Origin of the sequence: Burkholderia sp. MSMB1498 (genome assembly GCF_001526245.1) — a bacterium.
In the GTDB taxonomy this organism is placed as follows: domain Bacteria; phylum Pseudomonadota; class Gammaproteobacteria; order Burkholderiales; family Burkholderiaceae; genus Burkholderia; species Burkholderia savannae.
Genome location: NZ_LOYJ01000109.1, coordinates 1 through 57,179, shown reverse-complemented (window position 1 = coordinate 57,179; position 57,179 = coordinate 1). Strand labels below are relative to the sequence as shown.

Here is a 57,179-nt window from a genome sequence, read left to right as displayed (position 1 = left end):
GTCGCGGCGAGAGACTGCAGTTGCCGGCCATCGCCCGTCGAGCAGAGGCGCGGCGGCGGTGCCGGCCGGGAGCCGGCCGGCGCGCGCAGATCGCGCTCGTCCAGTATCCGCGAAAGCTGGCGGGCGATCGCGTCGCTCGTGTCGATCAGATGCAGGCGGTTGGACGTTACGTCGCGGATCGCGGCGTCGAAGAACGGGTAGTGCGTGCAGCCGAGCACGAGCGTGTCGGCGCCCGCCGCAAGCATCGGCTCGAGGTAGCCCGCGAGCAGCGCGCGCAGCTCGGGCGAGCCGGTGTCGCCGCGCTCGACCGCCTCGACGAGGCCATGCCCCGCCTGACAGATGAAGCGGCAGTCGGCGGCATGGCGCGCGATCAGCGCGCCGAAGCGCGCGCTGCGCAGCGTCGCCTGCGTCGCGAGCACGCCCGCGATGCGCGTCTTCGAATGCTGCGCCGCCGGCTTGATGCCGGGCTCGACGCCGACGAGCGGAATCGGCAGGCGCTCGCGCACGAGCGCGATCGATTGCGCGGTGGCGGTGTTGCACGCGACGACGAGCGCCTTCGCGCCTCGTGCGGCGAGCCATTCGCCGATCGCGAGCGTGCGCTCGACGATGAACGCGTCCTCGCGCGGGCCGTACGGCGCATGACGGGAATCCGCGACGTAGACGAGCGCCTCGTCGGGCAGCCGCTCGCGCACCGCGCGCAGCACCGACAGGCCGCCGAGCCCCGAATCGAAGATGCCGATCGGCGCATGGGCGGGCGATGCGCGGAAATCGGATGCGGGCGGCGGCGTCATGTCGGCGAGCGAGCGTGGATCGAATAGAAATCGAACGGGAGGAATTACTCCGGCGAGCCCATCATCGACTGCTGATAGTTCTGAATGCCGACCTTGCCGATCAGGTCGATTTGCGTTTCGAGCCAGTCGATGTGCTCTTCGGTATCGTCGAGGATCTTCTCGAAGATTTCGCGCGACACGTAATCACGCACCGATTCGCAATATGCGATCGCTTCCTTGCACGTCGACTGCGATATCTGCTCGAGCTTCAGATCGCATTTCAGGATTTCCTCGGTTTCCTCGCCGATCAGCAGCTTGTGCAGATCCTGCAGGTTCGGCAGGCCGTCGAGCATGAACACGCGCTCGATCAGCCAATCCGCGTGCTTCATTTCGCCGATCGATTCGTCGTATTCGTGCTTGCCGAGTTTTTCGAGACCCCAATGCTTGTACATCCGCGCATGCAGGAAATATTGATTGATCGCGGTCAGTTCGTTCTTCAACTGGGCGTTCAGATATTCGATGACTTTCTTATCGCCTTGCATGTTCGTTCCTTGTGACGTGTGGGGGCTTGAATTTCTGAACGATAAACGCTCGTTCCTGAAAAGCCAAGGGCGAATTCGTTCGAAATCCGAAAGGTGAACGAATTCGCCGCATCGAAAAGGCCGGATTGAAATCCGGCCTGAAAATCATTCTTATTTACGCGTTCGCGACAGGAATCTTGCCGATTTTCGCCTGCCATTCCTTCGGCCCCGTTTGGTGGACCGACGTGCCTTGCGAATCGACGGCGACCGTCACCGGCATGTCCTGCACGTCGAACTCGTAGATCGCTTCCATGCCGAGATCCTCGAATGCGAGCACCTTCGCGCCGCGGATCGCCTTCGACACGAGATACGCCGCGCCGCCGACCGCCATCAGGTAAGCCGCCTTGTGCTTCTTGATCGCGTCGATCGCCACCGGGCCGCGCTCGGCCTTGCCGACCATCGAGATGAGGCCCGTCTGCGCGAGCATCGTCTCGGTGAACTTGTCCATGCGCGTGGCCGTCGTCGGGCCGGCCGGGCCGACCACTTCGTCGCGCACCGGATCGACCGGGCCGACGTAGTAGATCACGCGGTTCGTGAAATCGACGGGCAGCTTCTCGCCCGCGGCCAGCATGTCGGCGATGCGCTTGTGCGCGGCGTCGCGGCCCGTGAGCATCTTGCCCGACAGCAGCAGCGTCTGGCCCGGCGCCCAGCTGGCGACTTCTTTCGGCGTCAGCGCGTTCAGATCGACGCGCTTGCTGGTTTCGGTGTTCGGTTCCCACTGGACCTTCGGCCACGCGTCGAGCGACGGCGCTTCAAGCTTGGCCGGGCCCGAGCCGTCGAGCACGAAGTGCGCGTGGCGCGTGGCCGCGCAGTTCGGGATCAGCGCGACCGGCTTCGACGCCGCGTGCGTCGGCGCGGCCATGATCTTCACGTCGAGCACGGTCGCCAGACCGCCGAGACCCTGCGCGCCGATGCCGAGCGCGTTGACCTTCTCGTGCAGCTCGACGCGCAGTTCCTCGACCCAGTCCTTCGGCCCGCGCGCGATGATCTCCTGGATGTCGATCGGCTCCATCAGCGATTCCTTCGCCATCAGCATCGCTTTCTCGGCGGTGCCGCCGATGCCGATCCCGAGCATGCCGGGCGGGCACCAGCCCGCGCCCATCGTCGGCACGGTCTTCAGCACCCAGTCGACGATCGAGTCGGACGGGTTCAGCATCACGAACTTCGACTTGTTTTCCGAGCCGCCGCCCTTCGCCGCGACCTGCACGTCGACCTTGTCGCCCGGCACGATCTCGTAGTGGATCACGGCCGGCGTGTTGTCCTTCGTGTTCTTGCGCGCGCCTTCGGGCGGATTCACGATCGATGCGCGCAGCACGTTGTCCGGATGCGTGTAGCCGCGGCGCACGCCCTCGTTGATCATGTCGGTGACGCTCATCGTCGCGCCGCCGTTTTCACTTGCCCAGCGCACGTCCATGCCGACCTTCACGAAGATCGTGACGATACCCGTGTCCTGGCAGATCGGGCGGCGGCCTTCCGCGCACATGCGGCTGTTCGTCAGGATCTGCGCGATCGCGTCTTTCGCGGCCGGGCTTTCCTCGAGCTCGTATGCGCGGCCGAGCGCCTCGATGTAGTCGAGCGGGTGGTAGTAGCTGATGTACTGCAGCGAATCCGCGATGCTCTGGATCAGGTCTTCCTGTTTGATGACGGTCATGGCTGAGACTCTGTGAGGACTGTGGGTATGGGAATCGACTCAGGCCGACTGTTGCGCCGGCTCGCGCGGCGCCGACGGCTGCGCCGGCACTTCGTGGTAATGCTCGGGGTGCGTGTGCGTCGTCAGGCGGTCGACCCATGCCATCACGAGCGCCGACACGAGGAACGCGACGTGGATCAGCACCTGCCACATGATCGCGTGCACCGTGTGCTGGTCCGGATTGATGAACGTCTTCAGCAGGTGGATCGACGAGATGCTGATGAGCGCCATCGACAGCTTCACTTTCAGCACGCCCGCGTTCACGTGGTCGAGCCATTCCGGTTCGTCGGGGTGGCCCTCGACGCCGAGGCGCGACACGAACGTTTCATATCCGCCGACGATCACCATGATGAGCAGGTTCGAGATCATCACCACGTCGATCAGGCCGAGCACGGCGAGCATGATGTTTGTCTCGTCGAGGCCGGCCGCGTGCGACAGCAGGTGCCAGACTTCCTTCAGGAACAGGAACACGTAGATCGCCTGCGCGACGATCAGGCCCAGATAAAGGGGCACTTGCAGCCAGCGGCTCATGAAGATGACGGCGGGCAGCGGGCGCATCTTGCGGCGGGCCGGGCGGGCGGGGCGCGGATCGGTTGGGGCGGCGGACATGGTCGGGCGAAGCGGGGACGCGGGGATATGGAACGTTTTTGAAAAAAAGCGCGTTATTGTAACGCGTCGGCCGGACCGCTTGCAGCGGCGCAGCATCGCGGCCAGGCGCGCTCGACGCGCCCGCCGGCGGCGCGCCGAGCGCGTGCGCGGTGCGAATGTCGTGCGGTGCGGTGTGTGCGCGGTGCGCTTGCAGCGGTAAGGGTGCTTCGTCGCACGGACGGCGCGCCGCCCGCGCGGCGCTCGCTCAGGGCGAGACGGGCGGCGAGCGCCGCACGCGCAGGCTCGCGAGCACGATCCCCGTCACTACGCACGCGAGCGCGAAGCCGTGCGCGAGCGTCGGCCGTTCGCCGAGGAACAGGATGCCGTAAATCGCGGCCGAGATCGGCAGCACCGCGCTGAACACGCCGGCGAGGCTGCCCGGCACGTGGCGGATGCCCTTCATCCACAGCCAGAACGAGAAGATGCTCGCCGACAGGCCGTACCAGACGACGAGCGCCCAGATGCCCGCCGGCACGCTCGCGTAGTCGAAATGCCAGAGCGCGCCCGCGCCGAGCGGCAGCATCAGCAGCAGGCCGAACAGGTGCGTGTACGCGCAGATGTCGATCGGCGCTAGCGTTTGCGTGAGGCGCCGCGACAGGATCACGTAGATCGACTCGCAGCAGACCGCGCCGAGCATCAGCAGATTGCCCGAGAGCGAGCTCGCGTGGCCGCCGCCTTCGCTCGCGCCGCTGTTCGCGAGATTGATCGTCACGACGCCGACGATCGCGAGCGCGATCGACACGAGCGCACGCCCGTTCGGTTTCTCGCGCAGGAAGAGCCACGCGAACAGCGCGACGACGGCCGGAATCGTGCTCGTGATGACGCCCGCCGCGACGGCGCTCGTGCGCTGCACGCCGTTGAGCATCAGCAGCGTGAACATGAACGTGCCGAAGAACGCCTGCAGGAACAGGTTCAGCCACTCGCCGCGCTTGACGGTGCGCATCTTGACCGGGCTGAAGAGCGGCCAGAGCACCGCGTTCGCGATGACGAAGCGCAGCGTGGCGAGAATGGCGACGGGAACGAAGGCGACGATCGATTTGCCGATGCCGACGTTGCTGCCGACGAGCAACATCGACACGATGAGAAAGAGGGCGTAGCGATTCAAGCTGGAATCCGGGCGACGAGTTAGTTAGCATTGTAGGGTCGCGTGAAAGCTAGCGTAAAGCAGCATCGGCGCGCTCGTCGCGTAAGTGACGGGTAAGTTCCGGCGCTTATCGTGAAACGTCTGCATCGCTTCGCCGCGGCCGGTTGGCGTGGTGCGATGCAGCATCGCGCGCCGCGTGAGCCGCATGCGGTGCGCAGGGTGGGAGACAGGCGCATTGCGCGCCGAATTAGACACGGCGCGCCCGATCGCGCCGGCATGTAGTGTGTAGTGGATTCCATGTTCACCAAGGGGTAGTCGATGTCTGCGATTGAATCGGTTCTGCACGAACGCCGCCAGTTCGCGCCGCCCGCCGCAGTGGAGAAGGCGGCGGCCATTTCCAGCATGGCGGCTTATCGGGCGCTCGTCGAAGAGGCTGAGCGCGATTACGAAGGATTCTGGGCGCGCCTCGCGCGCGAGACGCTCGAATGGCGCAAGCCGTTCGGCAAGGTGCTCGACGAGACGAACGCGCCGTTCTACAAGTGGTTCGAGGACGGCGAGCTGAACGCGTCGTACAACTGCCTCGACCGCCACGTCGCCGCCGACCTCGGCGAGCGCGTCGCGGTGATCTTCGAGGCCGACGACGGCACCGTTACGCGCGTCACCTACGCCGATCTGCTCGCGCGCGTCTCGCGCTTCGCGAACGCGCTGAAGAGGCGCGGCGTCGGCCGCGGCGACCGCGTCGTCATCTACATCCCGATGTCGGTCGAGGGCATCGTCGCGATGCAGGCGTGCGCGCGGATCGGCGCGACGCACTCGGTCGTGTTCGGCGGCTTTTCGTCGAAATCGCTGCACGAGCGCATCGTCGACGTCGGCGCGACCGCGCTCGTCACCGCCGACGAGCAGATGCGCGGCGGCAAGACGCTGCCGCTCAAGAGCATCGCCGACGAGGCGCTCGCGATGGGCGGCTGCGACGCGGTGAAGACCGTCGTCGTCTATCGCCGCACGGGCGGCCGGGTCGACTGGCACGAAGGCCGCGACGTCTGGATGCACGAAATCGTCGCGAACGAGGCCGACCAGTGCGAGCCCGAGTGGGTCGGCGCCGAGCATCCGCTCTTCATCCTGTATACGTCCGGCTCGACCGGCAAGCCGAAGGGCGTGCAGCACAGCACGGGCGGCTACCTGCTGTGGGCCGCGCAGACGATGAAATGGACGTTCGACTGGAAGCCGACCGACGTGTTCTGGTGCACGGCCGACATCGGTTGGGTCACGGGCCACTCGTACATCACGTACGGCCCGCTCGCCGTGGGCGCGACGCAAGTCGTGTTCGAGGGCGTGCCGACGTATCCGAACGCCGGCCGCTTCTGGAAGATGATCGGCGACCACAAGGTGTCCGTGTTCTACACCGCGCCGACCGCGATCCGCTCGCTGATCAAGGCCGCCGAAGCCGATGTCCACGTGCATCCGAAGAGCTACGATCTGTCGAGCCTGCGTATCATCGGCACGGTCGGCGAGCCGATCAATCCGGAAGCGTGGATCTGGTATCACAAGCACGTCGGCCAGGAACGCTGCCCGATCGTCGATACGTGGTGGCAGACCGAAACGGGCGGCCACATGATCACGCCGCTCCCCGGCGCGACGCCGACCGTGCCGGGCTCGTGCACGCTGCCGCTGCCGGGCATCATGGCCGCCGTCGTCGACGAAACGGGGCAGGACGTGCCGAACGGGCAGGGCGGCATTCTCGTCGTCAAGCGCCCGTGGCCGGCGCTGGCGCGCACGATCTGGGGCGACCCGGACCGCTTCAAGAAGAGCTACTACCCTGCCGAGCTCGGCGGCAGCCTGTATCTGGCGGGCGACGGCACCGTGCGTGACAAGGAAACCGGCTACTTCACGATCATGGGCCGCATCGACGACGTGCTGAACGTGTCCGGACACCGGCTCGGCACGATGGAGATCGAGTCGGCGCTCGTGTCGCACGAGCTCGTCGCGGAAGCGGCGGTCGTCGGCCGGCCGGACGACACGACGGGCGAGGCGGTCGTCGCGTTCGTCGTGCTCAAGCGCTCGCGTCCGGAAGGCGAAGAGGCGGCCACGCTCGCGAAGGCGCTGCGCGACTGGGTCGGCAAGGAGATCGGGCCGATCGCGAAGCCGAAGGACATCCGCTTCGGCGACAACCTGCCGAAGACGCGCTCGGGCAAGATCATGCGGCGCCTGCTGCGCTCGCTCGCGAAGGGCGAGGCGATCACGCAGGACACGTCGACGCTCGAGAACCCCGCGATCCTCGAACAGCTCGCCGAAGTGCGCTAAACGCGTGCGACGCGCGGCGCGCGATTGAGTGCGCGCCGCGCGAGCCCCTGCGCGGCAATCCCGATTGCCCGCGCAGGGGCTTTTTGTTACACAAGCGCATGGCCGCTTCTTCTTCAGGTTCTTCTTCGCCGACGCCGACGCCGACGCATACCGCCGAGCCGCCGTTCGTGCCGGCACGGCTCGCGCGCGCACACGCGCGCTACTGGCGTTTCAACGTCGCGCTGATCGCCGTGTTGATGACGATCGGCTGCATCGTATCGTTCATCGTGCCGCTCTTCGCGCCGGCGCTCGAGCCTCTGCGCTTCGCCGGTTTCAGCCTGCCGTTCTACGTCGGCGCGCAAGGCGCGATTCTCGTCTATCTCGCGTTGATCGCCGTCTACATCGTGCTGATGCAGCGCGCCGACCGAATCCTGCGGCGCGACTACGACGCGTGTGCGGGCGAGGCGAAGCGTGACGACGCCCATCCGCATCCGACGGACGCCGACGCATGCTGACGAATCGGCTGGTTCGGGCGTATGCGCTATACACGATCGGCTTCGTCGCGTTCGTGCTGCTGCTCTGGCGGATCGAGCGCGCGACCGGACCGGGCGTGTGGATCGGCTACGTTTTCCTGTTCGTGCCGATCGCGGTGTATGCGGTGATCGGGCTGCTGTCGCGAACGTCGGATCTCGTCGAATACTACGTCGCCGGGCGGCGCGTGCCGTCCGCGTTCAACGGCATGGCGACCGCCGCCGACTGGCTCTCCGCCGCCTCGTTCATCGGCCTCGCGGGCTCGCTGTACGCGACCGGCTACGACGCGCTCGCGTACCTGATGGGCTGGACGGGCGGCTTCTGCCTTGTCGCGTTCCTGCTCGCGCCTTACGTGCGCAAGCTCGCGCGCTACACGATTCCCGATTTCCTCGGCACGCGCTTCTCGAGCACGCTCGTGAGGGCGCTTGCGGCGATCGCCGCGATCCTGTGCTCGTTCGTCTACCTCGTCGCGCAGATACAGGGCATCGGCCTCATCGCGACGCGCTTCATCGGCGTCGATTTCTCGATCGGCATCTTCTGCGGACTGGCGGGGATTCTCGTTTGCTCGTTTCTCGGCGGGATGCGCGCGGTCACATGGACGCAGGTCGCGCAGTACATCATCCTGATCATCGCGTTCCTGCTGCCGGTTTCGCTGATCTCGATGAAGAACGGCCTCGGGCCCGTGCCGCAGTTCAATTACGGCCATCTGATGTCGAGCGCCGAAAAGCTCGAGGCGCAGATGCGCGACGCGCCGCAGGAGCGGCAGGTGCGCGACGCGTATCGCCGGCAGGCGGCCGAGATCCAGGCGCAGCTCGATAGGCTGCCGGCGTCGTACGACGACGCGCGCGCGCGGCTCGTGGCAGAAGTGGCCGCGCTGCGCCGGCACAACGGGCCGCTGCGCGAGATCAACCAGCGCGAGCGCGAGCTCGCCGAATTTCCGCGCGATCCGGCGGCGGCGCGGATTGCGTGGGAGCAGGCGCGCGACGATCTGCTCGCGCGCGCGGCCGATCCGGTGCCGATGCACGAGCCGTTTCCGGCCGCGAGTGACGACGACCGCCGGCCGCGCGAGCGCAACTTCCTCGCGCTGCTGCTGTGCCTGTCGCTCGGCACGGCGAGCCTGCCGCACATCCTGACGCGCTACAACACGACGACGTCGGTCGCATCCGCGCGGCGCTCGGTCGGCTGGACGTTGTTCTTCATCGCGCTGTTCTACCTGACGGTGCCGGTGCTCGCGGTGCTGATCAAATACGAGATCCTGACGAACCTGGTGGGGCGGCCGTTCGCCGATTTGCCCGCATGGATCACGCAATGGCATCGATTCGAGCCGGGGCTCATCAGCGTCGTCGATCAATTGCGCGACGGCATCGTCCACTGGTCCGAGATCCAGATGCAGCCCGACATCGTCGTGCTCGCGGCGCCGGAGATTGCGGGGCTGCCGTACGTCGTGTCGGGGCTGATCGCGGCGGGCGCGCTTGCCGCGGCGCTGTCGACGGCGGACGGGCTGCTGCTGACGATCGCGAACGCGCTGTCGCACGACGTCTACTACCACATGGTCGCGCCCGACGCGTCGAGCCAGCGGCGCGTGACGATTTCGAAGGTGCTGCTGCTCGGCGTCGCGCTGTTCGCGTCGTATGTCGCGTCGCTGAATACCGGGAAGATCCTGTTTCTCGTCGGGGCGGCGTTTTCGCTCGCGGCATCGAGCTTTTTCCCGGTGCTCGTGCTCGGCGTGTTCTGGAAGCGCACGACGACGCGCGGCGCGGTGGCGGGGATGGTGACGGGGCTGGGCGTATGCGTTTATTACATCGTGTCGACGTATCCGCTCTTCACGCAGATCACGGGCTTTGCGGGACCGAGCTGGTTCGGCATCGAGCCGATCAGTTCCGGCGTGTTCGGCGTGCCGGCCGGGTTTGCGACGGCGATCGCCGTGAGCCTGCTGGATCGGCGGCCGGACGCCTATACGAACGCGCTCGTCGACTACATCCGGCATCCGTGACGCGGGTTTTGCCAAGGGGTGGCGGTGCGGTTCCGGAATTTGCTATACTTGCCGTCTTCCGGAGAGATGGATGAGTGGTTTAAGTCGCACGCCTGGAAAGCGTGTATAGGTGAAAGCCTATCGGGGGTTCGAATCCCCCTCTCTCCGCCAGAATTCCTTTATAATTCAAGTGCTTGGCGAAGCGGGTGGCGATTAATTGCCTTGATTTCCTGCTGTTTTCTGTACGGAATCGCAACTTAATCGCAACGTCGATTCCGCAAACTTCTCCACTGCTTTTCCGCCCGCATCGGGGTCCGCCGTAGGCATCCACCTAGCGTAGATTCGAACGGTTGTGTTCTGGTTCGAATGGCCCATTTGGCGAGCTACCCACATTGGATGCTCCCCAGCGGAGAGCATCATAGATGCGTATGTATGGCGTGTCTGGTAAGGCTTTCTGTACTTGACCTGTGCCTTCTTTAGTCCCCGAGTCCACACTATCCGGATGGGGGAGTCCCCGGACCATCGAGCATCGTTTCGCGGGTCCTGGAATACTTCCCGGCCTTGTAGATACGTGTGAGCCTTTTGGGCGACTAGCGCAGACATGGCAGGCGGCAAGAGCTTTACCTCCCGGCGACTTGAACGTGTCTTCGTGTCCTCTGCCTCCTTTGCGGTCTGGGTCAATGCCCGTTTGACGACTATCACGCCGCGCTTCCAATCGATGTCCGTCCAATTGAGCGCGACAAGCTCCGAAGTACGTAGCCCGGTCCAAAACGCGAACCGAAACATATTTGCCGCCTGTGGAGGCATGGCTGCGACAATTTCCCGTTGCTCGTCCGCAGTGAATGGGTCTACGTCGTCCTCCTCCTTCGGTGCCTCCTTCTTCCGGTATGTCCACCCGTGGAGGGGATTGGCGGTCAACAACTCATCCTGTACCGCGTCTTCGAGTGCCTTCCGTACAACACTCTGGATGTTGGCAAGACGTTTGTTTGTACATTCCATCTTGTCCAGCCAGTCCCGGAAATCGTTTCGCTTGAGGCTGCCAAGCTCCCGTGAACCGAAGGTCGGAACAAGGTGACCAGTCCTTATCGAGCACGCCGCGCTTGAGCGCTACGGCAGTCCGTGCGACTCGGGGCAGTGAGCCCCATATGTAGAAGACCGACAACACGATAGACGCAGCCGCCGCGTAGCTGCTGAGGGGGAGGGACGAGAGGCCGTAGAGTGCAGTCCCCGTCGACGCGGCGACGGGCGGGCGTTGAAGATGCTTTGCGTGATCGATGAATACACTCGCGAATGCCTGGCGATCGAAGTCGGTGCCAGCTTGCGGTCGCAGGATGTGATCTTGACGCTGTCGCGACTGATGCGGCTGTACGGCAAGCCCGCATTCGTTCGGTCTAACAACGGCGCTGAATTTACTGCTGCCAAGGTTATGCGCTGGCTGCGAGACGCTGCAATCGGTCCGGCCTTCATCGCGCCTGGCAGTCCGTGGCAAAACGGGTTCGTCGAGAGCTTTAACGGCAAGCTGCGTGACGAATTGCTGAACCGGGAATGGTTCCGCAGCCGTGCCGAGGCCAAGGTACTCATCGAACGCTGGCGGCAGTTCTACAACGAGCGCCGGCCTCATAACGCGCATCGCTATCAACCTCCGGCCACGGTCCGTCGAGCCTGGTTGGATTCCGATAATATCGACGCGAGACTCACTGCCTGATTGGCTACAAAATCCCGCCGCAGGTCAATTCGACGCGGAGAGGAATTCGGGTGCGGGTGGTGAGATGTGGCGTTAATCGAGGATGTTGTTTTGCTTGATGATTTCGTCGCTGGGGCGGCGCTTTTTTTGAATCGTGTGCGAGATAGCGCGTTCGAATTCGGGGGAGCCGGACTGAGCGGAATGAGCGAAATTTTGAATGACGAACATTCCGGCGATGGGCAGCTGTTCGTTCATCACTTGTTCACGGAGCTTCGGAGCCTTGAAGCGCTTGCGGTGACGACGGCGCGCGGCCGCGTGGCTCGGCATGGCGATTCCGCCAAAACGGCGCACGACGACTTTCGCGGTGACGGGCGTAAAACATGTCGGAAACGGGGGCGTCGTATCGTTCGATGTCGAAAATCTGCATCGCATCGCATTGCAGCAGCCCATGCCGGCCGCGACCTTCCGAGAAATTCGCCGTCAGGTGATCCCATGGGCTTTCTTCCACTTGCGCAAACGCGCGCGCGCATTGGCATACGGCGACGACGTATTGAATTGGATCATCCGTCCCAGTGTGTATTTCTCGTACCAGCGCGCGCCATACAGAGATTCGTCGGTTTCCCGCTCGACGAGCGACACGATGCGCGCGTGCACGTCGGCGAACCGGTGCAGCAAGCCGGGATAGTCGTCATGGGCATGATCGGCATAGAACTTCTGTGCCAGGCGCCCCAGTTCGTTCCACTTGTACCCGGTATCGGGAAAATCCACCGGCCGGCCGTGCGCGCTGGCGTCGCACCATTTCAGCACCAACTGGTTCCAGCCGATCAGGTAGGCCACCAGATCGGCCGCGCTCATCCGCGTGCCTCGTGCGTGGCCTTCCAGGGTAGCCTCACGTGCGCGTTCCGGCGGCACGCCGGCAAGGTCCGCCGCCAGCTTTTCGTAAGTGGTGCGGATCGCATCCAGCAATTCCTGCCTGGTTTGTGGGATAGCCATGTCGTGTGAATCCCGCGCGTTGTCGAATGCGTTCGGATGCCGACGGACGACGGCCCGCCAGGCAGGGAACAATCGTTTTGGTTCGGCGGCGGCTACGTCGCCGCTGCAAGATAGCGGAAGTCGTCCCGTGCGGCGGCCGAGCCGAGCATCCGGCGCTCGTATCATGCGCAAGGCAACCGCGCGCCGATCCGTTTCGATTGTGAGCGCGTTGCGCGCGCGTCGGCAATGGTCAATCAACGTGCGAACTCGTTGGGCTTTCGCTTGTCGATTCGCCACAACGTCGAGGCGCTTGGCGCGATCGATCTTGATCTCTTTCGCTCGCGCCGCAGATTCGCCGGCGCAAGCCGCTTTCGATCGGCGAAATCGCGGCGATGCCGTTCTTCTCGATACGGCTCGCGCAGGACTTGCCGGCCGATTTTCGACGTTCGATCCGAATCGCTGCACACAGTTCAAAATCCCTTATCCTGCGTTTCTGGCGTCGATCGTCCGGGCGGCAACGGACACGAACACCTGGAACGGTCGTCCGGCTTCGCGCCGGGCGTTCGAGCAACGGAACGGAATGCATCGGCGCGACGGGCGACGGCATGGCCAGCCGCCCGGCAAGAGAATCGCCGGGCGATGTGGCAAGGCCGCCGTCGTCGCCGATGCACGCCACGCACCGAGGAATTCAGGATGAAGCTGCTTCTCGTCGGATCGACCGGGCTCGTCGGCCGACACGTGCTGGACCTGGCGCTTGCCGATCCGCGTGTCGACGGCGTGGTGGCGCTCGCGCGCCGCGCGCTGCCTGCACATCCGAAGCTGCACGCGCCGCGCGTCGACTTCGATCGCCTGCCCGACGACGCGCCGTGGTGGCGCGCGGACGCGGTGATCTGCACGCTCGGCACGACGATGCGCGCCGCGGGCTCCCGGCCCGCGTTCAGGCGCGTCGATCACGACTATCCGCTCGCGGTCGCGCGCATCGCGCGGCAGCACGGCACGCCGACCTACGTGCTCAATTCGGCCGTCGGCGCCGATCCGTCGTCGCGCTTCTTCTACAACCGCGTGAAGGGCGAACTGGAGCGGGATCTGGCCGGTCTCGGCTTCGCTTCATTCACCGCAGTGCGGCCGGGGCTGATCGGTGGGCAGCGCGGCGAGTTTCGCGCCGGCGAGCGGGCCGCGGTGCTCGCGCTGACGCTGCTCGGGCCGCTGCTGCCGCGCGGCTGGCGGATCAACCCGGCGCCGCGGATCGCCCGCGCACTGATCGAGGCGGCGCTGGTTCCGGAGCCGGGCGGGCATGTCGTGGCGTCCGATCGATTGACCTGACCGCCACGCACGTCGGCCCGAACGTCGGCCGGTGGCGCTTGCGCGCCACGGGCGCCGTCAGCGAAGACGGCTAACGAACGCTATCCTTGCGCTTGTGCGAGCGCTGCCGGTAGTCGTCGGGCGATGGACGATGAGCGATGGGTTACGGGTTACGGGCGTCGGCGTCGGCGTCGAAAGACGCATCGTCGAGCCGATCGGTGGCCGTTGCGTCGCGCCGCGCTTGCAAGTGCATGTCGGTCGGCTCGCCGCCGTCGCTTGGGCGGCGCAGGCGAGGTTGGAAGCGATGGATGCGATGCGCATGGCGACCGCATCGAAGCGAGGCCGTCGGCGCATCGGCGACGCATGGCAAGCAACGCGCTCCGGGCGCGCGGCGTGCGGTGCGCAGCGCGTGGCATGAGGTATGTGGCGTGAGGCGCGCGGCGCCAAGCACGCGGCGTCGGCGAATCGATCACGTCCGAACGGTTGCAACCCGCCCGGCATCATCCCGTGGCAATTCTCTTTGTGGAGTCTGAATGGACAGTCATATCGCTGCGGTCGAGCTGAAAAAAGCTTATCGACTCATCAATCACGGTCCGACGGTGCTCGTGTCCGCGCGCCACGACGGCGTGGACAACGTAATGGCGGCGGCATGGGCGTGCGCGCTGGATTTCTCGCCGCCGAAGCTGACGGTGGTGCTCGACAAGGCGACGAAAACGCGCGAGCTCATCGAGAAGGGCGGTGGCTTCGTCGTCCAGGTGCCGACGGCGGCGCAGTTGCGACTTACGCACGAGGTCGGCAGCCATAGCCTGTCGGACCAGCCGGACAAGCTGCAGCGTGCCGGCGTGCAGCTGTTTTCGATCGACGGCCACGACGTGCCTTTCGTCGCGGGCTGCTCCGCGTGGCTCGCGTGCAGGCTCGTGCCGGAGCCGCATAACCAGCAGGCCTACGACCTGTTCATCGGCGAGGTCGTAGCCGCATGGTCCGATACGCGCGCGTTCAAGGACGGGCATTGGCAATTCGAACAAGCGGAGCCGGCGTGGCGGAGCCTGCATCACGTCGCGGGCGGCCACTTCTATGCGATCGGCGACGCGCTCTCGGTTCGCGAGACCGGCGAGCAGCGCATCGAGGAAGCGTTGTAGGCACACGCGGCGCGCGCGAGGCGGGCGCGCTTCGTCGTGGGCTCGGCCGGCGAGCGCATGCTGAGTTTGCGTGCGGGCAGGCAATGAGTAGAGGGGCGATTGAATGGCGGCCCAGACACAAGCGGCCCGGAAGCGGGACACCGATCCAAGCTGTGAGCCGCCATTCAATCGCTCCTCTTCTCATTGCGGTTTGATCGTCTTCGGCCCAGCGCCGCTCGGGTGTGCCGACGAAGCCGCGCGTTACCGAAGTTTTCCCGCTCGGCTGAACCGGCTGGCGTGTTCCCGAGACGACGGCGAACCGACCGCCGGGCCGCGCGCCTGAACAGGCGTCTCTCGCCGATCGTCACGGCAGCGCGGCAAACGGCAGACGGCAAAGGCAAAGGCAAAGGCAAAGGCAAAGGCAAAGGCAAAGGCAAAGGCAAAGGCAAAGGCAAAGGCAAAGGCAAAGGCCGCCGGGCGGTTCGGGGCCGCTTCCGATCGCGTTCGTCGCCGCGCGGTCAAGTGTTCGCACGGTGCGGCGGTCGCTCGCGTATCCGCGACCGGCGCGTGCTTTGTCGGCCCGACCGCCGTTCCGTCCGGCGTTCTTCCGGGTCCTAAAAAGAATATTCGCCGATGACTCGCCTCACCTTGCGCAGCGCGTCGCGCAGCGTTTCCGGATCGACGGACCCGAGCGCGACGCGGATCGCATGCGGCACGTGCGCGGACGTCGCGAACGGCTCGGCGGTCGACACCGACACCTGCTCGCGCATCAGCGCCATCGCGACCTGATCGGCCCGCGCTTCGTCGGCGAGCGGCAGCCACACGAAATACGATGCCGGATGACGAACGCAGCGCAGCCCCGCGAGCGCGTCGGTCGCGATGGCCTGCCGCGCCGCCGCATCGCGGCGCTTGTCGGCCTCGAGGCGCGCGACGGTTCCGTCGTCGAGCCAGCCGCATGCGATCGCCGTCATCACGCCGGGCGTGTTCCACGTGGTGCCGCGGATCGCGCGCTCGATCGCCGGCACCCACTGCGCGGGCGCCGCGACGAAACCGACGCGCAGCCCGGTCGCGACGTTCTTCGACAGCCCGGACACGTAGACGGTCGCCTCCGGCGCGAGCGCCGCGATCGGCGCGGGCGGATCGCCGGCGAGAAACGCGTACGCGGCGTCCTCGATGATCATCAGCCCGTGGTGGCGCGCGATCGCGACGAGCCGCCGCCTGCGATGCGCGCTCATCACCCAGCCGAGCGGATTGTGCAGCGTCGGCATCGTGTACACCGCGCGCACCCGACGCGTTTCGCACAGCCGCGCGAGCGCGTCGAGGTCGGGGCCCTGGCCGGACGCCGGAATCGGCGCGAGCTCGAGGCGCTGCGCGTTCGCGACGACCTTGAAGCCCGGATAGGTCAGCGCGTCGGCGGCGACGACATCGCCGGGCTGCAACAGCGCCATCGCCGTCACGGCGAGCCCGTGCTGAGCCCCGCTCACGATCGTCACCTGCTCGGCGTCGACCGACAGCCCGCGGCACGCGAGATGGCGCGCGACGGAGGCGCGCTCGTGCCACCGCCCGCCGTGCGGCTGGTAGCGCAGCAGCGCATCGAGGTCGCCCGACGATGCGAGCTGCCGCAGCGCGCTTCGCAGCAGCTCGGTCTGCTCGGGCAGCGACGGATAGTTGAAGCCGAGATCGACGACGCCGGAGGCGGCCGCGTGCTGGTCGACGCCGAGCCCGCGCGGCAGCGCGGTTTCCCGCACGAACGTGCCGCGGCCGGCTTCGCCGCTGACGAGCCCCATCGCTTCGAGTTCCGCGTAGACGCGCGTGGCTGTGACGAGCGCGAGCCCTTCTGCGGCCGCGAGCTTGCGATGGGTCGGCAGGCGCGTGCCGGGCGGCAGGCGGCCCGAGCGAATGTCGGAGGCAAGTGCGTCGACGAGGCGTTTGTAACGGGCGCGGGCCATACCGATGTATCCATGACAATTATTTGATTGTAGTGATTCTCGGGCATACGATGCGTCGTCGCAATCGATCACTGACGGAGACGACTTCATGCATATCGCCATTCTCACTTTCGAAGGCTTCAACGAGCTCGATTCGCTGATCGCGCTCGGCATTCTCAACTGTGTGAAGACGCGGGGCTGGAGCGTGTCGATCGCGAGCCCGACCGCGCGCGTGAGGTCGATGAACGGCGTCGAGATCGACGCGCAGGCGTCGCTGCGCGACGCGAGCGACGCCGATGCGGTGCTCGTCGGCAGCGGCGTGCGCACGCGCGAAGTCGTGGCCGACGACGCGCTGCTCGCGCAACTGCGGCTCGATCCGTCGCGGCAGCTACTCGGCGCGCAATGCTCGGGCACGCTCGTGCTCGCGAAGCTCGGGGTGCTCGACGGCGTGCCGGCGTGCACCGATCTCACGACGAAGCCGTGGGCGCAGGAGGCCGGCGTCGACGTGCTGAATCAGCCGTTCTTCGCGCGCGGCAACGTTGCGACGGCGGGCGGTTGCCTCGCGTCGCAGTACCTGGCCGCGTGGATCATCGCGCGCCTCGACGGGCGGGAAGCCGCGGAGCGTGCGCTGCATTACGTCGCGCCGGTCGGCGAGAAGGAGGCGTATGTGTCGCGGGCGATGGGACATGTCGCGCCGTATTTGACGGAGGCGCCGACGGCTGCATGAGCGAATGGAGGCCGGAGACGGCTGGCGGAAGAGGCGGCCGGCCGCGCGCCCTTTGCGTCTTGACGCGGGCTTGGTTCGGATCGGGCGCAGGCCTAAGATGAAGCTTCGAGCTCGGCGGACAACGGGCGTTGCGCGGGCAGTGGCGTGACGGGGCCGGCGTTGGTCGAGGCGGAGGCGAGGTCGTGGTCGCGGCGGTGGCTGGCCGTGCGGCGCGGCCGGCGAGGCACGCGGCGCGCGACGTAGCGGTGCGGCGTTTCGTGCAGCGAAGCGGTTGATCGACGGCGAAACGATACAATCGCGGCGCTTCGATTCGTCATGCGAGGCGCGATGAACTGTGAGTGCGCGCATCGCGCTTCGAGCATCGAGCAGGGATAATCGGCCTGCCGAAGCCGAAGCCGAAGCCGAAGCCGAAGCCGAAGCCGAAGCCGAAGCCGAAGCCGAAGCCGAAGCCTGACGTCGAACGTCGAACGTCGAACGGGGCCCTCCTCGTCACTTCATGCATAGGCCACGCTTCATCCCGGCGAAGCACTTCGAACACCGATCGATCGCTTTCTGGAGACCCATGTCGAATTTCGGAATCGCACGCGGCGGGCATCAAGGCCCGCAAGCGGCCCTCCACGAAACGGCGGACGGCGCGGCGAGCCGCGACGCCGGCCGTCCGCCGCCCGCGCGGATCTTCGCCTTCAATGGCGACGCGGACGGCCTGTGCGCGCTGCAGCAGCTGCGTCTTGCCGAAGGGCCGGGCGGAACGCTCGTGACGGGCGTCAAGCGGGACGTTCGATTGCTGGACCGCGTGTCGGCCGCCGCCGGCGACGAGATCACGGTTCTCGACGTGTCGCACGACCAGAACCGCGCGGACGTCGAGCGGCTGCTCGCGGCCGGCGCGCGGCTGCGCTACTTCGATCACCACTTCGCGGGCGCGCTGCCCGACCATCCGAATTTCCACGCGTACATCGACACCGCCGCCGACGTCTGCACGAGCGCGATCGTCGACCGATTCCTGAACGGGCGTCACGCGCGCTGGGCAATCGTTGCGGCGTTCGGCGACGCGCTGCCGCAACTCGGCGAAGCGCTTGCGCGCGCGCATCGCGTCGAGCCGGCGGCGCTCGAGCAATACGCGCGGCTCGGCCGGTGCCTGAATTACAACGCATATGGCGAGCGCGTCGACGATCTGCATTTCGATCCCGCGGCATTGGCGGAGACGATGCAGCCGTTCGCGGACCCGCTCGGCTTCATCGACGGAACCGACGTGCTGCGCGTGCTGAGCGACGGTTACGAAGACGATCTGGGCCGAGCGCGCGCGGTGCGCCCGGAGGTGGCGACGTCCCGCGCGATGATGCTCGTGCTGCCGTCCGAGCGCTGGGCGCGCCGCGTGACCGGCGTACTCGCGAACGAGCTCATGCGCGAGCATCCGGCGTGCGCGCTGGCGATTCTGAGTCCGAGGACGGACGGCGGCTACGTCGTCAGCGTGCGCGTGCCCGAGAACGACGCGATCGGGGCGGACGATTTTTGCCGAGGCTTCGCAACGGGCGGCGGGCGAAAGCGCGCGGCGGGCGTCAATCATCTGCCGGCCGATCAGGTCGACCGGTTCGCCGCGCAATTCAGGGCGACGTTCGACGGGCGCGGCAAGAGCGCGTGAGACGCGCGAGCGGCCGGCTGTTGGGGAACGCGAGCGGAAGGGCGATCGGAGCGGGCTGCCGCAGGGCGGCGAACGTGGGTTGCGCGAGCCGGCGCTCGCGCATGCGGCGGCATTGCCGAAGCGCGTTGGGCGGCGGTGCGCGGCGCGCTCGCCGCATCGTTCGGTTCCGCGCGACGCGCGTCACGGTCACGAAACGGTTTCGCCGCCGGGCGCCGACTCGCGAACCGCGCCCGTGACGAACCCGCTGCCCCGCTCGTTCCGGCGCTCCGCGCCCCGGCTCAGCCGCCGTTCGCCGAATTCGCTTCCGTCACGCGCGCGCCGCCCGTCGTCAGCATCGCGCGCAGCCGCGCGGCGTCGAAGAAATCGGAATGACGCCCGGCGGAATCCAGCAGCACCATCACGACATCGCGCCCGTCGATGGTCGTCTGCATCACGAGACAAATGCCGGACTCCTTGATATAGCCCGTCTTCTGCACGCCGATGTTCCAGCCCGCGTCGCGCAGCAGGATGTTCGTGCTGTGGTAGTAGAGCGTGCGCAGGCCCGTGTCGACCTCGTATTTCAGATCGGTCGAATAGTCGCGGATCAGCGGATATCGATAAGCCGCCTCGACCATCTTCGCGAGATCGCGCGCGGTCGACATGTTGTATTTCGACAGCCCGGTCGGATTCTCGAAATGCGTGTCGACCATGCCGAGCGATCGCGCTTTCTGGTTCATCGCTTCGACGAATGCCGGGCGGCCGCCGGGGTAGTAGCGCGACAGCGCCGCCGCCGCGCGATTCTCGGACGCCATCAGCGCGATGTGAAGCATGTCGTCGCGGCTCAGCGCCGAGCCGATCGCGAGGCGCGAGCCGGTGAACTTGTCCTGGTCGCGATCGTCGTCGGTCACTTCGATCCGCTCGTCGAGCGGCGCCTTCGAATCGAGCACGACCATCGCGGTCATCAGCTTCGTCACCGACGCAATCGGCACGACTGATTGCGCATTTCGCTCGAACAGCGTTTCGCCGGTGTGCTGGTCGATCATGTAGGCGATGTTCGAACGGAGTCCGAACGGTTGCGACGTGCCGCGCGGCTCGAACGGGCGAGCGCCGAGCGGCGCGCGCGGCGAGAACGCGATGCGGTGCACGCCGCTCGCCAGCCGGTAGCGGCCGGCCTTTACGTGGTGCGTGGCGAGCGGCGCATGAGCCGATTGCGGATGAAAGCTCGCTTTCCTGATGAACACGGACGTGGCGGGATGCCGCTTCGGCACGGCGGAATTCGCGTGCGCGTCGAACGACGGGACGGCGAGTGCGGACGCGAGGGCGATCGGCAACGCCGCCCACTTCGATCGACGAAGTACGGTTCTGCACATCGCTTTCAACGAGGAAAACGGTGTCGTTTTCATGACGCCCCAATTATTGGATTGCCGCTTTGGAACGATTATAGTAACGGCCTATTACGTTAGCAATTACAGTGGGATAGGGAATTTTCCTCATCCAAATTATTGGAATTGAAACGGTCGTTTTTTCAATCCTGCTGGATGAAGATTCTCGACGCCTCGAACGAGGGCTCGGCGTCGATCGCAACGTATCGCATCCAGGCGACGCGCGTGATCACGCAGGCGATTCGGCGTGCGCGCGCGCCGGTGCGGCGGCGGCGTTCAGGTTCGTGGCAGTCCGAAAAAATCGAAGAAAACCGGCGCACGCGGCAAGCCGGCCGACACCTGCATGGAATCCGGAAGCAATGGAATCGAAAACAAGAAGCGACGGCGTCGACCTGATGCGCGGCATCGCGATCCTGCTCGTGCTGATCCTGCATTTCCATCTGACGTACCGGCTGAACGTCACGCCGATCGATTCGCCGTTTCTGTCGGACGCGATCAAGGCCGCCGCGCGAAACGGCAATTACGGCGTCACGATGTTTTTCGCCGCGTCCGGGTTCCTGATCACGTCGACGTCGATCCGGCGCTTCGGCTCGCTCGGCGCGATCGAGCCGGCGACGTTCTACGCGTATCGCGCGTCGCGGATCTTGCCGAGCCTCGCGCTCGTCCTCGTCGCGATCGTGGCGCTCGGCTCGCTCGGCCTGCGATCGTTCGTCGACAAACCGGACACCGCGAGCACGTTTGTCGCGGTGCTGTCGGTGCTGACGTTCTGGCACAACGTGCTGATGGCGAAGGTCGGCTATTTCAATTACGCGATGAATATTCTGTGGTCGCTGTCGGTCGAGGAGGTGTTCTATCTTGCGTTTCCGATCCTCTGCCTGGTGCTGCGCCGCCGGCGCCGCATCGTCGCGTTCCTGTGCGTGCCGATCGTCGCCGGTCCTCTTTACCGAAGCCTGCATGCGCAGGACGAAATTGTCGCGCTGTACGGCTACGTGTCGTGCTTCGACGCGATCGCGATGGGATGCTGCGCGGCGCTGCTGCCGTTTCGCCCGCTTCCGCGCGGCTGGAGCCGGGCGCTTCGGACGGCCGCCGCCGCCGCGATCGCCGCCGTCTACCTGAGCGGGCCGATCATGCGCAACGTCGTCTGGGGCGTGACTGCCGTCGCATTCTGCTCGGCGGTGCTGCTGTACGGCTGCAGGGACGATGCGCGCGACGACGCGCGCGCGCCGCGCGTCGCGTCCCGCGTCATTCGCTGGTTCGGACAGCGGAGCTACGAGCTGTACCTGTTCCATATCGTCGTGCTCGGGATCTTGCGCGAGGTCGTCACGCGCGAGACGATCGGCGCGGGCGCGAAGCCGATGTGGCTGGTGTTTTACGTGAGCGTGTCGGCGCTCGTCGCGCAATGCGTGTTCCGGTTCTATTCCGAGCCGTTGAACGACGCGCTGCGGCGGGGCGCCGTGCGATTTTCGCCGGGATATCCGCAGAAGTGACCCATGCCGCGGCGTTTTTTTTTCGGGCGCGATCGACGATTGGCCGCGGCGGATCGCGGATCGACGAACCTCGCCGGCCACGATTCGAAGTCGATATCGCGGCCGGTATCGCGGCCGGTATCGCGCGTTGCGGCGGCCGCAGTGGCTTCCTCGTGAAACGGTACAAGAAACCGGGCGGATGCGATTCTCCAGTTCTGGAATCGATTCCGGCGTCGCTTGCCGCAGGTCGGCGCGCATGTTCCGTACAGCTTGGCTTCGTGCAGCAACGCGCACATCACACGTAACGGCTGCCGCGAGCGCGCACGAAATTTGCGGCGTGCATCCGGTTGATCCAACGCAACGACACGCGCCGCGCCCTGCCTATGCTGAGCCTGTCGTGCCGGACGTCGAGCGGACGGATCGCGATGCCGGCAGCCGGCATGCGCCGCCGCCGGCGTCCGCGCACGGCCCCGATGCGCGTCGTGGTCTAAGCTGAAAAGGCGCGATGGCTGCGCGCGGTTGCGCGGCTGCGCGTCGGGCCGCGCGGCGTGACCGCGCTGCGTCGCGCGCCGACGCCGATGTGACGCGAGGTCGAACATGCCGATCCACAATGCCGATTTTGCGGCGGTTTTTGCTGAGATCGCCGATCTGCTCGAGATACAGGGAGCCAATCCGTTTCGCGTGCGCGCCTATCGGAACGCGGCGCGCACGGTCGGCGGGCTCGGTCGCGACATCGGAACGATGATCTCGGAGGGCCGGAACCTCGACGACATTCCGACGATCGGCCCCGATCTCGCCGCCAAGCTGCGAGAAATTGCGACGTCGGGCACGTGCGGGCTGCAGCAACAACTGCGCCAGGCGTTGCCGCCCGCGATCGTCGAGCTGCTCGGCGTGCCGGGGCTCGGCGCGAAGCGCGTGCGCGCGCTGCACGACGCGCTGCACGTCGAGACGCTCGAGCAACTGAAGGAGGCCGCCGAGAACGGCAAGATTCGCGGGCTGCCGGGTTTCGGCGAGAAGACCGAGGCGCACATCGCGGAGGCGACCGGCGCGCGGCTGCGGCGCAAGTCGCAGCGCTTCCTGCTGTCGTTCGCGACGCAGTATCTGACGCCGCTCCTCACGTATCTGCGCGAGACGCCGGGCGTGAGCGAGGCGCTTGCGGCCGGCAGCTTCCGCCGCAGGCGCGAGACGGTCGGCGATCTCGACATTCTCGTGACCGCGAGCGATCCGGCGAAGGTGTCGGCGCGCTTCGCCGAATACGACGAAGTCGCGCGCGTGCTCGCGAGCGGCGACACGCGCTCGAGCGTCGTGCTTCGCTGCGGAATTCAGGTCGACTTGCGCGTCGTCGCGCCGCCGTCGTTCGGCGCGGCGCTCGTCTACTTCACCGGGTCGAAGGCGCACAACATCGCGATGCGCCGCATCGCGCAGGCGCGCGATCTGAAGATCAACGAATACGGCGTGTTCCATGGCGAGCGGCGCATCGCGGGCGCGACCGAGGAATCGGTCTACGCGTCGATCGGCCTTGCGTGGGTGCCGCCCGAATTGCGCGAGAACCAGGGCGAGATCGAAGCCGCTCGCGAAGGCCGCTTGCCGCATCTCGTCGAGCGCCGGGACCTGCGCGGCGATCTGCATGCGCACACGAGCGCGACCGACGGCCGCGACGGCTTGAAGGACATGGCGCTCGAGGCGAGCCGGCGCGGCCTCGAATATCTGGCGATCACCGATCATTCGCACCGGCTCGGCGTCGCGCACGGGCTCGACGCCGCTCGCCTCGCGAGACAAATCGACGAAATCGATCGGTTGAACGAAACGCTCGACGGCGTCGTGCTGCTCAAGGGCATCGAGGTCGACATCCTCGAGGACGGCGGTCTCGATCTGCCCGACGACGTGCTCGCGCGGCTCGACCTGGTGGTCGGCGCGGTGCACGGCCGTTTCGATCTGTCCCGCGCGGCGCAGACTGAGCGGGTGCTGCGCGCGATGGATCATCCATATTTCACGATCCTCGCGCATCCGTCGGGACGGCTGCTCGGCGAGCGCGACGCATACGACATCGATCTCGCCCGCGTGATCGAGCATGCGCGCGCGCGCGGCTGCCATCTCGAGCTGAACGCGCAGCCGCAGCGGCTGGATCTTGCCGATGTCTGGTGCAGGCAGGCCGCGCAGGCCGGCGTGCTCGTGTCGATCGATTCGGACGCGCATCGCCGCGAGGATCTGATCCATCTCGGAATCGGCGTCGATCAGGCGCGCCGCGGCTGGCTTACGAAGGCACAGGTGCTGAACACGCGCACGCTCGCACAGTTGCGTCCGCTGCTCGCGCGGACGATGGGCGGGCGCGCCGCGTCGGCGGCGCGTGGCTCGGAGAAGCGTTCGACGGGCGAGCGCGAGCGAAGTGCCGGCGAAGGCGACGCGCACCGCACGAAGAAGGGCGGGCGCGCGCCGGCTTGAGCGCGGTGCGGCGTCACGGACGGCCGCGAACGGTTCCCGCCCGCTCTCGTTTGACCTCGTTCGCTTTTGTTCGCTTTCGTTTCGTCGCCGTTTTCGGGCAGGACGCAGCGCGTGCCGCGGGCGCGCGCGAATCCGCGGATTCGTCAGCCGTGCCGACGCCGAGTTGCACCGCGCCGCGTTGCGTTGAGTTGCGTCCGCCGAGCGCCGGCCGGCTCTGCCAGCGCGGCAGCGCCGCGCCGCCGCATTTCGTTCGACGTGCAGAAAGCGCTTACGGCCGTCGTCGACGCATGTTAGACTCCGCCCCTATGTCATATTGGCGCAAGCTCCTCGTTATCGTGCTGTTGGCCCTGAGCCTCCCGGTTCAGTCGCTGGCGGCCGTCTCGATGAATTGCGAACCCGCGCGCGGCGACGGCGGCGCGCCTGCCCACCATCTGCCGCAAGCCGCGGCGGAAAACGGTCACGGTGCGAACGACGCGGCCGTGGCCGCCGACGATCATCGGCACTCCGATCCGCGCGGCGCGCATCACGCGCACCCATGCGCGACCTGCGTATCTTGCTGTGTGGGCGCGGGCTTGCCGGCCGGCTCCGTCGCGTCGGCGTCGTTCGACGCGACGCGCATCGCGGTCTTCCTTCCTCACGACGCCGGCGCGGTGTCGTTCCTGACGGGCGGCATCGAACGGCCGCCTCGAATCTCTCTCGTCTGATCCCTCGGGTCGCGGCGCGCTTGCCGCGATACGCAAACTCGTCCTGACGGCGCGCACGCGCGCCGCCGGGATGCCTGACGACGAGACAATTTCATGCGAAAGATTTCCGCAGCGCTGCTCGGCGCGTCGGCGGCATGGCCGGCGCTCGTGCACGCGACGACGACGTTCGCCGACCCGGCGGACGCCGCGGCGTCGGTGCCCGCGATCGTGGCGCCGTCCGCACTCGACGGCTACCGCCGCTACCGCGACGAAGACGGGCCGACCTGGCAGCAATTGAACCGCGCGGTGGCCGAACCGCCGCGCCGCGCGGCCGCGAAACCCATCCGAGCGGGTGACGACGCAGCAGCCGGACAGGCAGGACATGCAGGACATGCAGGACACGGCGGTAGCGACGGCCATGGCGGCCATCGTGCGATGCACGAAGAGGCGGCCCAATGACGACGCGCCTCACTTCTCTGCGGATCGGCGCCGCGGCCGCGGTGCTGGCGTTCACCGCGGGCTGCACGACCTTTTCGAAGGACGGCGGCTTCGACGCCGTCTCGGCCGCGGCTTCCGATCGGCTCGGAAAAGACGCGGCGCTGGTGAAGACCGACGCCGACCGCGACGCGGCCGCGCGCCGCACGCAGGCGCTGCTGTCGAAGCCGCTCGGCATCGACGACGCGGTACAGATCGCGCTCCTGAACAATCGCGGGCTGCAGGCTTCGTACGCGGAGCTCGGCCTGTCCGAGGCCGATCTCGTGCAGGCGGGCCGGCTGCCGAATCCGGGCTTCACGTTCAGCCGCACGCACTCGAGCAACGACTTGAGCATCGGCCGAACCTTTTCGATGGGCGTCCTGAGCATTCTGACGCTGCCGCTCGCGACGAGGATCGAGGGGCGGCGCTTCGAGCAGACGAAGCTCGAGACCGCCGACGCGATGCTCAATGTCGCGGCTAATGCGCGCCGCGCGTACGTCGAAGCGGTCGCGGCCGCGCAGGCGGCGGCCTACGCGGAGCAGGTCGCGGATTCGGCGGATGCCGGCGCGGAGCTTGCGCGCCGGATGCGTCAGGCGGGCAACTTCAGCCGGCTCGACGATGCGCGCGAGCAGGCGTTCTATGCGGACTCGGTCGCGCAACTCGCGAGCGCGCGGCTGCGCGCGGTCGCGGCGCGCGAGAAGCTCACGCGCGCGATGGGCCTGTGGGGCGCGTCGACCGCGTACGAGTTGCCCGATCGCTTGCCCGATCTGCCCGCCGAGCGGCCGCAACTCGACGGCGTCGAGCGCTTCGCGATCGCGCACCGCCTCGACATCCAGGCAGCGAAGCTGAGGACGCAGGGCGTCGCGACGTCGCTCGGCCTCACGCAGGCGACGCGCTTCGTCAACGCGCTCGAAGTCGGCTACCTCGACAACTACGAGACCGACAAGGGCCACGAGCACGGTTACGAGATCAGCGTCGAGATTCCGTTGTTCGACTGGGGCGGCGCGAAGGTCGCGCGGGCGAAGGCGACTTACCTGCAATCGGCGAACCGGCTCGCGCAGACCGCGATCGATGCGCGCTCCGAAGTGCGCGAATCGTATGCGGCCTACGTGACGCGCTACGACGTCGCGAAGCACTACCGCGACGAGATCGTGCCGCTGCGCAAGACGATCTCCGACGAAATGCTGCTCCGCTACAACGGGATGCTCGTCAGCGTGTTCGAGCTGCTTGCCGACTCGCGCGACCAGGTCGGCGCGGTGAACGGCTACATCGAAGCGCTGAAGGACTACTGGCTCGCGCAAACCGATCTTCAGCAGGCGATGGGCGGGCGCTTGCCGCGCGGCGCGCAGGCGGCGGGCGAGTCGCAACCGGCCGCACCCGCCGCGGCGTCGGCCGGGCGCGCTTCGTCGGCTTCGTCGTCGGCATCCGCTTCGGCGATCGCGGCGCCGGCATCGCCGGCTTCAGCGCCCGTCGCGCCGGCATCGTCCGCCGCGCCGGCCGCGCCCGCGCCCGCATCACACGCACAGGGGCAAGCTCCCGCGCTCGCGGCGCCGCCCGCGTCATCCACGAATTCGGAAGGTCAATGAAGATGGTGTCACGTCGAACTTTTCTCGGCGGCTCCGGAGCCGCGCTGCTGGGCGCGGCGCTCGTCAGCAAGGCCGGCGCCGCGTCGCTGCCGGAGGCGCCTACGATGGCGAAGGCCGCGACCCAGCCGCCGCTCGCGCCGCCGAACGGCCGCCCGTACACGCCCGTCGTCACGCTGAACGGCTGGACGCTGCCATGGCGGATGAAGAACGGTTGGAAGGAATTTCATCTGATCGCGGAGCCCGTCGTGCGCGAACTGGCGCCCGGGATGAACGCGAATCTGTGGGGCTACAACGGACAGACGCCGGGGCCGACGATCGAGGCCGTCGAAGGCGACAAGGTCCGCGTGTTCGTCACGAACAAGCTGCCCGAGCACACGACGGTCCACTGGCACGGGATGCTGCTGCCGTGCGGGATGGACGGCGTCGGCGGCCTCACGCAGCCGCACATTCCGCCCGGCAAGACATTCGTCTACGAGTTCCGGCTCGAGAAACCCGGCACGTTCATGTACCACCCGCATTCGGACGAGATGGTGCAGATGGCGATGGGAATGATGGGCACGTTCATCGTGCATCCGAAGGATCGCGGCGCGATGCCCGTCGATCGCGATTTCGTGTTCCTGATGTCCGCGTACGACATCGATCCCGGCAGCTTCACGCCGCGCGTGAACGAGATGACGGACTTCAACATGTGGACGTGGAACGCGCGCGTGTTCCCGGGCATCGATCCGCTGCCGGTGCGCGCGGGCGACCGCGTGCGGATTCGTTTCGGCAACCTGACGATGACCAATCATCCGATTCATCTGCACGGCTACGCATTCGAAGTCGCGGGCACCGACGGCGGCTGGATTCCGCCCGCCGCGCGCTGGCCGGAGGTCACGGTCGACGTCGCGGTGGGCCAGATGCGCGCGATCGAATTCGTCGCGGATCGTCCGGGCGACTGGGCGTTTCATTGCCACAAGTCGCATCACACGATGAATGCGATGGGGCATCAGGTGCCGAACCTGATCGGCGTGCCGCAAAAAGATCTCGCGAAGCGGATCAACAAACTCGTGCCCGATTACATGGCGATGGGCAGCACGGGCGGCGCGATGGGCGGGATGGAAATGCCGTTGCCCGACAACACGCTGCCGATGATGACGGGCACCGGGCCGTTCGGCCCGCTCGAGATGGGCGGGATGTTCACGGTCGTGAAGGTTCGGCAGGGTCTCGGCCGCAACGACTACCGCGATCCGGGCTGGTTCAGGCATCCGAAAGGAACCGTCGCGTACGAATACACCGGCGAATTGCCGGACAACTGAGTTTTACCGGGCCGGGCGGCGGCGTCCGGTTCGTTTTCCACCCCCAACGAAGGAGATGACACCATGAAGAACGTATTGGCGACGATCGCGATCGGATGTGCGCTTGCCGTTCCGGCCGCCGCGCAGGCGGCGGGCGAGATGAGCGGGATGGACATGCAGGGCGGCGCGCAGCGGGCGGGCGCCGCGAACGCCGGCATGTCGCACGGCGAAATCAAGAAGATCGATGCTGCCGCGGGCAGGCTGACGATCAAGCACGGCCCGCTCGAGAACCTCGGCATGGACGCGATGACGATGGTCTTCAAGGTCAAGGACCCGGCGATGCTGTCGCAGGTGAAGACCGGCGACAAGATCGATTTTGTCGCCGAAGAGGTGAACGGCGCGCTCACCGTCGTGAAGCTGCAAAAGCAATGACGGCACAAGTATGACGCCGCTTCGCCACGATTATTCAGGATTGGAAATCATGAAGAGATTCACTTACCCGCCGCGGCTTCGATTCGCCGCGATCGCGGCCGCTGTCATCTCCGCCGCCGCGGCGCCCGCCGTCGCGCTCGCGCACGGCAAGCTCGAGAGCGCCGTGCCGGCGGCGGGCAGCACCGTCGACGCGGCGCCCGACGCGCTGCGGCTCACGTTCAACGAAAGCCTCGAATCGACGTTCAGCACGGTGAAGGTTGCCGATGCGAACGGCGCGCCCGTCGCGGCGGAGAAGGCGCGCGTCGACGCGGCGAACCCGCGCGTGCTGACGCTCGCGGTGCCGAAGCTCGCGCCGGGCGCGTACACCGTCCAGTGGACGGTGATGACGGCCGATGCGCACAAAACCAAGGGCTCCTACGTGTTCAAGGTGAAGTGATGAACGACGGTTTCCTCGGCATGTTGCGGCTGGTCGGCGTCGCGTTGCAGAGCGCAGCCTTCGCGGTCGTCGTCGGCGCGCTGCTCGGCGATCAGTGGCTCGCGCGCGCCGCGTCGCCCTGGCAGGCGCAAGTGAGTCGCCGGTTGATTTGCGCGCTGCGGATCGCGGCGGTGGGCATGCTGCTGTCGAGCGTGCTTGCGTTCTGGGTGCATTGCGCGCTGATGAGCGAATCGGCGCTGTGGGACGCGTGGCCCGCCGTCCGCTCGATGCTCGTGGGAACCGGCTACGGCCACGCATGGCTCGTCAGCGCGGTGCTGATGCTCGCGGTCGTCGGGCTGTCGCTGTTGAAGTCCGGCGGCGACGCCCGTTTCCCGTTCGCGCTGTGGTTCGTGCTCGCGGGCGTCGCGCTCGCGCGCAGCAACGGCGGACATCCGGTCGACGCCGGGCTGTTCAGCGTGCCGGTGTGGGTCGACTGGCTGCATCTGCTCGCGATCAGCGCGTGGGTCGGGCTCGTGGCGATCGCGACGTACGTCGTCGTGCCGCAACTCGCCGATGCGCCCGGCGCGGATCGGCGCAACGGCGCGGCGTTCGTGCAGTCGCTGTCCGATGCGGCGACGTTCGCACTCGTCGTGCTGTTCGGCACGGGCGCGTACAACGGCTGGCGGGGCGTCGGCGCGGCCGCGAATCTGTTCGGCTCGACGTACGGGCAGGTGCTCTTGCTGAAGCTCGTGCTCGTGGCGATCGCCGCGGCGCTCGGCGGACACAATCGCTTCTTCGAGATGCCTTCTCTGCTGACGACGCTCGACGGCTCCTCGCCGAAATCGAACGCATTCGTCCGACCATTGCGGCGCTTCGGCATCGTGCTGCAGATCGAATCGCTGGTGCTGATGGGCGTGCTCGCGACAGCCGCCGTGCTCGCGTCGAGCCCGTTGCCGGGCACGATCTGAACGCCCTGAAAATGTAGACGAAAAGCCGCGGATGCGGCACGCGTGTCGATGTCGATCGCGTATCGACGTCGAATCTGATGCGCAGCACTTCAGTACATGCCCACGCGTGCCGTATACCGGGCTAACGGTGTCGGATAGCTATGCGCAGAATGCGTTCGAACCATACAAATGCATGACGGAAGCACGATCAATTTTCACACGATTGGCATCCGTCGTCGAACGCGCCTCTGTCTTGCAGTTGTCCGAATCGTTGCCCCCACAGTTACCCGCGTCTGCTACTCGCGCCTGAAAAATGAAACTCTTTTACGACATGAAGATCGGCGCCCGGCTGATCGTGCTGATTCTCGCCGCGCTCGTCGCCTTGTGCGCCATCACCGGCTTCGGCATCTACGAGAGCCGCCGCGTCTACACGGCCGCCAGCTATTCGACGGTCAATACGGTGCCGAGCTTCGTCGTGCTCGACGACGCGCAGCGCGCATTCGATTCGATGCTGCTGCTCGTGAATCAGCACGTGCTCTCGACGAATGCCGATCAGGCGAAGGATTTCGAACAGAAGATCGCGCAGGAACGGCGCAACGTCGACGATCAGTTCACGAAGTACGAACCGCTGCTGTCCAATGACAAGGACAAGGAGATGCTCGCGACCGACCGCGCGCTGATGAGTCAGCTCGACGCGGTGCGCGACAACGTGCTCGCGTTGTCGCGCGACGGCAAGAAGCAGGAGGCGGGCGACCTGATGGGCACGCGGATGATCGAGATCGCCAAGCAGATGGACTCGGCGCTCGCCGCGCATCGCGCGTTCAACGCCGATCTCGGGCAGGCCGGCTCGAACGAAGCGAAGGACATCATCGATCGCGCGGTGACGCTCGAGGTGTCCGCGGCGGCGGCCGTGCTCGCGGTCGTGCTGTGGCTCGGCGTGCTGATCTCGCGCTCGATCACGAAGCCGATGGGCGATGCGGTGAAGTTCGCGCGCACCGTCGCCGACGGCGATCTCACGACGCGCATCGACACGACGTCGAAGGACGAGACGGGCCAGTTGCTGAAAGCGCTCGCCGACATGAACGGCAGCCTGAAGGGCATCGTCGAGCGCGTGCGCATGGGCAGCGATGCGGTCGCCACCGCCTCCGGGCAGATCGCGGCCGGCAACCTCGATCTGTCGTCGCGCACCGAAGAGCAGGCGGCTTCGCTGCAGGAGACCGCATCGAGCATGGAAGAGCTCACGTCGACCGTCCGGCAGAATGCGGACAACGCGCAGCAGGCGAGCGGGCTCGCGTCCAATGCGTCGGACGTCGCGCTGCGCGGCAGTTCGGTCGTCGGCCAGGTCGTCGACACGATGACCGACATCAGCGAGCGCTCGTCGAAGATTGCCGAAATCATCGGCATCATCGAAGGGATCGCGTTCCAGACCAACATCCTCGCGCTGAACGCGGCCGTCGAGGCGGCGCGCGCGGGCGAGCAAGGGCGCGGCTTCGCGGTGGTCGCGGGCGAAGTGCGCAGCCTCGCGCAGCGCTCGTCGAGCGCGGCGAAGGAAATCAAGGATCTGATCAGCGCGTCGGTGCAGAAGATTCGCGACGGCTCCGCGCTCGCGGGCGAAGCGGGCAAGACGATGGCCGAAGTCACGCAGGCGGTCGCGCGCGTGACCGACATCATGGGCGAGATCGCGGCGGCGTCGGCCGAGCAGAGCCGCGGCATCGAGCAGGTGAATCTCGCGATCACGCAGATGGACCAGGTCACGCAGCAGAACGCGGCGCTCGTCGAGGAGGCGGCGGCCGCGTCGCATTCGCTCGAAGAGCAGGGGCGCGAGCTGAAGCAGACTGTCGCGTTTTTCCGGCTCGACGGCGCGTCGGCGGATTCGGCTTCGCATCGACGGAGCGCGTCGGCGTCCGCGACGTCGACGTCGACGGTGACCGCGCCGCGCGCGGCGCATGCGGTGCGCGTGGTCGACGCCGTGAAGCCGGCCCCGTCGGCGGCCCCGGCCGCGCCCGTCGTTCCGGCTGCGCGCGCAGCGGCTGCGGCGGACGCGACCGCGGACTGGGAAACGTTCTGATCGAACGATGACGGCGTGCGCGGTTGATTGCGCGACGGCATCGGCCGAAGCAGTCGCGCGGCGGCTGGAATGCAGGCTGCCGCGCCGTGCATCGCATGTTCGTTGCGCATGCAAGCAATCTCGCAAGCGGCGCGTGCGTCCATGTTCTACATCGATTCGACGGCATGCGCGGTGTTCGAATCGTCCGTCCGGCGCCGACCATGTGCGGCGGGCGGCGACCGGTCGCGCCGTCACGCCGTATCTAGCGGCGGCCCAGGGCGTCTGGCGCGCTCGCGTGCGCCCGCTCGCCGGCGCGACGCGCCATCACAGCAGATCGCGCAGCCGATGCCACGCCATCGCAAGCACGAGCGCCGGCGTCCTGAGCGCCGCGCCGCCGGGAAAGTCGCGATGGCGGATCTTGCCGAACACGTCGAAGCGCGCGGCCTGTCCGTCGATCGCCTCGGCGATCAGCTTGCCCGCGAGCCCCGTCGTGTTGACGCCGTGTCCCGAGAAGCCCTGAGCGAAATAGACGGTCGGCGACAAGCGGCCGAAGTGCGGCGCGCGATTCATCGTGATGTCGACGAAGCCGCCCCACGCGTAGTCCACCTTCACGTCCGCAAGCTGCGGGAACGTCTTCAGCATGTCGCGGCGCATCGCTTCGGCGAGATCGCGCGGCTCGAGCGTCGAGTAGCTGACCTTGCCGCCCCATAGCAGCCGCGTGTCGGGCGCGGGGCGGAAATAGTCGAGCGCGAAGCGGCTGTCGCAGATCGCCGCCTGCGCGGGCATCAGCGCGTGCGCGCGCGCCTCGCCGAGCGGTTCGGTCGCGATCACGTAGGTGCCGACCGGCATGATCTTGCGCGACAGTGCGGGTGCGAGCGCGCCGAGAAACGCATTGCACGCGAGCACGACGAACTTCGCGCGGACTTCTCCGCGCGCCGTCGATACGACGTGCGCCCCGGCTTCGCTCGCGATGCGCGTGACGGCGCTGTCCTCGTAGATGCGTGCGCCTTGCCCGACAGCCGCGCGCGCGAGCCCGAGCGTGTAGTTGAGCGGATGCAGATGGCCGCTGTCCGGATCGAAGAGGCCGCCGAGATAGCGGTCCGATTGAACGTATTGCGCGAGCGCGTCGCGCTCGACGTAACGCAGGCGATCGTAGCCGAAGCGGCGCGCGGCTTTGTCGCGCCAGCCGCGCAGCGCGCGAACGTCGCGCGGCTTGTTCGCGGCGCTCAGATGGCCGGGCACGAGCGCGCAGTCGATCGCATGCTTTGCGATCCGCTCCTTGACGATCGAAAGCGTTTCGAGCCCCATGTCCCACATCAGCCGGATTTCGCCGGCGTTCAGGTACGGCCCGAACGCGTCGATTCCGCATGCGAAGCCGCCGATCATCTGGCCGCCGTTGCGCCCGCTCGCCGCCCATCCGACTTTCGACGCCTCGACGACCGCGACCGAATGGCCGCGCTCGGCGAGATTGAGCGCCGCCGACACGCCGGTGAGGCCCGCGCCGATCACGCAGACGTCGGCGTCGATCGGGCCTTCCAGCGACGGATGGCGAGTGGTGTCGTTGAGGGTTGCCGCATAGTACGACGCGGCGTGCGGTTGGTTGACGAATGTGAGCATGACGTGTTGGACGATACGTGAGTGTCGGCCGGTACCTCGTCGCGATGACGGTACACAGGAAAGCTCGTATCAAAATGCGTCGCGAGCCGGCGATCGATGGGCAAATGAATGGATGCGGCAACGCGAAAGCGCCGTGTTGGACCCGCGGCGGGCGCGCGAGTTGCATGCCGAGAACGCGGATATGCCGGCGGCGCGGGGGCAGGCCGATCGTCCGGATGCCGGCACGTGGCGCAGGAAGGGGTGGTTCCGCGTCGTGCGTCGTGCTTCGTGCGGCGGCGATATGTTTCTCTTCGTATTCCGGATTGACGCCGTGTGCCGAGGGATTCCACCCTGCGCTCCGCCCATCGGCTCGAGGTGGCCGCCGCCCCGTCACGGAGCCGATCTTCCATGGAGGCGGGGCGTGCGTCGTTCTAGCGGTTCAACGAATCGAACAGGCCATCGCGCGTGGGCGAGAAGATATCCAGATCGCTTTGATAGCGGGAATGGCCGTCGACGGCCAGCTCGACCAGCACGCGGCCGAACAGCGGGGCGTATTTGAATGCCCGGCCCGATTCCATGATGCACATGGCGGCGCGGGCATGGTACGACTCGCCGCGCGGCTGCGTCGGAATTCGGCCGATGACGAGCTTGCCGTCCGGGCTCATCGAGTAGAGGCACGTGCCCGCGTGCTGGTAACGATCCGCATCGATGACGTCCGGGTCGATGAGCTGCCCGAGATGCTCGGTGAGCTCGCGCATCAGTCGATCGCTCACGGTGGCCCGGATGGCCGAAGGTTCGTCGAAGACGTCGTAGGTGTAGTCCGCGCTCATCTTCACCATGTTGTGCATGGCCGGCGAGAAATCCAATTGAGGAAATCCGTAGAACGTTCCCCGGTCGCTCGCATCGACGTTGCCGAACTCGAACCAGATGGGCATCTTGGGATGGCTTGCCTTGAGGTCCCAGTACGCATAGTTCATCTGCCAGATTTTCCAGCGTCCGCTCTGTTTGAGCCCGAGGCCGCGCAGCACCGAATCCGCCCATACGCCGGGGCACGCGATGAGGTGGCGTCCATGTACCGTCATCGACGCACCGTCGCTCTGCGTGTGAAGCGCGTACGCGCAGTCGGCCGCCTGTTGGTGATGTTCGACGTTCACGACCGCTTGTCCGTCGAGCACGTGGAGACGACCGGTGCGCTTCGCGCCAAGCAGGAAGGTTCTCGCCGCCGCCTGCACGTTGATCGAGGCGCTGGCGGCCTGGACGAGCCCCACGTAATCGCGGGGCAGGGGGGCGAGATTGAAGATCGGAAAGCGCCGATGGATTGCCTCGGGCGAATCCAGATATTCATACGGCATTCCCATGCCGTCCATCGTTTTCCGGACCTGGGCGACGTTGCCTTCGGTGGTCATCGGGGCATCCCGGTGCCCGAAGAACAGGAGGTCGTCCATCGCGAGCAGGCGCGTACCCGTTGCGAGCTGGATTTCCATCCATAGCGCGAGCGACGCCTCGGCAAGCCGCGCCTCGGATTCGTTGTCCTGCATCAGCCGGAACATGCGCTCGACGCCCTTGGAGCTGTTGACGTCGTTCCGGACGCCAAATTGATCGACGATCAGTGTGCTCAAGCCTCTGGCCGTCGCGTAATAGGCGCTCGCGAGCCCGAGAATGCCGCCGCCGACGATCAACACGTCGTAGGTCGAACCGGGTTTGATGGATTGCATGGTAGCTTCCTGAGAGGTTATCGAGTGCGTGTGGTGTTCTTGCGGGAACCGTTCGGGCAGCGCGCCGCGCGTGACGGCGCTCCGGCCTCAAGCGCGCAGGGACGGTCGCGTCCTGTTCGAGCCCGGCCGGTAGCCGGGTTGATGCGCAATGGGCGGGAAACGGCCGTGAAGCTCGCGAGACGGTTCGTCGGCCCCCAACCGCCGGCGCCTACGAAGGGAGCGTCGGCGCGCAACAGGGGCATCGCATGCGTCAAGGTGCCGTCGCCGAGCAATCGGCGGCGCATCGGCCGCCGGACGCGGACGCGGACGCCGCGGCCGGCGATGTCCATGGCGACAGCGGCTTGCGCGGCGGCCCCCAAGCGTGTGGAGCGAACGCCGGCATGGCTGCGGCGAGCGCACGGCGCAGCGGCGTTCGACGTTGCGGCGAAACGCCGGTCGACATGCTGTTTCGCGATGAAAGCGGGCCGTCGGGACGAGCGGCCCGGACGGATAAGACGTGCGGCTGGGAGCGGGCCGGCCTGCTCGACGGACGCGGCGCCCGGCCAAGCCGCTGTTTCGCGCGCCGCGCCCCGATCGCGGGAATTCGGTACGACGGCGGTGCGCGTGCATGGCTTGCTCAGTGGACGCGCGACAACAGCGTATGCACGTCGCAGCCGAGCAGTCGCGCGCGCCTGAGCAGCTCCCCGGTCTTGGTGCTGATCAACGCGCCCGTGTATTCGTTCGCCTGCGCCTGCGTCATCGTCTGAAAGATGTCCGGGAACGACCGCTCAACGCTATCGCATATCACGGCTCCCGCGTTGCAGACGTAATCGGGTAGATATTGGACGCCGTTCGCGAGCAGTTTTGCCTGCGCTTCAGGGCTCGCGAAGGGCGAGTTGGAACTGCTCACGACCCAGCGCGTGCGGATGCGATCGACCGTATCGGCATCGAGTACGCCGGACAGCGACGCAATGCACAGCACGTCCGACGCGTGCGTCCAAAACGCATCCTCGTCGTCGAGCATCGACACGCCTGCCGGAATGTCGTCGCTCGGCCGTATGTCATATCCGATCACGTCGTACCCATGCGCGAGACATTGCCGTGCGACTTCGCGTCCGACCTTGCCCATCCCGTGAATGGCGACGAGCGGCGCATCGTCGCGGCCGGGCGACTGATCGAGTATCGCCCTCAGGGCGCTCCAGACGCCGTAGCCGGTCGCGATCGAGGTATTGATCTGCGGGCTTTCCATCGCATCCAGTATCCATCGCGTGGATTTTCTGAGGTAGGTCATGTGGGTGCTGCTCGTGTTGATGTCGCAGCCCGTGTACATCGATCCGTCGTACCGGTTGAGCACCTGGCCGATGGCGTCGAGCACGTGCGGCGCTTCGTCGGGCCCGACTTTGCTGTTGACGACGATCTTGCCGCCGCTGAAGCCTGTCCGGTAAAGGCCGTGCTTCAGGTCCATCGCGTGGGCGAGCATGATCGCCTCGTCTTTCTGCCGCTCGAGCGACGGATACCGGTGCCACCGGATGCCGCCGTTGCTCGGCAGCAGATGCCTGCGCGGCGAGCAGGCAATGGTGAACGAGCTCTTGTCGTCCACCACGACGGTTTCGACTTCGTATTCGCCGAACCTGGGATGGTTGATGATGGCCATGATCAAATCTCCTTTCCTGAACTGTGTGCATCGATGACGTTGGCGGCGCCCGCGGCGGCGAGGCAGGCGCGCAATCCTGTTGGGGTGGGGGTGCGCATGAAGTCCGACAGACTCATTTCGACGCCTAGCTCCGACTCGGCCAGCACGACGAGCCGGATTGCCGCCAAGGAGTCGCCGCCGTCTTCGCTGAACGGTTGATGAGGGGCCGATGGCGCGATTCCGGTGGCCTTTTCCCAGAGTGCGTCGGCCGCCGCATCGAGCGTCGCGTAGCGTCGGGCGGGTGGATGCGCAGCCGCCACGCGCGCCGATCGGGTTTCCGCATCCATGTCGGCGCCGGCGCCGTGCCGCTGCCTGTCGAACGGATAATGAGGCAACCTGACGTTCTCGCCCGGTTCGTTCCACGAAGGGCGCCAGTCGAGATCGAGGCCCGCCATCCACAGTTTGCGCAGCGCCGTGTGCCAAACCTCGCCGTCCTCCGTTTCGTCGCGTTCGCTCCGCAGTGTGCGCACCGACGCATCCTTGGGGCGCGACGACAGGCTCAACGCGGTCAGCGTGGCGCCCGGGCCGACTTCGACGAAAACCGTCTTTCCGCGATCGGGCAGCGAATCGAGCGCCTCGCGGAACCGCACGGGCTCGCGGGCATGGCGTGTCCAGTACGCGGCGTCCAGCCGCGCGCCCTCGGCGAGTTCCGCGCCCAGCAAGGTCGAGTGGAAGCGGATGTCCGGCGCCGCCGCGGAGCTTGTCGGCGCCACTGACGCAAGCTCGGGCAACGCCGGGTCCATCATCACGGAATGGAACGCGTGGGACACCGCCAACGTGCGGCAGCGAACGCCGCGCGCCTTCAAGGCCGATTCCGTCCGGCCGATCGCCGCCGGTGTGCCGGAAAGCACGCAGGCCTCGCTGCCGTTGACGGCGGCGAGCGACACTTCGTCGGACAGCCACGCGCTGCACGCTTGCTCGCTCAACGCGACTGCGAGCATCGCGCCGCCGGGAAGCCGGGACATCGACCGGCCCCGCTGCGCGGCGAACAGCAGCGCCTGCTCGTCGGTCAGCATGCCGGCGATGCAAGCGCCGGCGATCTCGCCCAGGCTGTGACCGATCACCGCGTTGGGGACGACGCCATGTTGCATCAGCAAGCGCGCCATCGCGATCTGAACCGCAATCAGCGCCGGTTGCGCCGTCGCCGTATCCGACAAGCCGGCAGGCTTGCCGCCGGCGTTCAGCAGGAAGGAAACGTCGACGTCCGCGCATGCGCGCAGCAGGCTCACCTGTCGACGCACAAGCGCGGCGAAGGCGTTGTTCGACTGCGCGAGACCCGTGGCCATGTCGACGAACTGGCTCCCTTGGCCGGGGAACTGAAACACGACGCGCGGCCCGCGGCGGCCCGTGTCGCGAACGTTCTCGATCGGCTCCAGTGCGCCTGCGGAATCGACGTGCAGCATGCCGCGGTATCTCTGCGACCGACGGGCCGTTTGCGCGCTCCAGGCCAGGGCATCGGCGGGCGAGCCGGAGAGTTCCGACCGGTAGGTCTGCATCAATCGATGGCACGCGGCCTCGCTGCGCGCGGAAACCGGGATGGCCGACGGATAGTGGAGTGGACGCGGCGCCGCGCGGCGATCACTCGCGCCGGGGCGGGCGAGCAACACGTGTGCGTTGGTGCCGCCGATGCCGAAGGCGCTCACGCCGATCGCGCTTCGCGGGTCTGCCGCGTCCCATGGTTCGGCGCCCGGCGGTAGGTAAAACGGGCTGCCATCGAGCGCGATGCGCGGATTCACCTCGCCGACATGGATCTGCGGCGTGATCCAGCCGTGACGGATTTCGAGCACGGCTTTGACGAGCCCCGCCATGCCGGCGCAGGTTTCCAAATGACCCACGTTCGCCTTGACCGAGCCCAACGCGCATTGGTGGCCGGCCGGCCCCTGCGCCACAAACAGCGCGTTCAGCGCATCGAACTCGATCGGATCGCCGGCGATCGTACCCGTTCCATGTGCTTCGATCGCCCGTATGTCGGCGGGCGCGAGGCCGGCGTCTCGCATGGCTTTGTCGATGAGCGTGCGTTGACCCGAGACGCTCGTCGCGGTGAAGCCGACCTTGTCGGCGCCGTCGTTGTTGACGGCGCAGCCTTTGATCACCGCCAACACGCGCTGCCCGTCGGCCAATGCCGCCGAAAGCGGCTTCAGCACCACGAGCGCCACGCCGCTGCCGAACACGGTGCCGCTTGCGTCTCGCGAAAAAGGCATGCAGTGGCCGTTCTTGGCGTAGATCATCCCCTGCTGCGCCCGATAGGGCGCGCGCTGAGGCAGGCGCACCGTGCAGCCGCCCGCCAGCGCGATGCGGCAGCGGCCGGCTCGCAGCGCCTCGACCGCCTCGGCGACGGCGACGAGCGACGTGGCGCAGGCGGCTTGCACGCCGAGCACGGGCCCCTCGATGCCGAGGTGCCAGGCGGCGCGGCTCGCGAGGTAGTCCTTATCGTTAGTGATCTGCAATTCGAACTCGGACGGCTGGAACTTCTCCATCAGTTCCGATCGCTGCAGTTCGTGCAGATACGACGAGCTGCTGCAACCCGCGAAAAGGCCGGCGTCTTTCAACTGCGCGGGCATCGTTGCGCTGTCTTCCAGCGCATGCCACGCGCATTCGAGGAACAAGCGGTGCTGCGGGTCCATCAACGCCGCATCGCGATGGCCGACGCCGAAGAACGCGGCGTCGAAAGACAGGACGTCGCAGTTGAGCGGCGCGGCGAACGGAACGGCATGCCTGTCGGGCGGCGCATCGCCGAGCTCGACCACGGATTCGACGCCGTTGATCAGGTTGTGCCAGTACTCGTCGGGATCGTTCGCGCCGGGAAAACGGCAGGCCATTCCGATGACGGCGATATCCCGCTCGCAGAGCTGATTGCGCATGGGGCACCTGGTTCAGTCGGCCGCGAATCCGCGCAGGATGCGGTCTCGCAAAGACGCGTCGGCGGCTTCGATCGGAATGAGCAAGACGAAGGACCTGTAGCGCATGCGCGGAACTTCCTGGTACAGCTGCCGGACGCCGAACATGCCGGTCACCGCTCCGCTGACGCCGGTGGCGAAAAGCGATTGCCAACGGCTCTGCCAGATCGCGGAGGAATTCCAGATGCCCGCCGTTTCGATTCTGCCGAGCGTCGTCTCCGCGGTTTCGCGATAGTAGGAGATGACGTCTTGCCCGATGCTCGCGATCTTCCATCCTTCGCCGCGCACCGTGCCCAGTTCGATGCCGTCGTCGCCGATCCACCGGTCGGTATGCGAGTTCACGTCGCCGACGCTGGGCCGGTCGTCGGCCTGGGCTTTGAACTTGATGTCGCACAACTCGAGCGCCGGAAGGATGACGATGTTTTCGCTGCCGATCCGCTCGGCGATCGTCCGGCGCGCGGCTTTCATTCCCGCGCCGTCATCGAGTCGGGTTCGCGCCAGATTGGCGAGGCCGACGAGGGTCGACATCATGTCGTTGTCAGGCAATGGCATGGCTTGCGCTCCCGGTTTCACGTCGTTCGATTGCGATCAATTGGCGACCGCGTTCGCGGTCGGCATCGTTGCCTGCGTCCGCGAACACGGTGACCACGTTCGCGTCCTTCCCCAGCCGTTCGGCGACGCTGCGCGCGACGAGCCAGTTCGCGGCCGAGGAGCCGCCGATCGGGATGCCGGTTGCTTCGAAGAACGCGTACATCGCCTTCAGCGATTCCTCGTGCGACACCGACTGGAAAGGCACGCTGAAGGGAATCAGCGAGACGAAAGGCTGACGGAATCCATAGCCCAAGCCGCCTGCGCCCGCGAATCGGGCGTGGCCGTTGGGCGGCTCCAGCGTGCCGAACGGCATTTCGCGCGGCGTGCATCCGATCACGCGCACATCGGGGTTCTGCTCCGCCAGCGCGGCATATACGCCTGCGAGCGTGCCGCCGGTGCCGACGGCCGCGACCCAGGCGTGCGCGCGCATGCCGTCGAGTTGGCGGCGTATCTCCGCGCCCGTATGGTGCTGATGCACCGCGGTATTCACCTGGTTCAGATGCTGGGACAGCAAGGTCCACTCGGGTTCTTCGCTGGCGATCTGCTGGCTCCGCGCGATGATCCCGAGCAGGAAATGGTTGCGGTCCACTTTCGTGACGATCGCTTGGCTTTCTTCCAGCGATCGGAGCAGTTCTTCCGACGACGAGTCCGGTATCACGACCTGCACCGTCAGCCCGCACAGATGACCCAGATGGGCGAGCGCCTTCGCCATGTTTCCGCCCGACGAATCGAGCAATTTCAGGGGCGCCTGGCTGAAGTCGTGGGCATTGATCGCGTCGCAAAAGAGGCCGAAGGCGACGCGATCCTTGATGGAGCCCGACGGATTTTTTGACTCCAGCTTGGCGAAAATGCGGCCTCCGTTCTTCGGCCCCGGGACTTCCAGCAGCGGGGTGTTGCCGAGCGCGTCGCTATAGCGCTTGAGTCGAGGGAACATGGCCAGCGCCTTGCTGGGATCGGGGGCGAACGGCTGAGCATTGAACAGATTGAAATCCATAATGACTCTCCCGTAACGGGTTTGAAATGGGCGTAAATGCGGCATCTACGCCGCGAGTGATGCGCGATGCGGCTTCAGGAGGGCGTCAACCACTGCTTGAACCTGATCGCGGTGATAGAAGTGGCCTCCTGGAAACACTTCCATCCCCGCGCTTTGCGGCAGAAATCGCGACCAGTCGGCAAGCGCGTCGGCGCTGATCAGCGGATCGTCCCGGCCGCCGAAGATGCGTGTCGGCGCAACGTCGCCGACGGGCAGTCTCGCCAGCTGTTGCAACAAACCCAGATCCCGTGCGACGGCCGAAGCGACCGCCGCGCGCAGATCCGCATCGAGTCTCGCGGGGGCCGTCACTTCACCCAGGCCGAGCGCGCTTTCCGCGAGGCGCTCGAGGTCTTGCGCCGTTCGCAGCGTTGCCTGCAGCGCGGGCGGCGTCATCTGCGATGAAAGGACGAGCTGCGCCGCGCGGAATCTGGACGACGTCAGCGCCGACGCGACATGCAGGGCGAGCAGTGCGCCCATGCTGTGGCCGAAAAGGGTGATCGGCGCGATGCCCAGCAGGCAGGCGAGCCCTCGCATGCAGCGCCGGATCGCCTCGCGCGGATCGCTCCAGGCCGGGAACGCGTCGCTTCGCGTCGGTCCCGGATACTGCATGACGATCAGATCCACGTGCGCCGGAAGGCAGTCGCGCCATGCGCGATACATGTCGACGCCGCCGCCGGCGTGAGGGAACACCACCAGTTGATGCCGCACGGGGGCCGTCGCGGCCACGCTGAATCTCACCGCCCCTTCGGCAAGGGTCTGCAGGCGCCTCATACTTGTCCCGTCCGGCAAGCGGCCGCGACGGCCGGTGCGTTCGCGCGGGCGCTTGCTCGCAACGCGGCGCGATCGATCTTGCCGATGCCTTTTCTGGGGATCTCGTCGATCAGCACCAACTGTTCCGGCAGTTTGAACGCGGCGACTCCGGCGGCTTCCAGATGCCTCCGGAGTTCCGCGAGCGACACCTGTTCACCGTCGCGTGCGACGGCGAACAGGCAGGAAACCTCGCCGAAGCGGCCGTCAGGCATGCCGACGCAAGCGGCGTCCTTCAATTTGGCGTGCCGCTTCATCAACGCCTCGAGTTCTTCCGGGCAGAATTTTTCGCCGCCGCGATTGATGGTGTCCGTGACGCGCCCGTCGATATAGACGTTGCCCGCCGCATCGAGATGGGCGACGTCTCCCGTGCGGTAGTAGCCGTTCGGCGTGAATGCTCGGCGCGAAGCGTCCGGATCGTTGAAATACTGTTCGATGGTGTAAGGGCCGCGGGTGAGCAACTCGCCCGATTGGCCGTAGGGAAGCGGTTCGTCCCGATCATTGACGATGAGGATCTCGTCGGCGTCCGAAAGCGGGCGCCCCTGGGAGTTGAAGCGGATCGCGTCGGGATCGGTGAAGCGGGTGAAGCAAAGCAGTCCCTCGCTCATGCCGTAGCACTGCTGGATGCGCACCCCCAGCCGGGATTCGGCCTGCGCCGCGAGATCGGCGGGTAATCGCGACCCGCCCACCTGCACGTACCTCAGCGTGCCTGAACCGGCTCGCGATTCGTCCGCGCGCTCCATCCATTGCGTCAAGAGCGCGGGGACCAGCGTGGTGTGAGTGACGCCGTGCGCGCCGATGAGCTCCAGAGAGGTTTGTGCGGAAGCGTCCGCCGCCAAGACCACTGTTCCGCCGCAAGCAAGCGTTCCGAGAATGCCCGGACAGTTGATCACGAAGCCGTGCGAGAGCGGCAAGGCGGCCAGATAGACGGCTGAACGGCTGAGCTCGAACACCTTGCAGCCTTCGGCGATCATGTATCCGTATCCGGCGTTCCGTCTTGCGATGGCCTTCGGCAAGCCGGTCGTACCGCTGGACAGCAGCATCATCGCGGTGTCGTCGGCGCGCATGTCGACCGGGCGCAGTTCGCGCGGCATCGAGTCGGTGGGCGCCAGGCAGAATTGCCGGAGATCCAGCCATTCCGGACGATCGTCGGCGCGGGAAGGGCCGTCGGCCAACAGAAGGTCGACTTCCAGGCCTTCTTCGGAGAGCAGGCCGACCACTGTCTGAAGCGGGCTGAAGCGGCGGCTGCCCCGGGTCAACGCGATGGCGCGCGGGCGAGTGGTCTTCAGAATGTGTCGAAGTTCCCGCTCGCGGTAGGCCGGCAAGATGGGAACGGGTATCGCGCCTGCCATGAGCGTCGCGAGCATCAGCACGGCCGCGTCGGCGGAGTTGGGCAACTGGAGCGCGACGCGATCGCCCTTGCCGATGCCATGGGCGTTGAGCCGCTCGGCGGTGATCGCGACATGCGACGTCAATTCCCGATGCGAGATCACTCGGCCGTCCGCGATCAGGGCGGGTGTTTCGCCTCCGGTCTGCAAGGCGCTGGCCAATCGTCGGTTCAGGGAAGCGAGGCGCGCGTTCATTGCGCTTCCCCGGCAGCCGAACCGCTCGGCGTGACGCGATCGCGAGGACAGGAGGCTTGGTCGGGGATCGACGCAATCAGCTTGTCCAACTCCTCGAGCGAGTGATCATGCTTGTCCCACAGCGAGAACCCGATGCATCCCAACCGCTCCAGCCGCACTTGCAGTTCCAGTGTTTCGGCGGAACTCAAGCCCAGGTCCGCCCGTAATTGCCAGTCGCATTCTGCCGATTGAAGCAGTTCCGCCGCTAGACCGATTTCGGTCAGCAGGCCGATGATCTGCATCGACGCCATCAGTCATCTCCTTGTTATAGATAGTAATGAAAATTATTACTTATTGACCGTCGGTCGGTCAATAAGCTTTCGGATGTAAGGTTGCGTCGAAACGATGGAGTACCGCGTTCGGTGAATTCCTGCATTGTCGAAGCGGGTGGCGCTTGTTTTCGGCATCGCGAAACGAACCGTCGGAGCTGGACAACGCGTTCCAGTTCGATTGCGGCGCGGCTGCCCCGCGAGCGCATGACTTGCGCTTCAGACAGAAATAGTTGCCGTTGCATTTGACCGCGAGTCGGTCGATGTGCAATGCGAGCTCGACTTCGACGCTCGTCCGTGTCCCCAAGTGAAGTTCACTCACCCAGCGAAGGGCGGGCTGACGGTTCTTCCCTTATCGACTCCCCGCCATTCCAGTTCGCTCTCGGCGCCGAGACGCGGCTTGTATTGAGTTCTCCGACGCGAAACAGGAAAGATGCGTCTGCGGCATCCTGTTCGAACGCGACGAGTTGCATGTCGGGATATTTGCCGGCGTAGCCGCGCAGCGCCGTTTTGCTCCATGGCTCGTTGTGGCGGGTTGCGCCGACCACTCTGTCTCTTAAGCCTCGGGGGAGGGCGGCGCGCGGAATTTACCGTTTCTTTCGGATGGCGAAGTTGCCGCTTTGCTCGCCATCACCGTGACGCGCAATATCACCGCGGCCGGATGTCTCGCGACATTCCGGTCTGCGCGGCATGGCAACTGTCCGGCGTTGGTTCGGCAAGACATGTTCGCCTGCGCGAGCCTGACGATATTGGAGGCGGCGCTGACGGGTGCCGAGCAAGGCGGGGTGTGGCGTGCGGCTCTGCAGGGGCTCGGTGCCGCCCCAGGCTTCCTGCTTCGATCGACGAGGCCGCCCCGACGCCTTCGATCGACGCCTTCACTCGATCCCTCGCATGAGGGAGCCGACGCGATTCAATGCACGTTCAGCGTGCGCCTTTCGAATCGGATCGCCACATCCGCGATCATCGCGTCGGGGTTCGCGTCATCGCCGCGATGCCGCTCGCACGGACGCAATCACCGCGACCGACGGCGCGGCTTGGGCGTTTGCGCCTCGTCCGCAACGCCGACCATCTGCAGGCAAACGGCGGTGACGGCCCGGGCAAATTCGGAATAATCCGCTTCTCGAGCCGCGATGGCATCGTCCGTGGCGCCGTGAACGCCCGCATAGATCAGCAGCGCCGTGATGCGTGGTTGCGTCAACCGCCACACGCCGGCTTTTGCGCCGCCGCTGAGAATGCCCTGAAGCTGATCGAGAATGGCGTTCTTCTCGCGATTGTTCCGCGCGTGGTGGTGATGGTTGATGTAGACGATGTCGTGCGTGCGATATGTTTCTGCGTAGGCTTCGATGCTCGTCCGTATCCATGCGCGCAGCCGACCTAACCAGTCGTCCGCCGCGCAAGCGTCAACGGCCTCTTCCAGGCGGCCGAGGTATTGCGCCGTGTAGCGCTGACCCATGGCCTCCAGGAGTTCGTTCTTCGAGGCGAAGTAATGATAGAAGGTGCCCTTGGCTACTTCGGCCAACTCAACAATTTCGTTGATCGTGGTGGCCTCGACGCCTTGTGCCAAAAATAGCTTCTCGGCCGCCGCCATCAATTCTTCCAGACGTACCTCGGCTGGCTTGGTGCGGGGTGTTTTGGGCGCTCCCTGCTCCCGCTGGCTTGTCTTGTATCTCATCGTGGGGTTCAGAACTTGCGTGCAAAAGTCAGAAGTCTAGGCTACGTCCTCGATGCCACCAACGTTTTTTGTCATCGACCGACCCTCGGCCCATTCAATGCATGAAGGCAAAGTCCGGCTCCTCCCGGCGGTCGCCATGCGCCGGCGTCGCGTTCCGGTTCCGAGCGTCGACGAAATTCCGGAGTGCTTCTCTTTGGGGAAACGTGTCGCCGGCGCATGCGCGCGAAGTCGGCATCGAGCAAGTGCGAAGAATCCGTCACGCCTACTCTATCGTACGTTCCTCGCACGTTGACGGAGAGCATCTGGCGATGCGTCCGGTCAGAAAACCTTGTCGAGGCGGATGCTTTGCCGATATTCGGCAACATGCCCGGGCGGTGAGCCGCAATCCCGTTCAGGCGCGCTGCGCTTGATTCAACATCTTCCGCAGGATATAGCTGGCGATGACGGCGGCTCCCACGTTGAAAAACATGCTGTAGACGAACGCGCTTTGCAGTTGAGAAAATTCCTGCAGATGAGACATTTTTTTCAGCGTTATCTGCAGGATCGTACTGACCGCGGTAACGCCGAATGCCGCGCCCACTTGCTGCAAGGTCGAAACGACACCGGCGGCCATGCCCGCGAAATTTTCCTGCACGTTTGCCAGCACGATATTCAAAAGAGGGGTCATCACCATGCCTTGGGTAAAGCCCAGCGTCCACAATACCGGCATCAGGAGCCACGGCAGCTCGAGGATCGGGAAATATCGCACGGCGAGCATCAGCGCGACGAAACTCGCCGCGTAGGAGGCCGCGCCAATGGAAACGACTTGCGGGCCGGATCGGCCGATTAGCTTGGGCGTCAATAGCGATGAAATGGCGAACCCGATGCTGGTCGAAACATAGGTCATTCCCGCTTCAAACGGGCTTAGCTTCAACCCGGACTGAAGAAAAATTGAAAACACCAACGTGAATGAACCCGCGGTCGCATAGATGCACATGACCAACGACGAGCCCTTGATGAATCGTCTTTCCCTGAGGAGTTTCATGTTGATGAGAGGGACGCGGCCGCTGCGTGCGTAGCGGATCTCGTGTTGCATGAATAGATACAAGGTGCCCAGACCGATCAGCGTGAGGACGTAGCTTTTGAAGCTCCATCCCCAGACGGCGCTCATGAGCAGGGGAAGCAGCGAAACGGAGATCCCCAGGCTCGAAAGAGCGACGCCGGTCCAATCCAGGCTTCTTTTCTGTTCGATGGGCGTATTTCGTAAATGGCGAGAAAAAGCCAGGGCCGCCAGCCCGATGGGAAGGTTGATAAAAAAAATGGCTCTCCATTGCAACTCCAGCAGATTGGCCGAGATGATCAAGCCGCCTAGAACCTGCCCCGCCATCGCGGCGAGCCCGAGCGTCATTCCCAGGTATCCGAAAGCACGGCGGGCGCCGGCCTCGTCAAAATCCGCCCGGATGCTGGCGTAGATTTGCGGAAAGAGCACGGCGGCGGATAGCCCTTGCAAGAAGCGCGCGACGATCAGAACCGTCGCGTGGGGCGCCAGGCCGCAAAGAATCGACGACACCGTGAAGCACAGCATGCCGATCTGATAGGCTCTGCGGCGCCCCCATAGATCACCCAGCCTTCCTCCGGTGATCAGCAATAGACCGAACGATAGCTCATAAGCCACGATGATCATCGTCAACTCGACATAGCTTGCATGCAGTGTCTTTTCAATGTTGACGATCGCGATATTGACGACAAATAAATCGAAAATCGTTACGAATCCGGATAGCAAGAGTGCGAATAAAGCATAGCGCTGCTGGTTGATCATGTGATCCTCGATTTCATTCGATATGCGGGTGGTGGTGCCACCTTGAATCTGGATAAATACCCATGTTGTTGGCTTGACGAAAGGGACAGCCGAAGCTTCTTGAAACGTGGCGTGCAAACGTAATCGAACAAAGGTTCGAATACGCTCGAAATTTGCATTCCTGGTCGTTCGGGTGTGTATCGACAGAGGCATCGACATTTCATTGACCGACGGTCGGTCGTGAACTAGGATAGCAACTCATGCCGATGCTGTCACGCCGCGGTACGAGCAAGACGCCGACGAGGCGCGTCGCGTTCGGGCTTCCGGTCGGCGCGATGCGGATCAGTGTGCGGATTCGGTTCGACGGCTACCGGGGCGGGTGCGTGCCGCAGCCGGATAGCGCGCCCATGTTGGAAATCGATCGAAACAATGCAATGCGAGTTGCGTCGGGAGAGATCGATGGCGACGAACGATGGCGAGACCTGAAAAACGCGGCACGCCATGACGATTCGATCGCCGAGGCGGCTCGGCCTGCTGCTCATGATCGCGATGCCGCGATGCGCGTGGCGCGGCGAACGACGTGTCCGAGTCTAATGCCTAGCTATCGCGGGGCCTATTAATCATCGGACGCAGGGTTCATCCGCTCGTTCGCGGCACGGTGACTGCAGGCCGTTTTCAGATTTCCCGATTGGCCCAATGACAGAACAAATTGACCTTTCCAAGGTTATCGGAGGTGATGGGATGACGAGTCAAGGAATCGGAATTGTCGGTGCGGGGCACCTGGGAGTGGCTCTCGCGTCGCGCTTGATCGATATCGGGTTCGACCGGGGGAATGTTTGGCTCGGACATCGTGGTTCTCAAAAATCGCATGCGACGAGTGCGGCGGCGGGAGTCGAAGATCGTCTTGTAGACGTGAATGCGGTGATGAAGAATTGCGATGTGATCTTTTACACCGTTCGACCGATCGATTACCGGATGATTTCCGATTACGAGTTGAGGGAGGGGCAGACAGTCATCTCGTTCCTGGCCGGCGTTTCGCTTTCGAGATTGTCCGATGCGGCGCGTGGGCCGGGCTTGATTGCCCGGGCGATCATAAGCGCGCCGGATACGATTTCCAGCGGGCAGGCACTTGGCGCGACGTGCGGCGACGCGAGTGAATCGGCGAGGAAAGTATTGAAATCCGTCGTGGCGAATACGTTGAATGTGCGATCCGAGAATCAGGTCGAGCCGGTTACCGTCCTTGGCACGTGCCTTCCGTTCATATTGATGTACTGCGAATTCATGAGGGTGGCCGTTAGCGATCGAGATATATTGAAGTGCGCCGGAGATTACGGGCTCGATGAATGGGCAGGAGTGATCGACTGGGCGAGACGGGTTAGGCCTCGAGGCTTGAATCCTGGTGAAATCGAAAACTATGTGAGCCGATGCGCGACTCCGGGCGGCATTGCCGAAAAAATTATCAACTCGCTTCGACTTCATCGGGATTTTGCAAGGACTGTTCGAGAAGGGATCGAGCATGCCCAAACGATGCTCTGCGTTCAGATGGAGAAGCGCGAGTCCATCGGGCTTGGCGGGAACGTTTGACGGAATCGAAGGGGCCTTCGAGCGGCGTTCTCCATAGTGAGCTGAAACGGAGAACGCGCTCGCGAATATCGAATGCATGAAGGCAACGAACGCCCGGAGTCTTATGCATGCGCAGCGGCCGCTTGCCTGCGGCATCGTGGCAATCGAGTGACGAACGTGCCGGGCGAAGGCGGGTGAATTGCGCGTTCAGAACAGCAGCTCGCGCACGCGGTGGTACAGCATGCCCAGTTCGAGCGCGGGCTGCCGCCACGCGGGGCCACCCGGAAAGCGTCGATGCCTGAAGCGTGCGAACAGATCGAATGCGCGCGTATCGCCCGCGATCGCGTTCGCGACGATGCGGCCAGCGATGCCGGTCAGCGCGACGCCGTGGCCGCTGAAGCCCTGAAGGTAGAAGTAGTTCGGATCGATCGCGCCGAAGTCCGGCGCGCGATTGCGCGTCACGTCGACGAAGCCGCCCCACGCGAATTCGATGCGCACGTCGGCGAGCTGCGGGAACGCGCCGACCATCCGGCTGCGGATCGCGTCGACGAACGAGTCGGGCGATGCGCCCGACGAGCTCGCGCGGCCGCCGAACAGCATCCGGTGGTCGGCGGACAAGCGGAAGTAGTCGAGAAAGAAATTGTTGTCGCAAACCGCTTCGCGCCGCGGGATCAGCGCGTTCGCACGATCGGCGCCGAGCGCTTCGGTCGCGACGATGTACGACGCGATCGGCGCGATGCGCGCGGCCGTCGCCTCGGGCAGCACGCCGCCCGGGCCCGCGTTGCAGCACGCGACGACGTGGCGGCAGCGCACCTCGCCCGCTTGCGTGCGCACGACGGGCCGCGCGCCGCGCACGACTTCGAGCGCGGGCGTGTGCGAGAACAGCAGCGCGCCTTCGCGGCGCGCCGCCTCGGCGAGACCGAGGCAGTACTTGAGCGGATGCAGATGGCCGGACAGCGGATCGTGGACGCCCGCGACATAGCACGGCGACGCGATGCGTGCGCGAATCGCATCGGCATCGAGCCATTCTAGCGACGGGTGGCTCCAGCGCGACGTCGCGCTGTCCATCCATTGCCGCAGTTCCGGCACGCGGCGCGGATGCGTCGCGACCGTGAGGTAGCCGCGCGTGAAGTCGCAGTCGATCCCGTAGCGCGCGATGCGCTCTTCGACGAGCGCGACGGCGTCGAGCGACAGCGCCCATGCGCCGCGCGCGCCGTCGATGCCGAGCTGGCGCTCGATTTCGCCGTCCTTCGCGAAACCCGCGATCATCTGCCCGCCGTTTCTGCCCGACGCGCCCCAGCCCGGCCGGTACGCATCGAGCACGGCCACCGACAGGCCGCGCGCGCGGCAGTCGAGCGCGGTCGACAGGCCGGCGAAGCCGGCGCCGATCACGCAGACGTCGACGTCGAGCGCGCCGTTGAGTGTCGGGTCGTCGTCGGGACGGGCGGCGGTGGCTTCGTAGTACGAGCGGCGTGCGAGCGCTTCGGCTCGGCGGGAGAAGGTGTCGGTCATGGGCAAATGGTGGAAGTCGATCGGCATCGACGCATCGCGGGGTCGTGCGGCCGCGATATGCGATGCGCGATATGCAATATGAGGCAATGCGATACGGAAAACGGGATGCGGCGCGAACGGGCGTGCGGCACGCCGCCCGCCGTCGCGCCGTCGGCGTCAGAACGAATAGATGAACTGCGTCGCGAGCAGATCGTTGGACTTGCTGTACGAGCCGTCGTTGCGCAGGAACACCTTGTTGTTCGCCCAGTCGTGCCGGTATTCGACCTTCACGGTGATCTGCTGGGTCGGATAGAACAGCAGATCGAGCGCGACGTCCTGCCGGTTCGCGCCCTTGCACTCGAATCCGAGGCCGCCGTTCGCCTTCGACGTCGCGAGGCAGTCCGCGTCGATGCCGAAGCCGTCCGCGGTATCCATCCCGTTGCCGTTGAGCGCGATCCCGCCGCCGCCGCCGCCGTTCTTGCTGTTCGCGAGGAAGTCGTAGCGCACCGTCGCGCCCATCCGGCCGAGCACCGGCACGTTGAACTTGCGGTGCGCGAGCAGCGACAACCCGTACCACTGCGCGCGGCCGCCGTTGAACGCGGCGTGCTGTTGCTGGCCGTAGTCGATTTCCGCGTTGTACTGAATGTCGGCGAGCGTATAGGTGGCGTCCGCTTCCGCGAAGAAGAACGCGCCGTACGGGCTCGACGCCTGGCCGCCCGGACCGTAGACGATCGCGCCCGACTGCGTCGTCGCGCTGCCGAGCGTCTGTCGCCCGACGTTGAACGAGCCGCCGAGATCGAGCGCGCTCGACCACGTGTAGTCGACGCGCGCGGTGAACGTCGGCACCTTGTTGCTCGTCGTGATCGGATCGCCGAGCGCGTTCGTGCCCGTCTGCGTGACCGAGCCGTACGTGCGGTACTGCTCGTTGCCGAGCAGGAACTTCCACGCCCAGTTGCCCTTCGTGTAGTTCGCGCCGATGCCGATGTAGCTGCCCGGATCGGAGAAGTCGTACAGCAGGTTGTGCGTGAGCGTGAGCATCTGGTTCGACTGCTGCACCTCGTAGCCGCCGAAGCTCGGCACGAGGCCCGCGACGAGCGTCGTCGTCGCGCTGAGCGGCACGTTGACGACCGCGGTGTTGAGGATGTTGTTGCCGATGTTGCCGCGCGAGTTCTGCAAGAGCGTGATGCCGTTGCCGCGGTTCGGCATCAGCGTGATCTCGGCCGACGGCGCCATCGGGCCGACGCCGAACGTCTTCTTGATGTCGAGATACAGATCGCCGAACGTGCTGTTGAAGTAGTTGTAGTTGCTCTCGTGGTTCGCGAACAGGAACGACGACGTGCTCGCCGCGCGGTTGAACACGTAGGTCGGATCGATGTAGCCCGTCACCGACAGGCCCGCGATCGGCCCCGTGTTCGCCGCGTCGGTCAGCGAATCGACCTTCAGTTGCTGATTCGCGATCTGCTGCTTCATCTGCGTGACGTCGTCGTTCGTCAGCGCGGCGGGTGCGCGGCCGTAGTCCGGCGACGATTCGTCGACAGGCGCGGCGGCTGTCGCGGCTGCCGCACCCTTGCCCGCAGCGCCGCCGCCCGCAGCGCCGTTTTGCGATGCGAGCGCGGACCGCAGCTCCTTCACCTGCGCCTGCAGTGCGTTCAGCTGCGCCTGCAGCGCCTTGATCTGCGCGCTCGTCGATGCGGCGCCGGCGAAGCCGGGAAGCGACCCGGCCACGAGCAGACAGATTAACTTCTTTCTCATGCAAATTCTCCTGATTGATCGTATTGCGAAGGACTTCGGTGCTCGTTCGGGCGATCGGGGCGGCGTCAGGCTGTGCCGAGCGACTTTCTCGTCGCGGCGGTTTGCGGTGCGCGCGGCGCGCTGCCGGGCGCGTCGGATTCGGCGGCGTCGGACGGCGCGGGCTGCGCGAACGCAAGACGCATGTCGCGCTCGCGCCGGCGCTCGCGGCTCAGCATCATCTGGTTGACGAGGATCACGCCAATCGTGACGGCGGTGATGAAGAGCGTCGCCAGCGCGTTCATTTCGGGATTGAGGCCGAGGCGCACGCGCGAGAACACGACGAGCGGCAGCGTCGTCGAGCCGGGGCCGGACAGGAACGCGGACAGCACGAGATCGTCGATCGACAGCGTGAACGACAGCAGCCAGCCGGACAGCAGCGCCTGCGAGATCAGCGGCAGCGTGATCACGAAGAACACCTTGAGCGGCGTCGCGCCGAGATCGAGCGCCGCTTCTTCGAGCGACTTGTTCAGCTCCTTGACCCGCGACTGCACGATGATCGCGACGTACGACACACACAGCATCACGTGGCCGATCCAGATCGTCACCATTCCGCGGCCCTTCGGCCAGCCGAGCATCTGCTCGAGCGCGACGAACAGCAGCAGCAGCGAGATGCCCTGGATCACCTCGGGAATCACGAGCGGCGCGTTGATCATCCCGGTGTAGAGCGTGAAGCCGCGAAAGCGTCCGAAGCGCGCGAGCACGAAGCCCGCCCACGTGCCGATGAATACCGACGCGAACGCGGTCAACAGGCCGATCTTCAGCGACAGCCACGCGCTCGTCAGCAGCGCGTCGTCCTGCAACAGCGCCGCGTACCACTTCAGCGAGAAGCCGGACCAGACGGTGACGAGCTTCGATTCGTTGAACGAATAGACGACGAGGCTCGCGATCGGGATGTACAGGAACAGGAAGCCGAGCGTCAGCACGCCGGCGGAAAGCGGCTTGTTGGGCTTGATCATTTCGCGTCCCCCAGTTCCTTCACCTGGTAGTACTGGAACACGGCCATCGGCACGAGGAGCAGCAGCACCATCGCGACCGTCACCGCGGAGGCCATCGGCCAGTCCATGTTGTTGAAGAACTCGTCCCACATCACGCGGCCGATCATCAGCGTGTCGGCGCCGCCGAGCAGCTCGGGAATCACGTATTCGCCGACGGCCGGAATGAACACGAGCAGGCTGCCCGCGATGATTCCGTTCTTCGACAGCGGCAGCGTGATTTGCGTGAACGCGACCCAGGGCTTCGCGCCGAGGTCGTATGCGGCCTCGAGCAGCGTCAGGTCCATCTTCACGAGGTGCGCGTAGAGCGGCATCACCATGAACGGCAGGTACGAATAGACCATCCCGATGTAGACGCCCGCATCGGTGTGATAGAGGCGCAGCGGCGAGTGAATCAGGCCGATCGCGATCAGCGCGTGGTTCAGCAGGCCGTCGTCCTTCAGGATGCCGATCCATGCGTAGACGCGGATCAGGAACGATGTCCAGAACGGCAGCATCACGCCCATCATCAGCAGGTTGCGCGTCGCGGGCGCGGAGCGCGCGATGTAGTACGCCATCGGATAGCCGATCAGCAGGCAGAACAGCGTGGACACCGCGGCCATCTTCAGCGAGCTGACGTAGGTCGCGACATAGAGGCTGTCTTGCAGCAGGAACGCGTAATGGCCGAGCTGCAGCGCGAACTGCACCGCGCCGTCCTTGACGCTCATCAGCGCGGTGTACGGCGGGATGCCCATCACCTGATCGGCGAAGCTGATCTTCAGCACGAGCACGAACGGCAGCGCGAAGAACAGCGTGAGCCAGAGGAACGGCACGCCGATCGCGACGCTGCGGCCGGACGGCGTGAAGCGCGCCGCGATGCGCGTGACGAGCGCGCGCGCGGGCGACGCGCTTCGGGCGGCGGAGGAGGCCGCCGCGAGCGAGGAAGAGGGAGAGGAAAAGGGAGAGGTTCTCATTGCGTCAGCACCACGCCGCTTGCGGGCGACCAGGAGACGAACACGTCGTCGTTGTAGGCGGGCGCACCTTCCTGCATCAGGTGCGAGCTCGAAAGATTGGACACGACGGTCTTGCCGCTCGGCAGGCGCACGTGGTACAGCGAATAGCTGCCCATGTACGCGACGTCGGTGACGACGCCGCGCGCCCAGTTGTGCGGCGCGCTCGGTCGCTCGCGCGACACGCGCACGCGCTCGGGCCGCACCGAGATGCCGACCGGCATGCCGAGCGGCCCCGTGACGCCGTGGCTCACGTACATCCGCGCCTCCAGGTCCTCGCTTTCGACGAAGATGTGATCGGGCTCGTCCTCGACGACGACGCCCTCGAACAGATTCGTCGAGCCGATGAATTCGGCCGAGAAGCGGCTGTTCGGGAATTCGTAGACCGCGCTCGGCGTGCCGATCTGCACGATCCGGCCTTCGCTCATCACCGCGAGGCGGCTCGCCATCGTCATCGCTTCTTCCTGATCGTGCGTGACCATCACGCAGGTCACGTCGACCTTCTCGATGATGTTGACGAGCTCGAGCTGCGTCTTCTGGCGGATCTTCTTGTCGAGCGCGGACATCGGCTCGTCGAGCAGCAGCAGCTTCGGGCGCTTGACGAGCGAGCGCGCGAGCGCGACGCGCTGCTGCTGGCCGCCCGAGAGCTGATGCGGCTTGCGCTGCGCGTAACGGCTCATCTGCACGAGGTGCAGCGCATCGGCGACGCGCTCGCGGATCTCGTGCTTGGGCGTGCCTTCCTGCTTCAGGCCGAACGCGACGTTCGACTCGACCGTCATGTGCGGAAACAGCGCGTACGACTGGAACATCATGTTCACGGGGCGGCGATACGGCGGTAGGGTCGCGAGATCCTCGCCGTCGACGAAGATGCGCCCGGACGTCGCCGTCTCCAGACCGGCGAGCATCCGCAGCAGCGTGGACTTGCCGCAGCCGGAGCTGCCGAGCAGCGCGAACAGCTCGTTCTTCGCGATCGACAGGCTGACGTTGTCGACGGCGGTGCTGTCTCCGAATTTCTTCACGACGTTCTCGATGCGGACGAACTCGTTCGTTCCGGACGGTTTGCCGGCCGGGGGGCGCGCCAGTTGCGCGGTGTCGATTGAAGGCGTCGATTTCATGATGTAGCCATCCTTCGTTGGGGATCGCAGGCATGAGCGCTCCCGCGCGACGCGCACGATGCGAATCGCGGAGGCACTGCGACCGGGAGTCGAGGCGTCGGGCGTTTCAGGTCGAACGCGCCGGCGCCGGCTTGCTTGCTTCGGGCGGGCAGCGGTTGAGCGACTGCTGCCCGCGGCCGTCGTTCGTGATCAGTGTCCCGTCTTCAGTTGCGCCCACAGGCGGTTTTCGAGACGCAGGATGTCGGCGGGCATCGGCCGCATCAGCGTCATCTTCTTCAGCACGTCTTCGGGCGGGTAGACGGTCGGGTCCTGCGCGACGCCCGGCACGACGAACTGTCGCGCCGCGCGGTTCGCGGTCGGATAGAACACTTCGTTCGTGATCGCCGCGTTGACCTTCGGGTCCTCGATGTAGTTGATCCATTTCAGCGCGGCTTCCGCGTGCGGCGCGTCCTTCGGAATCACCATCACGTCGAACCACAGCAGGCCGCCTTCCTTCGGGTTCGAGAACTTGATGTCGTACGAGCGCTTCGCTTCGGCCGAGCGGCGGTGCGCGATGCCGACGTCGCCCGACCAGCCGAGCGCGACGCACACGTCGTTGTTCGCGAGATCGTTGATGTAGCCGGACGAGTTGAACTGCGTGATGTACGGGCGGACTTTCTTCAGCACGTCGAACGCCGCCTGGTAGTCGGCCGGATTCGTGCTGTTCGGATTCCTGCCCATGTATTGCAGCGTCGCGGCGAACACGTCGACAGCCTGATCGAGGAACGACACGCCGCAACCCTTCAGCTTCGACAGGTTTGCCGGATCGAGCACGAGCGCCCAGCTGTCGACGGGCGCGTTTTCGCCGAGCGCCTTCTTCACCGCCTGCACGTTGTAGCCGATGCCGTCGGTGCCGAACGCCCAGGGTACGCCGTACTGATTGCCCGGATCGGCGTCGGAGATCATCTTCATCAGCGTCGGATCGAGGTTCGACAGATTCGGCAGCTTCGACTTGTCGAGCTTCTGATAGACGCCCGCCTGAATCTGCTTGGCCATGTAGTTCGACGTGGGCACGACGATGTCGTAGCCGGAGCTGCCCGCGAGCAGCTTCGCCTGCAGCGTGTCGTCGCTGTCGTAATTGTCGTACTTGACGTGGATGCCCGTCTGCTTCTCGAAGTTCGGGATCGTGTCCTTCGCGATGTAGTCGGACCAGTTGTAGACGTTCAGCTCGACCCCGGCCGCCTGCGCGGCCGGAACGGACAAGGCCGACGCACCGGCGAGCGCGACGAACGCAGCGCGCGCGACCGCATGACGAAGATGGCTCACACTCATGTTGTTCCCCTGATGATGAAGGTGGGGAGCGGCGCACGAGCGCCGCCCGCCCGATTGGCAATGCGGTTAGGAAAGGCCCAGTTGCTGCGAGGTCGCGTCGATCGCCTTCTTCGCTTTCGATACGATCTCGTCGATCTCAGTCTTCGAGACCACGAGCGGCGGCGACAGCAGCATCCGGTCGCCCGTCGCGCGCATGATCAGGTTGCCGTTGAAGCAGTAG

51 protein-coding genes, 1 tRNA gene and 2 pseudogenes (1 of these 54 running past the window's edge) are annotated in these 57,179 nt (G+C 65.8%); 22 read left to right on the top strand and 32 right to left on the bottom strand.

From position 1 onward, the window contains the following. From murI to WS91_RS24955, 5 genes are all read right to left on the bottom strand, one after another. On the bottom strand, positions 1 to 791 hold the 5' portion of the coding sequence (gene murI, locus WS91_RS24975) for a glutamate racemase (protein WP_059671237.1). The gene continues 82 nt to the left of window position 1, outside the view; the window shows 791 of its 873 coding nt (coding positions 1–791); the start codon lies at positions 789 to 791; the stop codon falls past the left edge of the window. Between the two features lie 44 nt (positions 792 to 835). Next, a complete protein-coding gene (gene bfr, locus WS91_RS24970; RefSeq protein WP_038748176.1) occupies positions 836 to 1,312 on the bottom strand; it encodes a bacterioferritin in 477 nt (158 codons plus the stop codon). Between the two features lie 154 nt (positions 1,313 to 1,466). After that, positions 1,467 to 3,002 carry a fumarate hydratase gene (locus WS91_RS24965; protein ID WP_059671236.1) on the bottom strand — a complete coding sequence of 512 codons (1,536 nt, stop codon included), beginning with the start codon at positions 3,000 to 3,002 and terminating at the stop codon, positions 1,467 to 1,469. A gap of 39 nt (positions 3,003 to 3,041) precedes the next feature. Then, positions 3,042 to 3,650: a TIGR00645 family protein gene (locus tag WS91_RS24960; RefSeq protein ID WP_059671235.1), complete on the bottom strand. Its 609-nt coding sequence runs from the start codon at positions 3,648 to 3,650 to the stop codon at positions 3,042 to 3,044. 244 nt (positions 3,651 to 3,894) lie between these two features. Next, positions 3,895 to 4,794, bottom strand: a complete 900-nt coding sequence (locus WS91_RS24955; RefSeq protein WP_038748182.1) for a DMT family transporter — start codon at positions 4,792 to 4,794, stop codon at positions 3,895 to 3,897. 297 nt (positions 4,795 to 5,091) lie between these two features. On the opposite strand from WS91_RS24955, the gene acs reads away from it, so the two are divergent. From acs to WS91_RS24935, 4 genes are all read left to right on the top strand, one after another. Continuing rightward, complete coding sequence (gene acs, locus WS91_RS24950) at positions 5,092 to 7,074, top strand: acetate--CoA ligase (RefSeq protein ID WP_059671234.1); 1,983 nt, start codon at positions 5,092 to 5,094, stop codon at positions 7,072 to 7,074. Positions 7,075 to 7,241: 167 nt separating this feature from the next. Beyond that, complete coding sequence (locus tag WS91_RS24945; RefSeq protein ID WP_038748186.1) at positions 7,242 to 7,568, top strand: DUF4212 domain-containing protein; 327 nt, start codon at positions 7,242 to 7,244, stop codon at positions 7,566 to 7,568. Then, complete coding sequence (locus WS91_RS24940) at positions 7,562 to 9,577, top strand: VC_2705 family sodium/solute symporter (protein WP_059671233.1); 2,016 nt, start codon at positions 7,562 to 7,564, stop codon at positions 9,575 to 9,577. Before WS91_RS24945 ends, WS91_RS24940 begins: the two co-directional genes overlap by 7 nt. A 60-nt stretch (positions 9,578 to 9,637) precedes the next feature. Further along, a tRNA-Ser gene (locus WS91_RS24935) sits at positions 9,638 to 9,727 on the top strand. A 42-nt stretch (positions 9,728 to 9,769) separates the two neighbouring features. Here the strand turns inward: WS91_RS24935 and WS91_RS34510 are convergent. Next, positions 9,770 to 10,555 carry a site-specific integrase gene (locus WS91_RS34510; protein ID WP_257790888.1) on the bottom strand — a complete coding sequence of 262 codons (786 nt, stop codon included), beginning with the start codon at positions 10,553 to 10,555 and terminating at the stop codon, positions 9,770 to 9,772. Between the two features lie 241 nt (positions 10,556 to 10,796). Between WS91_RS34510 and WS91_RS24925 the strand changes: the two are divergent. Then, positions 10,797 to 11,261: pseudogene (locus WS91_RS24925) on the top strand (integrase core domain-containing protein); the annotation flags it as partial. 72 nt (positions 11,262 to 11,333) lie between these two features. On the opposite strand, the gene WS91_RS24920 reads toward WS91_RS24925, so the two are convergent. Then, positions 11,334 to 11,690, bottom strand: coding sequence for a hypothetical protein (locus WS91_RS24920; RefSeq protein ID WP_156432490.1), 357 nt, complete (start codon positions 11,688 to 11,690; stop codon positions 11,334 to 11,336). Between the two features lie 30 nt (positions 11,691 to 11,720). Continuing rightward, positions 11,721 to 12,233, bottom strand: a complete 513-nt coding sequence (locus WS91_RS24915; protein WP_059579199.1) for a ClbS/DfsB family four-helix bundle protein — start codon at positions 12,231 to 12,233, stop codon at positions 11,721 to 11,723. Between the two features lie 304 nt (positions 12,234 to 12,537). On the opposite strand from WS91_RS24915, the gene WS91_RS36320 reads away from it, so the two are divergent. The 3 genes from WS91_RS36320 (at position 12,538) to WS91_RS24895 (ending at position 14,653) form a co-directional block, all read left to right on the top strand. Beyond that, complete coding sequence (locus WS91_RS36320; protein ID WP_152611710.1) at positions 12,538 to 12,909, top strand: hypothetical protein; 372 nt, start codon at positions 12,538 to 12,540, stop codon at positions 12,907 to 12,909. Further along, entirely contained in the window at positions 12,906 to 13,535 is a 630-nt protein-coding gene (locus WS91_RS24905; RefSeq protein WP_038748196.1) for an NAD-dependent dehydratase, read from the top strand. Before WS91_RS36320 ends, WS91_RS24905 begins: the two co-directional genes overlap by 4 nt. A 512-nt stretch (positions 13,536 to 14,047) precedes the next feature. Beyond that, on the top strand, positions 14,048 to 14,653 hold the full coding sequence (locus WS91_RS24895) for a flavin reductase family protein (RefSeq protein ID WP_038748198.1): 606 nt from the start codon (positions 14,048 to 14,050) through the stop codon (positions 14,651 to 14,653). Positions 14,654 to 14,893: 240 nt separating this feature from the next. On the opposite strand, the gene WS91_RS34500 is transcribed toward WS91_RS24895, so the two are convergent. Further along, complete coding sequence (locus tag WS91_RS34500; protein WP_156432488.1) at positions 14,894 to 15,154, bottom strand: hypothetical protein; 261 nt, start codon at positions 15,152 to 15,154, stop codon at positions 14,894 to 14,896. 92 nt (positions 15,155 to 15,246) lie between these two features. After that, complete coding sequence (locus WS91_RS24890; RefSeq protein WP_059671229.1) at positions 15,247 to 16,581, bottom strand: aminotransferase-like domain-containing protein; 1,335 nt, start codon at positions 16,579 to 16,581, stop codon at positions 15,247 to 15,249. Between the two features lie 88 nt (positions 16,582 to 16,669). Here WS91_RS24890 and WS91_RS24885 point away from each other — a divergent pair, with 88 nt between their 5' ends. Next, positions 16,670 to 17,287 (top strand): DJ-1/PfpI family protein, encoded by a 618-nt coding sequence (locus WS91_RS24885; protein ID WP_059671228.1) that lies wholly within the window; start codon positions 16,670 to 16,672, stop codon positions 17,285 to 17,287. 313 nt (positions 17,288 to 17,600) lie between these two features. Here WS91_RS24885 and WS91_RS24880 read toward each other — a convergent pair whose 3' ends face one another. Continuing rightward, complete coding sequence (locus WS91_RS24880) at positions 17,601 to 17,825, bottom strand: hypothetical protein (protein ID WP_197422280.1); 225 nt, start codon at positions 17,823 to 17,825, stop codon at positions 17,601 to 17,603. Positions 17,826 to 17,849: 24 nt separating this feature from the next. Here WS91_RS24880 and WS91_RS24875 point away from each other — a divergent pair, with 24 nt between their 5' ends. Next, positions 17,850 to 18,926, top strand: a complete 1,077-nt coding sequence (locus WS91_RS24875) for an acetyltransferase (RefSeq protein ID WP_082758330.1) — start codon at positions 17,850 to 17,852, stop codon at positions 18,924 to 18,926. A gap of 278 nt (positions 18,927 to 19,204) precedes the next feature. Here WS91_RS24875 and WS91_RS24870 read toward each other — a convergent pair whose 3' ends face one another. Next, positions 19,205 to 20,308, bottom strand: a complete 1,104-nt coding sequence (locus tag WS91_RS24870) for a serine hydrolase (RefSeq protein WP_197422279.1) — start codon at positions 20,306 to 20,308, stop codon at positions 19,205 to 19,207. A gap of 338 nt (positions 20,309 to 20,646) precedes the next feature. Here WS91_RS24870 and WS91_RS24860 point away from each other — a divergent pair, with 338 nt between their 5' ends. Beyond that, positions 20,647 to 21,774 (top strand): acyltransferase family protein, encoded by a 1,128-nt coding sequence (locus tag WS91_RS24860; protein WP_059671226.1) that lies wholly within the window; start codon positions 20,647 to 20,649, stop codon positions 21,772 to 21,774. On the opposite strand, the gene WS91_RS36315 is transcribed toward WS91_RS24860, so the two are convergent. Then, entirely contained in the window at positions 21,702 to 22,352 is a 651-nt protein-coding gene (locus tag WS91_RS36315; protein WP_156432486.1) for a hypothetical protein, read from the bottom strand. The genes WS91_RS24860 and WS91_RS36315 overlap by 73 nt on opposite strands. On the opposite strand from WS91_RS36315, the gene polX reads away from it, so the two are divergent. From polX to WS91_RS24815, 9 genes are all read left to right on the top strand, one after another. Beyond that, positions 22,351 to 24,195: a DNA polymerase/3'-5' exonuclease PolX gene (gene polX / locus WS91_RS24855; RefSeq protein WP_059671225.1), complete on the top strand. Its 1,845-nt coding sequence runs from the start codon at positions 22,351 to 22,353 to the stop codon at positions 24,193 to 24,195. The genes WS91_RS36315 and polX overlap by 2 nt on opposite strands. A 305-nt stretch (positions 24,196 to 24,500) precedes the next feature. Further along, a complete protein-coding gene (locus WS91_RS38040; protein WP_059671224.1) occupies positions 24,501 to 24,899 on the top strand; it encodes a hypothetical protein in 399 nt (132 codons plus the stop codon). Between the two features lie 93 nt (positions 24,900 to 24,992). Next, positions 24,993 to 25,337: a hypothetical protein gene (locus WS91_RS24845; RefSeq protein ID WP_038748212.1), complete on the top strand. Its 345-nt coding sequence runs from the start codon at positions 24,993 to 24,995 to the stop codon at positions 25,335 to 25,337. Beyond that, positions 25,334 to 26,938, top strand: coding sequence for a TolC family protein (locus WS91_RS24840; RefSeq protein WP_059579221.1), 1,605 nt, complete (start codon positions 25,334 to 25,336; stop codon positions 26,936 to 26,938). Before WS91_RS24845 ends, WS91_RS24840 begins: the two co-directional genes overlap by 4 nt. Beyond that, entirely contained in the window at positions 26,935 to 28,236 is a 1,302-nt protein-coding gene (locus WS91_RS24835; RefSeq protein ID WP_038748216.1) for a copper oxidase, read from the top strand. The genes WS91_RS24840 and WS91_RS24835 overlap by 4 nt, the downstream gene beginning before the upstream one ends. A gap of 63 nt (positions 28,237 to 28,299) precedes the next feature. After that, the gene (locus tag WS91_RS24830; RefSeq protein ID WP_038748218.1) at positions 28,300 to 28,647 is read left to right on the top strand and encodes a copper-binding protein; all 348 of its coding nucleotides are present in this window, start codon (positions 28,300 to 28,302) and stop codon (positions 28,645 to 28,647) included. Between the two features lie 49 nt (positions 28,648 to 28,696). Further along, entirely contained in the window at positions 28,697 to 29,083 is a 387-nt protein-coding gene (copC, locus tag WS91_RS24825; RefSeq protein WP_038748254.1) for a copper homeostasis periplasmic binding protein CopC, read from the top strand. Then, positions 29,083 to 30,030 carry a copper resistance D family protein gene (locus WS91_RS24820; protein ID WP_059671223.1) on the top strand — a complete coding sequence of 316 codons (948 nt, stop codon included), beginning with the start codon at positions 29,083 to 29,085 and terminating at the stop codon, positions 30,028 to 30,030. The genes copC and WS91_RS24820 overlap by 1 nt, the downstream gene beginning before the upstream one ends. Before the next feature lie 292 nt (positions 30,031 to 30,322). Continuing rightward, a complete protein-coding gene (locus WS91_RS24815; RefSeq protein ID WP_059579237.1) occupies positions 30,323 to 32,077 on the top strand; it encodes a methyl-accepting chemotaxis protein in 1,755 nt (584 codons plus the stop codon). 303 nt (positions 32,078 to 32,380) lie between these two features. Here WS91_RS24815 and WS91_RS24810 read toward each other — a convergent pair whose 3' ends face one another. From WS91_RS24810 to WS91_RS24760, 12 genes are all read right to left on the bottom strand, one after another. After that, positions 32,381 to 33,673, bottom strand: a complete 1,293-nt coding sequence (locus WS91_RS24810; RefSeq protein WP_059671222.1) for an NAD(P)/FAD-dependent oxidoreductase — start codon at positions 33,671 to 33,673, stop codon at positions 32,381 to 32,383. 410 nt (positions 33,674 to 34,083) lie between these two features. Then, entirely contained in the window at positions 34,084 to 35,367 is a 1,284-nt protein-coding gene (locus WS91_RS24805; protein WP_082758328.1) for an FAD-dependent oxidoreductase, read from the bottom strand. Positions 35,368 to 35,983: 616 nt separating this feature from the next. Then, positions 35,984 to 37,000 carry a Glu/Leu/Phe/Val dehydrogenase dimerization domain-containing protein gene (locus WS91_RS24800; RefSeq protein ID WP_038748224.1) on the bottom strand — a complete coding sequence of 339 codons (1,017 nt, stop codon included), beginning with the start codon at positions 36,998 to 37,000 and terminating at the stop codon, positions 35,984 to 35,986. Between the two features lie 2 nt (positions 37,001 to 37,002). Then, the gene (locus WS91_RS24795; RefSeq protein ID WP_082758326.1) at positions 37,003 to 39,900 is read right to left on the bottom strand and encodes a type I polyketide synthase; all 2,898 of its coding nucleotides are present in this window, start codon (positions 39,898 to 39,900) and stop codon (positions 37,003 to 37,005) included. A gap of 12 nt (positions 39,901 to 39,912) precedes the next feature. After that, positions 39,913 to 40,488 (bottom strand): allene oxide cyclase barrel-like domain-containing protein, encoded by a 576-nt coding sequence (locus tag WS91_RS24790; protein ID WP_038748225.1) that lies wholly within the window; start codon positions 40,486 to 40,488, stop codon positions 39,913 to 39,915. Next, complete coding sequence (locus WS91_RS24785; RefSeq protein WP_059671221.1) at positions 40,475 to 41,521, bottom strand: pyridoxal-phosphate dependent enzyme; 1,047 nt, start codon at positions 41,519 to 41,521, stop codon at positions 40,475 to 40,477. The genes WS91_RS24790 and WS91_RS24785 overlap by 14 nt, the downstream gene beginning before the upstream one ends. Positions 41,522 to 41,566: 45 nt before the next feature. After that, entirely contained in the window at positions 41,567 to 42,331 is a 765-nt protein-coding gene (locus tag WS91_RS24780) for a thioesterase II family protein (protein ID WP_038748228.1), read from the bottom strand. Then, entirely contained in the window at positions 42,328 to 43,950 is a 1,623-nt protein-coding gene (locus WS91_RS24775) for an AMP-binding protein (RefSeq protein WP_059671220.1), read from the bottom strand. Before WS91_RS24775 ends, WS91_RS24780 begins: the two co-directional genes overlap by 4 nt. After that, positions 43,947 to 44,240 carry a hypothetical protein gene (locus tag WS91_RS24770; protein ID WP_038748232.1) on the bottom strand — a complete coding sequence of 98 codons (294 nt, stop codon included), beginning with the start codon at positions 44,238 to 44,240 and terminating at the stop codon, positions 43,947 to 43,949. The genes WS91_RS24775 and WS91_RS24770 overlap by 4 nt, the downstream gene beginning before the upstream one ends. 332 nt (positions 44,241 to 44,572) lie before the next feature. Further along, entirely contained in the window at positions 44,573 to 44,806 is a 234-nt protein-coding gene (locus WS91_RS36310; protein WP_156432484.1) for a hypothetical protein, read from the bottom strand. 464 nt (positions 44,807 to 45,270) lie between these two features. Beyond that, a complete protein-coding gene (locus WS91_RS24765; RefSeq protein ID WP_038748234.1) occupies positions 45,271 to 45,930 on the bottom strand; it encodes a TetR/AcrR family transcriptional regulator in 660 nt (219 codons plus the stop codon). 391 nt (positions 45,931 to 46,321) lie between these two features. After that, positions 46,322 to 47,728 carry an MFS transporter gene (locus tag WS91_RS24760; protein ID WP_038748236.1) on the bottom strand — a complete coding sequence of 469 codons (1,407 nt, stop codon included), beginning with the start codon at positions 47,726 to 47,728 and terminating at the stop codon, positions 46,322 to 46,324. A 239-nt stretch (positions 47,729 to 47,967) separates the two neighbouring features. Here WS91_RS24760 and WS91_RS36305 point away from each other — a divergent pair, with 239 nt between their 5' ends. Beyond that, positions 47,968 to 48,327 (top strand): hypothetical protein, encoded by a 360-nt coding sequence (locus tag WS91_RS36305; RefSeq protein ID WP_145986921.1) that lies wholly within the window; start codon positions 47,968 to 47,970, stop codon positions 48,325 to 48,327. Between the two features lie 76 nt (positions 48,328 to 48,403). Next, complete coding sequence (locus tag WS91_RS24755) at positions 48,404 to 49,291, top strand: pyrroline-5-carboxylate reductase family protein (RefSeq protein WP_059671219.1); 888 nt, start codon at positions 48,404 to 48,406, stop codon at positions 49,289 to 49,291. Between the two features lie 186 nt (positions 49,292 to 49,477). Here the strand turns inward: WS91_RS24755 and WS91_RS24750 are convergent, their stop codons facing one another. From WS91_RS24750 to WS91_RS34495, 7 genes and pseudogenes are all read right to left on the bottom strand, one after another. After that, a complete protein-coding gene (locus WS91_RS24750; RefSeq protein ID WP_059671240.1) occupies positions 49,478 to 50,782 on the bottom strand; it encodes an NAD(P)/FAD-dependent oxidoreductase in 1,305 nt (434 codons plus the stop codon). A 156-nt stretch (positions 50,783 to 50,938) separates the two neighbouring features. Then, the gene (locus WS91_RS24745) at positions 50,939 to 52,513 is read right to left on the bottom strand and encodes a DUF3138 family protein (protein ID WP_038748239.1); all 1,575 of its coding nucleotides are present in this window, start codon (positions 52,511 to 52,513) and stop codon (positions 50,939 to 50,941) included. A 65-nt stretch (positions 52,514 to 52,578) separates the two neighbouring features. Beyond that, positions 52,579 to 53,508, bottom strand: coding sequence for an ABC transporter permease subunit (locus tag WS91_RS24740; RefSeq protein ID WP_059671218.1), 930 nt, complete (start codon positions 53,506 to 53,508; stop codon positions 52,579 to 52,581). After that, positions 53,505 to 54,497 carry an ABC transporter permease subunit gene (locus WS91_RS24735; RefSeq protein ID WP_059671217.1) on the bottom strand — a complete coding sequence of 331 codons (993 nt, stop codon included), beginning with the start codon at positions 54,495 to 54,497 and terminating at the stop codon, positions 53,505 to 53,507. The genes WS91_RS24740 and WS91_RS24735 overlap by 4 nt, the downstream gene beginning before the upstream one ends. Beyond that, a complete protein-coding gene (locus tag WS91_RS24730) occupies positions 54,494 to 55,648 on the bottom strand; it encodes an ABC transporter ATP-binding protein (RefSeq protein WP_038748245.1) in 1,155 nt (384 codons plus the stop codon). Before WS91_RS24730 ends, WS91_RS24735 begins: the two co-directional genes overlap by 4 nt. Positions 55,649 to 55,837: 189 nt before the next feature. After that, on the bottom strand, positions 55,838 to 56,959 hold the full coding sequence (locus WS91_RS24725) for a polyamine ABC transporter substrate-binding protein (RefSeq protein WP_038748247.1): 1,122 nt from the start codon (positions 56,957 to 56,959) through the stop codon (positions 55,838 to 55,840). A 66-nt stretch (positions 56,960 to 57,025) separates the two neighbouring features. Continuing rightward, positions 57,026 to 57,179, bottom strand: a pseudogene (locus WS91_RS34495) (aspartate aminotransferase family protein); the annotation flags it as partial.

Bases quoted from the DNA above. Each gene is read 5' to 3' on its own strand.
- bfr (WP_038748176.1), bottom strand. From the start codon at position 1,312: ATGCAAGGCGATAAGAAAGTCATCGAATATCTGAACGCCCAGTTGAAG.
- WS91_RS24965 (WP_059671236.1), bottom strand. From the start codon at position 3,002: ATGACCGTCATCAAACAGGAAGACCTGATCCAGAGCATCGCGGATTCG.
- WS91_RS24960 (WP_059671235.1), bottom strand. From the start codon at position 3,650: ATGTCCGCCGCCCCAACCGATCCGCGCCCCGCCCGCCCGGCCCGCCGC.
- acs (WP_059671234.1), top strand. From the start codon at position 5,092: ATGTCTGCGATTGAATCGGTTCTGCACGAACGCCGCCAGTTCGCGCCG.
- WS91_RS24940 (WP_059671233.1), top strand. From the start codon at position 7,562: ATGCTGACGAATCGGCTGGTTCGGGCGTATGCGCTATACACGATCGGC.
- WS91_RS34510 (WP_257790888.1), bottom strand. From the start codon at position 10,555: ATGGAATGTACAAACAAACGTCTTGCCAACATCCAGAGTGTTGTACGG.
- WS91_RS24920 (WP_156432490.1), bottom strand. From the start codon at position 11,690: ATGGGCTGCTGCAATGCGATGCGATGCAGATTTTCGACATCGAACGAT.
- WS91_RS24915 (WP_059579199.1), bottom strand. From the start codon at position 12,233: ATGGCTATCCCACAAACCAGGCAGGAATTGCTGGATGCGATCCGCACC.
- WS91_RS24905 (WP_038748196.1), top strand. From the start codon at position 12,906: ATGAAGCTGCTTCTCGTCGGATCGACCGGGCTCGTCGGCCGACACGTG.
- WS91_RS24895 (WP_038748198.1), top strand. From the start codon at position 14,048: ATGGACAGTCATATCGCTGCGGTCGAGCTGAAAAAAGCTTATCGACTC.
- WS91_RS24890 (WP_059671229.1), bottom strand. From the start codon at position 16,581: ATGGCCCGCGCCCGTTACAAACGCCTCGTCGACGCACTTGCCTCCGAC.
- WS91_RS24885 (WP_059671228.1), top strand. From the start codon at position 16,670: ATGCATATCGCCATTCTCACTTTCGAAGGCTTCAACGAGCTCGATTCG.
- WS91_RS24875 (WP_082758330.1), top strand. From the start codon at position 17,850: ATGTCGAATTTCGGAATCGCACGCGGCGGGCATCAAGGCCCGCAAGCG.
- WS91_RS24870 (WP_197422279.1), bottom strand. From the start codon at position 20,308: ATGAAAACGACACCGTTTTCCTCGTTGAAAGCGATGTGCAGAACCGTA.
- WS91_RS24860 (WP_059671226.1), top strand. From the start codon at position 20,647: ATGGAATCGAAAACAAGAAGCGACGGCGTCGACCTGATGCGCGGCATC.
- polX (WP_059671225.1), top strand. From the start codon at position 22,351: ATGCCGATCCACAATGCCGATTTTGCGGCGGTTTTTGCTGAGATCGCC.
- WS91_RS36315 (WP_156432486.1), bottom strand. From the start codon at position 22,352: ATGTTCGACCTCGCGTCACATCGGCGTCGGCGCGCGACGCAGCGCGGT.
- WS91_RS38040 (WP_059671224.1), top strand. From the start codon at position 24,501: ATGTCATATTGGCGCAAGCTCCTCGTTATCGTGCTGTTGGCCCTGAGC.
- WS91_RS24845 (WP_038748212.1), top strand. From the start codon at position 24,993: ATGCGAAAGATTTCCGCAGCGCTGCTCGGCGCGTCGGCGGCATGGCCG.
- WS91_RS24840 (WP_059579221.1), top strand. From the start codon at position 25,334: ATGACGACGCGCCTCACTTCTCTGCGGATCGGCGCCGCGGCCGCGGTG.
- WS91_RS24835 (WP_038748216.1), top strand. From the start codon at position 26,935: ATGAAGATGGTGTCACGTCGAACTTTTCTCGGCGGCTCCGGAGCCGCG.
- WS91_RS24830 (WP_038748218.1), top strand. From the start codon at position 28,300: ATGAAGAACGTATTGGCGACGATCGCGATCGGATGTGCGCTTGCCGTT.
- copC (WP_038748254.1), top strand. From the start codon at position 28,697: ATGAAGAGATTCACTTACCCGCCGCGGCTTCGATTCGCCGCGATCGCG.
- WS91_RS24820 (WP_059671223.1), top strand. From the start codon at position 29,083: ATGAACGACGGTTTCCTCGGCATGTTGCGGCTGGTCGGCGTCGCGTTG.
- WS91_RS24815 (WP_059579237.1), top strand. From the start codon at position 30,323: ATGAAACTCTTTTACGACATGAAGATCGGCGCCCGGCTGATCGTGCTG.
- WS91_RS24810 (WP_059671222.1), bottom strand. From the start codon at position 33,673: ATGCTCACATTCGTCAACCAACCGCACGCCGCGTCGTACTATGCGGCA.
- WS91_RS24805 (WP_082758328.1), bottom strand. From the start codon at position 35,367: ATGCAATCCATCAAACCCGGTTCGACCTACGACGTGTTGATCGTCGGC.
- WS91_RS24800 (WP_038748224.1), bottom strand. From the start codon at position 37,000: ATGGCCATCATCAACCATCCCAGGTTCGGCGAATACGAAGTCGAAACC.
- WS91_RS24795 (WP_082758326.1), bottom strand. From the start codon at position 39,900: ATGCGCAATCAGCTCTGCGAGCGGGATATCGCCGTCATCGGAATGGCC.
- WS91_RS24790 (WP_038748225.1), bottom strand. From the start codon at position 40,488: ATGCCATTGCCTGACAACGACATGATGTCGACCCTCGTCGGCCTCGCC.
- WS91_RS24785 (WP_059671221.1), bottom strand. From the start codon at position 41,521: ATGGATTTCAATCTGTTCAATGCTCAGCCGTTCGCCCCCGATCCCAGC.
- WS91_RS24780 (WP_038748228.1), bottom strand. From the start codon at position 42,331: ATGAGGCGCCTGCAGACCCTTGCCGAAGGGGCGGTGAGATTCAGCGTG.
- WS91_RS24775 (WP_059671220.1), bottom strand. From the start codon at position 43,950: ATGAACGCGCGCCTCGCTTCCCTGAACCGACGATTGGCCAGCGCCTTG.
- WS91_RS24770 (WP_038748232.1), bottom strand. From the start codon at position 44,240: ATGGCGTCGATGCAGATCATCGGCCTGCTGACCGAAATCGGTCTAGCG.
- WS91_RS24765 (WP_038748234.1), bottom strand. From the start codon at position 45,930: ATGAGATACAAGACAAGCCAGCGGGAGCAGGGAGCGCCCAAAACACCC.
- WS91_RS24760 (WP_038748236.1), bottom strand. From the start codon at position 47,728: ATGATCAACCAGCAGCGCTATGCTTTATTCGCACTCTTGCTATCCGGA.
- WS91_RS36305 (WP_145986921.1), top strand. From the start codon at position 47,968: ATGCCGATGCTGTCACGCCGCGGTACGAGCAAGACGCCGACGAGGCGC.
- WS91_RS24755 (WP_059671219.1), top strand. From the start codon at position 48,404: ATGACAGAACAAATTGACCTTTCCAAGGTTATCGGAGGTGATGGGATG.
- WS91_RS24750 (WP_059671240.1), bottom strand. From the start codon at position 50,782: ATGACCGACACCTTCTCCCGCCGAGCCGAAGCGCTCGCACGCCGCTCG.
- WS91_RS24745 (WP_038748239.1), bottom strand. From the start codon at position 52,513: ATGAGAAAGAAGTTAATCTGTCTGCTCGTGGCCGGGTCGCTTCCCGGC.
- WS91_RS24740 (WP_059671218.1), bottom strand. From the start codon at position 53,508: ATGATCAAGCCCAACAAGCCGCTTTCCGCCGGCGTGCTGACGCTCGGC.
- WS91_RS24735 (WP_059671217.1), bottom strand. From the start codon at position 54,497: ATGAGAACCTCTCCCTTTTCCTCTCCCTCTTCCTCGCTCGCGGCGGCC.
- WS91_RS24730 (WP_038748245.1), bottom strand. From the start codon at position 55,648: ATGAAATCGACGCCTTCAATCGACACCGCGCAACTGGCGCGCCCCCCG.
- WS91_RS24725 (WP_038748247.1), bottom strand. From the start codon at position 56,959: ATGAGTGTGAGCCATCTTCGTCATGCGGTCGCGCGCGCTGCGTTCGTC.